The 53,834-nt window shown below is 58.8% G+C and carries 66 protein-coding genes and 1 pseudogene (1 of these 67 cut by a window edge); 26 read left to right on the plus strand and 41 right to left on the minus strand.

Features of this window, described 5'->3' with window-relative positions; translation table 11 throughout:
• Positions 1–102, minus strand: the beginning of a protein-coding gene (aroC, locus tag AB7M26_RS25930) for a chorismate synthase (protein ID WP_123496340.1). The gene continues 990 nt to the left of window position 1, outside the view; only the first 102 of its 1,092 coding nucleotides appear in the window; the start codon lies at positions 100–102; its stop codon lies beyond the left edge, outside the window.
• An 85-nt stretch (positions 103–187) separates the two neighbouring features.
• Here aroC and AB7M26_RS25935 point away from each other — a divergent pair, with 85 nt between their 5' ends.
• Positions 188–1,198 carry an alpha/beta hydrolase gene (locus tag AB7M26_RS25935; protein WP_429377308.1) on the plus strand — a complete coding sequence of 337 codons (1,011 nt, stop codon included), beginning with the start codon at positions 188–190 and terminating at the stop codon, positions 1,196–1,198.
• A gap of 153 nt (positions 1,199–1,351) precedes the next feature.
• Positions 1,352–2,143, plus strand: coding sequence for a hypothetical protein (locus AB7M26_RS25940; protein ID WP_123496336.1), 792 nt, complete (start codon positions 1,352–1,354; stop codon positions 2,141–2,143).
• A 125-nt stretch (positions 2,144–2,268) separates the two neighbouring features.
• On the opposite strand, the gene prmB is transcribed toward AB7M26_RS25940, so the two are convergent.
• On the minus strand, positions 2,269–3,177 hold the full coding sequence (prmB, locus tag AB7M26_RS25945; RefSeq protein WP_123496334.1) for a 50S ribosomal protein L3 N(5)-glutamine methyltransferase: 909 nt from the start codon (positions 3,175–3,177) through the stop codon (positions 2,269–2,271).
• 238 nt (positions 3,178–3,415) lie between these two features.
• On the opposite strand from prmB, the gene AB7M26_RS25950 reads away from it, so the two are divergent.
• The 3 genes from AB7M26_RS25950 (at position 3,416) to AB7M26_RS25960 (ending at position 5,091) form a co-directional block, all read left to right on the plus strand.
• Positions 3,416–4,006, plus strand: coding sequence for a cysteine hydrolase family protein (locus tag AB7M26_RS25950; protein WP_123496332.1), 591 nt, complete (start codon positions 3,416–3,418; stop codon positions 4,004–4,006).
• A gap of 131 nt (positions 4,007–4,137) precedes the next feature.
• On the plus strand, positions 4,138–4,458 hold the full coding sequence (locus AB7M26_RS25955; RefSeq protein WP_007898816.1) for a hypothetical protein: 321 nt from the start codon (positions 4,138–4,140) through the stop codon (positions 4,456–4,458).
• A 75-nt stretch (positions 4,459–4,533) separates the two neighbouring features.
• On the plus strand, positions 4,534–5,091 hold the full coding sequence (locus AB7M26_RS25960; RefSeq protein WP_007898817.1) for a Smr/MutS family protein: 558 nt from the start codon (positions 4,534–4,536) through the stop codon (positions 5,089–5,091).
• A 326-nt stretch (positions 5,092–5,417) separates the two neighbouring features.
• Here AB7M26_RS25960 and AB7M26_RS25965 read toward each other — a convergent pair whose 3' ends face one another.
• Positions 5,418–5,546 carry a hypothetical protein gene (locus AB7M26_RS25965; RefSeq protein WP_429386716.1) on the minus strand — a complete coding sequence of 43 codons (129 nt, stop codon included), beginning with the start codon at positions 5,544–5,546 and terminating at the stop codon, positions 5,418–5,420.
• Positions 5,547–6,365: 819 nt separating this feature from the next.
• Positions 6,366–6,989 (minus strand): hypothetical protein, encoded by a 624-nt coding sequence (locus AB7M26_RS25970; RefSeq protein ID WP_429386719.1) that lies wholly within the window; start codon positions 6,987–6,989, stop codon positions 6,366–6,368.
• 528 nt (positions 6,990–7,517) lie between these two features.
• Here AB7M26_RS25970 and AB7M26_RS25975 point away from each other — a divergent pair.
• From AB7M26_RS25975 to AB7M26_RS25985, 3 genes are all read left to right on the plus strand, one after another.
• On the plus strand, positions 7,518–8,453 hold the full coding sequence (locus AB7M26_RS25975; RefSeq protein ID WP_429386722.1) for an alpha/beta fold hydrolase: 936 nt from the start codon (positions 7,518–7,520) through the stop codon (positions 8,451–8,453).
• 100 nt (positions 8,454–8,553) lie between these two features.
• Positions 8,554–10,242 carry a class II poly(R)-hydroxyalkanoic acid synthase gene (gene phaC, locus AB7M26_RS25980; protein WP_429386725.1) on the plus strand — a complete coding sequence of 563 codons (1,689 nt, stop codon included), beginning with the start codon at positions 8,554–8,556 and terminating at the stop codon, positions 10,240–10,242.
• 512 nt (positions 10,243–10,754) lie between these two features.
• Positions 10,755–11,030, plus strand: a complete 276-nt coding sequence (locus AB7M26_RS25985) for a DUF2934 domain-containing protein (protein WP_429386727.1) — start codon at positions 10,755–10,757, stop codon at positions 11,028–11,030.
• 155 nt (positions 11,031–11,185) lie between these two features.
• On the opposite strand, the gene AB7M26_RS25990 is transcribed toward AB7M26_RS25985, so the two are convergent.
• Entirely contained in the window at positions 11,186–12,313 is a 1,128-nt protein-coding gene (locus AB7M26_RS25990) for an ATP-binding protein (protein ID WP_429386730.1), read from the minus strand.
• A 330-nt stretch (positions 12,314–12,643) separates the two neighbouring features.
• Here AB7M26_RS25990 and AB7M26_RS25995 point away from each other — a divergent pair, with 330 nt between their 5' ends.
• The 4 genes and pseudogenes from AB7M26_RS25995 (at position 12,644) to AB7M26_RS26010 (ending at position 14,720) form a co-directional block, all read left to right on the plus strand.
• Positions 12,644–12,808 (plus strand): response regulator, encoded by a 165-nt coding sequence (locus AB7M26_RS25995; protein WP_429386733.1) that lies wholly within the window; start codon positions 12,644–12,646, stop codon positions 12,806–12,808.
• 198 nt (positions 12,809–13,006) lie between these two features.
• Positions 13,007–13,735, plus strand: a complete 729-nt coding sequence (locus tag AB7M26_RS26000) for a hypothetical protein (protein ID WP_429386735.1) — start codon at positions 13,007–13,009, stop codon at positions 13,733–13,735.
• Between the two features lie 24 nt (positions 13,736–13,759).
• Positions 13,760–14,481: pseudogene (locus AB7M26_RS26005) on the plus strand (SOS response-associated peptidase family protein).
• The gene (locus tag AB7M26_RS26010; protein ID WP_429386737.1) at positions 14,478–14,720 is read left to right on the plus strand and encodes a hypothetical protein; all 243 of its coding nucleotides are present in this window, start codon (positions 14,478–14,480) and stop codon (positions 14,718–14,720) included. Before AB7M26_RS26005 ends, AB7M26_RS26010 begins: the two are co-directional and overlap by 4 nt.
• Before the next feature lie 90 nt (positions 14,721–14,810).
• Here the strand turns inward: AB7M26_RS26010 and AB7M26_RS26015 are convergent, their stop codons facing one another.
• From AB7M26_RS26015 to AB7M26_RS26180, 34 genes are all read right to left on the minus strand, one after another.
• The gene (locus AB7M26_RS26015) at positions 14,811–15,605 is read right to left on the minus strand and encodes a DNA adenine methylase (RefSeq protein ID WP_429441062.1); all 795 of its coding nucleotides are present in this window, start codon (positions 15,603–15,605) and stop codon (positions 14,811–14,813) included.
• Between the two features lie 150 nt (positions 15,606–15,755).
• Positions 15,756–16,298, minus strand: a complete 543-nt coding sequence (locus AB7M26_RS26020; protein ID WP_429386740.1) for a lysis protein — start codon at positions 16,296–16,298, stop codon at positions 15,756–15,758.
• Positions 16,280–16,843, minus strand: coding sequence for a glycoside hydrolase family 19 protein (locus tag AB7M26_RS26025; RefSeq protein ID WP_429386742.1), 564 nt, complete (start codon positions 16,841–16,843; stop codon positions 16,280–16,282). Before AB7M26_RS26025 ends, AB7M26_RS26020 begins: the two co-directional genes overlap by 19 nt.
• Positions 16,844–16,877: 34 nt before the next feature.
• Entirely contained in the window at positions 16,878–17,927 is a 1,050-nt protein-coding gene (locus AB7M26_RS26030; RefSeq protein WP_429386744.1) for a phage late control D family protein, read from the minus strand.
• A 77-nt stretch (positions 17,928–18,004) separates the two neighbouring features.
• The gene (locus AB7M26_RS26035; protein WP_429386747.1) at positions 18,005–18,211 is read right to left on the minus strand and encodes a tail protein X; all 207 of its coding nucleotides are present in this window, start codon (positions 18,209–18,211) and stop codon (positions 18,005–18,007) included.
• Positions 18,186–19,031 carry a phage tail protein gene (locus AB7M26_RS26040; RefSeq protein ID WP_429386750.1) on the minus strand — a complete coding sequence of 282 codons (846 nt, stop codon included), beginning with the start codon at positions 19,029–19,031 and terminating at the stop codon, positions 18,186–18,188. Before AB7M26_RS26040 ends, AB7M26_RS26035 begins: the two co-directional genes overlap by 26 nt.
• A gap of 9 nt (positions 19,032–19,040) precedes the next feature.
• The gene (locus tag AB7M26_RS26045; RefSeq protein WP_429386753.1) at positions 19,041–21,548 is read right to left on the minus strand and encodes a phage tail tape measure protein; all 2,508 of its coding nucleotides are present in this window, start codon (positions 21,546–21,548) and stop codon (positions 19,041–19,043) included.
• A gap of 155 nt (positions 21,549–21,703) precedes the next feature.
• Positions 21,704–22,018 (minus strand): phage tail assembly protein, encoded by a 315-nt coding sequence (locus AB7M26_RS26050; protein WP_429386756.1) that lies wholly within the window; start codon positions 22,016–22,018, stop codon positions 21,704–21,706.
• A gap of 11 nt (positions 22,019–22,029) precedes the next feature.
• The gene (locus AB7M26_RS26055; protein ID WP_429386758.1) at positions 22,030–22,533 is read right to left on the minus strand and encodes a phage major tail tube protein; all 504 of its coding nucleotides are present in this window, start codon (positions 22,531–22,533) and stop codon (positions 22,030–22,032) included.
• 12 nt (positions 22,534–22,545) lie between these two features.
• Positions 22,546–23,712: a phage tail sheath subtilisin-like domain-containing protein gene (locus AB7M26_RS26060; protein ID WP_429386761.1), complete on the minus strand. Its 1,167-nt coding sequence runs from the start codon at positions 23,710–23,712 to the stop codon at positions 22,546–22,548.
• 101 nt (positions 23,713–23,813) lie between these two features.
• Positions 23,814–24,239, minus strand: coding sequence for a phage tail assembly chaperone (locus tag AB7M26_RS26065; RefSeq protein WP_429386764.1), 426 nt, complete (start codon positions 24,237–24,239; stop codon positions 23,814–23,816).
• Positions 24,240–24,252: 13 nt separating this feature from the next.
• On the minus strand, positions 24,253–25,857 hold the full coding sequence (locus tag AB7M26_RS26070; RefSeq protein ID WP_429386767.1) for a phage tail protein: 1,605 nt from the start codon (positions 25,855–25,857) through the stop codon (positions 24,253–24,255).
• A complete protein-coding gene (locus AB7M26_RS26075) occupies positions 25,850–26,458 on the minus strand; it encodes a phage tail protein I (RefSeq protein WP_429386770.1) in 609 nt (202 codons plus the stop codon). Before AB7M26_RS26075 ends, AB7M26_RS26070 begins: the two co-directional genes overlap by 8 nt.
• Position 26,459: 1 nt before the next feature.
• Positions 26,460–27,344 carry a baseplate assembly protein gene (locus AB7M26_RS26080; protein ID WP_429386773.1) on the minus strand — a complete coding sequence of 295 codons (885 nt, stop codon included), beginning with the start codon at positions 27,342–27,344 and terminating at the stop codon, positions 26,460–26,462.
• Positions 27,341–27,667, minus strand: a complete 327-nt coding sequence (locus AB7M26_RS26085; RefSeq protein WP_429386776.1) for a GPW/gp25 family protein — start codon at positions 27,665–27,667, stop codon at positions 27,341–27,343. The genes AB7M26_RS26080 and AB7M26_RS26085 overlap by 4 nt, the downstream gene beginning before the upstream one ends.
• Before the next feature lie 5 nt (positions 27,668–27,672).
• Positions 27,673–27,942 carry a hypothetical protein gene (locus tag AB7M26_RS26090; protein ID WP_429386778.1) on the minus strand — a complete coding sequence of 90 codons (270 nt, stop codon included), beginning with the start codon at positions 27,940–27,942 and terminating at the stop codon, positions 27,673–27,675.
• 90 nt (positions 27,943–28,032) lie between these two features.
• Positions 28,033–28,296, minus strand: a complete 264-nt coding sequence (locus AB7M26_RS26095; protein ID WP_429386780.1) for a hypothetical protein — start codon at positions 28,294–28,296, stop codon at positions 28,033–28,035.
• Between the two features lie 24 nt (positions 28,297–28,320).
• Positions 28,321–28,908 carry a phage baseplate assembly protein V gene (locus tag AB7M26_RS26100; RefSeq protein ID WP_429386782.1) on the minus strand — a complete coding sequence of 196 codons (588 nt, stop codon included), beginning with the start codon at positions 28,906–28,908 and terminating at the stop codon, positions 28,321–28,323.
• Positions 28,905–29,426, minus strand: a complete 522-nt coding sequence (locus tag AB7M26_RS26105) for a hypothetical protein (RefSeq protein ID WP_429386784.1) — start codon at positions 29,424–29,426, stop codon at positions 28,905–28,907. The genes AB7M26_RS26100 and AB7M26_RS26105 overlap by 4 nt, the downstream gene beginning before the upstream one ends.
• A gap of 1 nt (position 29,427) precedes the next feature.
• Positions 29,428–30,084, minus strand: a complete 657-nt coding sequence (locus AB7M26_RS26110; RefSeq protein WP_429386786.1) for a hypothetical protein — start codon at positions 30,082–30,084, stop codon at positions 29,428–29,430.
• The gene (locus tag AB7M26_RS26115; protein ID WP_429386787.1) at positions 30,081–30,401 is read right to left on the minus strand and encodes a head-tail joining protein; all 321 of its coding nucleotides are present in this window, start codon (positions 30,399–30,401) and stop codon (positions 30,081–30,083) included. The genes AB7M26_RS26110 and AB7M26_RS26115 overlap by 4 nt, the downstream gene beginning before the upstream one ends.
• 2 nt (positions 30,402–30,403) lie before the next feature.
• Complete coding sequence (locus tag AB7M26_RS26120; RefSeq protein WP_429386789.1) at positions 30,404–31,399, minus strand: major capsid protein; 996 nt, start codon at positions 31,397–31,399, stop codon at positions 30,404–30,406.
• 62 nt (positions 31,400–31,461) lie between these two features.
• Positions 31,462–31,806 carry a head decoration protein gene (locus AB7M26_RS26125; RefSeq protein WP_429386792.1) on the minus strand — a complete coding sequence of 115 codons (345 nt, stop codon included), beginning with the start codon at positions 31,804–31,806 and terminating at the stop codon, positions 31,462–31,464.
• Positions 31,803–32,945 carry a head maturation protease, ClpP-related gene (locus tag AB7M26_RS26130; protein WP_429386794.1) on the minus strand — a complete coding sequence of 381 codons (1,143 nt, stop codon included), beginning with the start codon at positions 32,943–32,945 and terminating at the stop codon, positions 31,803–31,805. Before AB7M26_RS26130 ends, AB7M26_RS26125 begins: the two co-directional genes overlap by 4 nt.
• Positions 32,942–34,426, minus strand: coding sequence for a phage portal protein (locus tag AB7M26_RS26135; protein ID WP_429386796.1), 1,485 nt, complete (start codon positions 34,424–34,426; stop codon positions 32,942–32,944). Before AB7M26_RS26135 ends, AB7M26_RS26130 begins: the two co-directional genes overlap by 4 nt.
• The gene (locus tag AB7M26_RS26140; RefSeq protein WP_429386797.1) at positions 34,426–34,632 is read right to left on the minus strand and encodes a phage head-tail joining protein; all 207 of its coding nucleotides are present in this window, start codon (positions 34,630–34,632) and stop codon (positions 34,426–34,428) included. Before AB7M26_RS26140 ends, AB7M26_RS26135 begins: the two co-directional genes overlap by 1 nt.
• 1 nt (position 34,633) lies before the next feature.
• Positions 34,634–36,667 (minus strand): phage terminase large subunit family protein, encoded by a 2,034-nt coding sequence (locus tag AB7M26_RS26145; protein ID WP_429386799.1) that lies wholly within the window; start codon positions 36,665–36,667, stop codon positions 34,634–34,636.
• 4 nt (positions 36,668–36,671) lie between these two features.
• Entirely contained in the window at positions 36,672–37,274 is a 603-nt protein-coding gene (locus AB7M26_RS26150; protein ID WP_429386802.1) for a terminase small subunit, read from the minus strand.
• 168 nt (positions 37,275–37,442) lie between these two features.
• Entirely contained in the window at positions 37,443–37,781 is a 339-nt protein-coding gene (locus AB7M26_RS26155) for a phage holin family protein (protein WP_429386805.1), read from the minus strand.
• A 527-nt stretch (positions 37,782–38,308) separates the two neighbouring features.
• A complete protein-coding gene (locus AB7M26_RS26160; protein WP_429386808.1) occupies positions 38,309–38,671 on the minus strand; it encodes a PA0613 family protein in 363 nt (120 codons plus the stop codon).
• Positions 38,664–40,880, minus strand: a complete 2,217-nt coding sequence (locus AB7M26_RS26165; RefSeq protein WP_429386811.1) for a VapE domain-containing protein — start codon at positions 40,878–40,880, stop codon at positions 38,664–38,666. Before AB7M26_RS26165 ends, AB7M26_RS26160 begins: the two co-directional genes overlap by 8 nt.
• Entirely contained in the window at positions 40,870–41,097 is a 228-nt protein-coding gene (locus tag AB7M26_RS26170) for a TraR/DksA family transcriptional regulator (protein WP_429386814.1), read from the minus strand. Before AB7M26_RS26170 ends, AB7M26_RS26165 begins: the two co-directional genes overlap by 11 nt.
• Complete coding sequence (locus AB7M26_RS26175) at positions 41,090–41,608, minus strand: phage regulatory CII family protein (RefSeq protein WP_429386817.1); 519 nt, start codon at positions 41,606–41,608, stop codon at positions 41,090–41,092. The genes AB7M26_RS26170 and AB7M26_RS26175 overlap by 8 nt, the downstream gene beginning before the upstream one ends.
• A gap of 327 nt (positions 41,609–41,935) precedes the next feature.
• Positions 41,936–42,196 carry a YdaS family helix-turn-helix protein gene (locus AB7M26_RS26180; RefSeq protein ID WP_429386820.1) on the minus strand — a complete coding sequence of 87 codons (261 nt, stop codon included), beginning with the start codon at positions 42,194–42,196 and terminating at the stop codon, positions 41,936–41,938.
• Between the two features lie 100 nt (positions 42,197–42,296).
• On the opposite strand from AB7M26_RS26180, the gene AB7M26_RS26185 reads away from it, so the two are divergent.
• From AB7M26_RS26185 to AB7M26_RS26235, 11 genes are all read left to right on the plus strand, one after another.
• A complete protein-coding gene (locus AB7M26_RS26185; protein ID WP_429386822.1) occupies positions 42,297–43,061 on the plus strand; it encodes an XRE family transcriptional regulator in 765 nt (254 codons plus the stop codon).
• A 253-nt stretch (positions 43,062–43,314) separates the two neighbouring features.
• Entirely contained in the window at positions 43,315–43,905 is a 591-nt protein-coding gene (locus AB7M26_RS26190; RefSeq protein ID WP_429386825.1) for a hypothetical protein, read from the plus strand.
• A 9-nt stretch (positions 43,906–43,914) separates the two neighbouring features.
• A complete protein-coding gene (locus AB7M26_RS26195; protein WP_429386827.1) occupies positions 43,915–44,199 on the plus strand; it encodes a phage antirepressor KilAC domain-containing protein in 285 nt (94 codons plus the stop codon).
• Between the two features lie 25 nt (positions 44,200–44,224).
• Entirely contained in the window at positions 44,225–44,365 is a 141-nt protein-coding gene (locus AB7M26_RS26200) for a hypothetical protein (protein WP_173887048.1), read from the plus strand.
• Positions 44,358–44,675: a pyocin activator PrtN family protein gene (locus tag AB7M26_RS26205; protein ID WP_429386830.1), complete on the plus strand. Its 318-nt coding sequence runs from the start codon at positions 44,358–44,360 to the stop codon at positions 44,673–44,675. The genes AB7M26_RS26200 and AB7M26_RS26205 overlap by 8 nt, the downstream gene beginning before the upstream one ends.
• Before the next feature lie 58 nt (positions 44,676–44,733).
• Positions 44,734–45,153 (plus strand): hypothetical protein, encoded by a 420-nt coding sequence (locus tag AB7M26_RS26210; RefSeq protein WP_429386833.1) that lies wholly within the window; start codon positions 44,734–44,736, stop codon positions 45,151–45,153.
• Positions 45,150–45,371, plus strand: a complete 222-nt coding sequence (locus AB7M26_RS26215) for a hypothetical protein (protein ID WP_429386836.1) — start codon at positions 45,150–45,152, stop codon at positions 45,369–45,371. The genes AB7M26_RS26210 and AB7M26_RS26215 overlap by 4 nt, the downstream gene beginning before the upstream one ends.
• Entirely contained in the window at positions 45,368–45,910 is a 543-nt protein-coding gene (locus tag AB7M26_RS26220; RefSeq protein WP_429386839.1) for a phosphohydrolase, read from the plus strand. Before AB7M26_RS26215 ends, AB7M26_RS26220 begins: the two co-directional genes overlap by 4 nt.
• Positions 45,911–46,331: 421 nt before the next feature.
• The gene (locus AB7M26_RS26225; RefSeq protein WP_429386842.1) at positions 46,332–47,540 is read left to right on the plus strand and encodes a tyrosine-type recombinase/integrase; all 1,209 of its coding nucleotides are present in this window, start codon (positions 46,332–46,334) and stop codon (positions 47,538–47,540) included.
• Positions 47,541–47,562: 22 nt separating this feature from the next.
• Complete coding sequence (gene folE, locus AB7M26_RS26230; protein ID WP_123496264.1) at positions 47,563–48,108, plus strand: GTP cyclohydrolase I FolE; 546 nt, start codon at positions 47,563–47,565, stop codon at positions 48,106–48,108.
• Between the two features lie 101 nt (positions 48,109–48,209).
• On the plus strand, positions 48,210–48,581 hold the full coding sequence (locus tag AB7M26_RS26235) for a glutathione S-transferase N-terminal domain-containing protein (RefSeq protein ID WP_123496262.1): 372 nt from the start codon (positions 48,210–48,212) through the stop codon (positions 48,579–48,581).
• Between the two features lie 180 nt (positions 48,582–48,761).
• Here AB7M26_RS26235 and AB7M26_RS26240 read toward each other — a convergent pair whose 3' ends face one another.
• Positions 48,762–49,928, minus strand: coding sequence for an aminotransferase-like domain-containing protein (locus AB7M26_RS26240; RefSeq protein WP_429386844.1), 1,167 nt, complete (start codon positions 49,926–49,928; stop codon positions 48,762–48,764).
• Positions 49,929–50,009: 81 nt separating this feature from the next.
• On the opposite strand from AB7M26_RS26240, the gene AB7M26_RS26245 reads away from it, so the two are divergent.
• The 3 genes from AB7M26_RS26245 (at position 50,010) to AB7M26_RS26255 (ending at position 52,830) form a co-directional block, all read left to right on the plus strand.
• The gene (locus AB7M26_RS26245) at positions 50,010–50,456 is read left to right on the plus strand and encodes a MarR family winged helix-turn-helix transcriptional regulator (protein WP_123496258.1); all 447 of its coding nucleotides are present in this window, start codon (positions 50,010–50,012) and stop codon (positions 50,454–50,456) included.
• A gap of 318 nt (positions 50,457–50,774) precedes the next feature.
• The gene (locus tag AB7M26_RS26250; RefSeq protein WP_123496256.1) at positions 50,775–52,124 is read left to right on the plus strand and encodes an NCS2 family permease; all 1,350 of its coding nucleotides are present in this window, start codon (positions 50,775–50,777) and stop codon (positions 52,122–52,124) included.
• Positions 52,125–52,203: 79 nt separating this feature from the next.
• Positions 52,204–52,830 carry a LysE family translocator gene (locus AB7M26_RS26255; protein WP_007898823.1) on the plus strand — a complete coding sequence of 209 codons (627 nt, stop codon included), beginning with the start codon at positions 52,204–52,206 and terminating at the stop codon, positions 52,828–52,830.
• Between the two features lie 244 nt (positions 52,831–53,074).
• Here AB7M26_RS26255 and uraH read toward each other — a convergent pair whose 3' ends face one another.
• Positions 53,075–53,428, minus strand: coding sequence for a hydroxyisourate hydrolase (uraH, locus tag AB7M26_RS26260; protein WP_123496254.1), 354 nt, complete (start codon positions 53,426–53,428; stop codon positions 53,075–53,077).
• Between the last annotated feature and the right edge of the window lie 406 nt (positions 53,429–53,834).

The raw sequence follows: 53,834 nt of genomic DNA on the forward strand, positions 1-53,834 counted from the left end.
CAGGCCCGGCGGGCAGCCATCGACAATGGCGACCAACGCCGGGCCATGGCTTTCGCCCGCGGTGGTGACAGTGAACAGCTTGCCGTAGGTATTGCCGGACATGCGGGACGCTCCGTGAAATCGAAACTAAAATACGTAATGCGCGCCAGTATACGCAGGCTACCCGACTAGTTCATCCTCGAACCTTATGGGTGCTTGCGAGTCCAACCGGCACCTTGTTGATGATGGCGTGATGATGCTGCGAGTTCTAGCCTTGAGCCTTACCTTGTTTACCGGCCTGCTCCCCTATGTGGCCCAGGCCACCGTCTTGCAACGTCCCATCACATTGGACACGGGCAGCGGCGAGCTTTTCGGCTCGCTGTTGCTGCCCAAGTCCGACACGCCAGTGCCGGTTGTCCTGATCATTTCCGGCTCCGGTCCTACGGATCGTGACGGAAACAACCCCGACGGCGGACGCAACGACAGCCTCAAACGGCTGGCCTGGGTGCTGGCCAAACACAATATCGCCAGCGTGCGTTACGACAAGCGCGGCGTGGCGGCGAGCCTGGCGGTAACGCCCGATGAGCGCAATCTTTCTGTGGAGGCCTATGTGGCTGACGCCCAAGCCTGGGGCCAGAAGCTCAAAGCCGATCCGCGCTTTGGCAAACTGATTTTGCTCGGCCACAGCGAAGGTGCGTTGATCGCCAGCCTGGCGGCGCCGAACGTCGATGCCGCAGCGGTGATTTCCATGTCCGGCAGCGCCCGGCCGATCGATCAGGTACTGCGCCAGCAGTTGAGTAATCGCCTGCCGCCTCCCTTGATGCTGCGCAGCAATGAACTGCTCGACAGCCTCAAGGCCGGCCACACCGACGACAACGTGCCACCGCAATTGCAGGTGATTTTCCGCCCCAGCGTGCAGCCGTATCTGATTTCGCTGTTCCGCCAAGACCCGGCGGCGGCCTTCGCCAAACTGAAAATGCCAGCGCTGATCATCCAGGGCAGTAACGACATTCAGGTCGGCGTGGGTGACGCCAAGGCGCTCAAGGCCGCCAAACCAGATGCCGAACTGGTGCTGATCGAAGGCATGAACCACGTGATGCGCATCGTCCCCAACGATGTGAAGCGGCAATTGGCCTCCTATAAAGATCCGCAATTACCACTGGCGGCCGAACTCGGCGCGCGAATCCTCGAGTTTATTGACGGACTTCGCACCCGTTAAACGCTGTCAGAAGGCGTTCTCAACCAGTTTTCACGCCGTGAAAACCAGTTGAGAACGTCCCTAGCCCTCCAGTCCTGAAAAAAACGGCCGATAAGCCTTTGTCGCCAGCGCACTGGCTGGCGGCAAGCAGGGCTTGGACAGGATCTCGCCGTTATGACTGATACCCAGACTTCACCCGACACCACCGCTGAAAAAGACGCACCGCCAGCGGTCGAGCTGCCGTGGGCGGACGTCCACGTCGAGCACCACAAAATGCTCCGTCTGGCGCCGCTGAAAACCGACCGCAACACCGGTGGGCGGCCGTTGCGCTTTGTCGAATTCGGTTACGCCGAACGCAATAGCAAGGAACACAGCCTGCTGCGCATGACCATCAAGCTGCCAGGCCAGCGGGTGCGCAAAGAACAGAATCATCTGGATGTCTGGGTTGATCACGCTGCCAAACGCGTGCATTTCGGCCCGGAAAGTGGCTTGCAGATCGAGCCGATGAACCGTGGCATCGGGCGTTATATGGCCGCTCAGGGCATTACGTGGGCGAAGAAAAGATGGCCCGCCTACACCGTCGACGGCACCGACCTGAACAACAAGGATGCGCTGAACGAAGACACTCGCCTGCGCCGCGATCACTTTCTGCGGGTGCACGGTTTTGACGTGGTCTACGCCGACGCCCAGCATTTGAAGGGCAGCGTTAAAGAGGTGTCGGTCGGTGATTTGCTCGGCGACTGGAACAGCGAAAAGTTGCAGCAGGTGGAAATCCTCGAAGCCGCGCAGATGCTCCAGCAAGCCGAGCAGAACCTGGCGGAACAGGAAGTCAAACTGAAGAAGCACGAAGAAAAAGTCAGCAAGTACAAACGCGAAGACGCCGGGCTGCGTTTTACCATTACCTGTCTGGTGGCGTTTGCGGTGTTTCAGGCGGGGTTGTTGATCTGGATTGCTACGCACCGTTGAAGGCTTGAGACCGCAGCGCTGCCATCGCGGGCAAGCCACGCTCCCACAGTTTTGTGTTGTGTCCAATTGATCTGGCACACACAAAACCTGTGGGAGCGTGGCTTGCCCGCGAAGGCTTTCTAGAGTCAGACGCGAGAAGCGAACAGCGCCTGATGATCGCGGCACTGCTGCGCCGTCAGCATGAACACCCCATGCCCACCGCGCTCGAACTCCAGCCAGGCGAAGTCGACTTCCGGGTACAGCGCCTCGACGTGAACCTGGCTGTTACCCACCTCGACAATCAGCAAACCCTTCTCGGTCAGATGATCCGCCGCTTCGGCGAGCATGCGGCGCACCAGGTTCAAACCGTCGTCGCCACAGGCCAGGCCCAGTTCGGGTTCGTGCTGATATTCGTCCGGCATGTCGGCGAAATCTTCCGCATCGACGTAGGGCGGGTTCGACACAATCAGGTCGAAACGTTGACCCGGCAAGCCATCGAAACCATCGCCCTGAACAGTGAACACGCGCTCATCGACACCGTGACGCTCGATGTTCTGGTTCGCCACTTCCAGCGCTTCGAACGACAGATCGGCCAGTACCACTTCGGCGTTCTGGAACTCGTAGGCACAGGCGATGCCGATGCAGCCGGAACCGGTGCACAGGTCGAGAATGCGCGCAGGTTCGGCACCCAACCACGGTTCGAAACGCTTTTCGATCAGCTCGCCAATGGGGGAACGCGGGATCAATACGCGTTCGTCGACAATGAACGACATACCGCAGAACCAGGCTTCGCCCAACAGGTAAGCGGTCGGAATGCGCTCTTCGATGCGGCGCTTGAGCAAACGTTGCAGATTGACCAGTTCGTCGTCTTCCAGACGGCAGTCCAGATAGCTATCAGCGATTTCCCACGGCAAGTGCAGCGCACCCAACACCAGTTGACGGGCTTCGTCCCAGGCGTTGTCGGTCCCATGGCCGAAAAACAGATCCTCCCCATGGAAGCGGCTGACGGCCCAACGGATATGGTCACGCAGGGTACGAAGTCGGGAAGTGATCACGGGGCAAACTCCAGAAAAAACGACTGACGATTCTAACAGCCAAAAGACGCCACGACGACGCAGGAAAAACACCGGACCAGATGTAGGACTCTTCTATTTTTTCAGCAAGCTATTGAACAGAACGAGTATCTTGACAAGGCTGCGACCCAACAACGGCGGTGCCTACGATGGTAGCGATTCACAGAAGCGCTCAGCCAGAGGACAATGTCGCAAAAGCCCCACCCGAAGGAGCCCCAGAATGTCCGTTCCAAAAACGATGTTTCAACTCAGCGGCCGTGGTTATGCAGCGGCCAATCTGGGTCATGCGACCCTTGTCATCATCGATGCCCAGAAAGAATACCTCAGCGGCCCCTTGGCCCTGAGCGGCATGGATGCTGCCGTCGCGAACATCAAGCAACTGGTGGCCGCTGCCCGTGCAGCCGGTCGGCCGATCGTGCACGTGCGCCACCTTGGCACTGTCGGTGGGCTGTTCGACCCGCAAGGCGAGCGCGGTGAATTCATTCCGGGCCTTGAGCCGCAGAGCGGCGAAACCATCATCGGCAAACTGCTGCCGAGTGCCTTTCACGGCACCGAACTGTATGACCGCCTGCAGGATCTCGGTTCGCTGGACCTGATCGTGTGCGGTTTCATGAGCCACTCCAGCGTCAGCACTACCGTGCGCGCCGCGAAGAACCTGGGCTTTCGCTGCACCCTGGTGGAAGATGCCTGCGCGACGCGGGATTTGCCTTGCAAGGGCGGGATCCTCAGCGCCGAACACGTTCAGCAGACCGAAATGGCGATCATGGCGGACAATTTCGCCACCCTCGCCCAGACCCGCGAACTGATCTGATCGACCGTCGATGAGCGGTCCATGCCGCCGCTCATCCGCAAAAGCCTCTCATTTGCTGTAATTGCCCTAGCCTCAGGAACATCCCGGTCAACTCCCGGTCGAAGGGCCGATACCCATTGAGGAAGGTCGGAATGAAGTTATCCGATGGTTTTGATGCACGCCGCTTGCGGCCCAAAGGCCAAAGCAACTGGCGTTTTCGCTTCGGCGCAGCCATTGCCGCTCTGCTGGCGATGTGCGGCGTGCTGCTGGTGATGGCAGGTGCCGCCAGCCTGCTCGGCCAAGCGCCCGCCCTGGGCGAGTTGAATACCAACCGGGTCGGTTCAGCAGTGATTTTGGCGATTGGCCTGTTCGTGCTATACATCGGGGTGTGGCTGTGGCGCCGCTGCCGCCGCCGTTCGCGTCAATCGCAAGAGCTGAACATGTCCCCGCATTTGATGAAAAAACACGACTGAGCCGAACGCCACGCGTTTTGTCGCGCCCCATTCGCTTCGACTTGGGTAAACTGGCCGCCCTTCGCGGAGGCTGACATGCAAGACGACGATTTTTCCCTGTTCAAAAGCGCGATCCAAGGCGTCAAGCCGATCAAGCACGATCGCGCCGAAACCGGCAAACCCAAGGCCGACCGCGCGCAAATCGCCAAGCTGCGCCAGGCCGCCACTGTGCGCACCGATGCCACCACCGTTGACGGGCTGTCTGATCAGTTCGTCATTGATGTCGGCCCCGAAGATGAGCTGATGTGGGCCCGCGACGGCGTCCAGGAAAGCCAGATGCGCAAGCTCAAGATCGGACAGATTCCGTTCGAAGGCAGCCTCGACCTGCATGGCATGAACGTGGAAAAGGCCCGTGAGACACTATGGGCCTTTCTGGCCGAAGCGACCAAATTCGAAATCCGCTGCGTACGTGTCACCCACGGCAAAGCGGTGCGCCTGGACGGCAAGCGGCCGATGATCAAAAGCCACGTCAACACCTGGCTGCGCCAGCATTCACAGGTGCTTGGCTTCACCTCGTGCCAACCGAAACACGGCGGCGCCGGAGCGGTTTATGTGATGCTCAAACGCACCATGATGGAAGGTCGCGACGAGTGATGCCGTCGCTTCACGCTTGCAGCGCCGTGTCCGTCACCGTACCCTTGCCCTTTGCGTAAAATCCCACAGGTAGTTTCATGTCCCTGGAACAGAATTACACCGACATGTTTAGAGGTGTTCACTAAGTTATCAGGAGCAATGAAATCAAGGACTTAACGCCCAGGCCAACTCAGAATTTCCTGCCAAAACACAGTCATTGGTACAAAAATTGGTACGGGATTCTCTCCTCACGCAACACATAAAAAGCCCCACTCCGGTTGTACCGTGCGGGGCTTTTTTACAACTGAGCTAATGCTCTGAACGCTAGCTGAAAGGCCAGCGACAACCTATTTTTTTGAGGGCTTGCTAGGTTTCAAGTCGGGATTATTTCCTTGCGTGTCTTTATTGTCACGACGACGCTTATCAACTTGGCCGGTTGATTTAGCAATTGGCTTTGGGCCTGGTTTAAGCGCCATAATATCTCTCCTTGACGTTAATATTGATTTTGGCTGTTGCAGAATCATCCTATTGATATGGACGAATACTTTCAATAGGCATCTGAATGGCTATTCTGGCCATTTCTCTATGCGACTGGCCGCTTTGGGTCGATTCTGTTGAAAAAGCCGGCCCCGGTTTCCACGTCAGAAAAGTACACGCTTGAGATTGAAATCTTTACTTTGAGGTTTCGGGCTCAGATTTCGCGTAGCTGCGCGCAAAAAGGCTTTTTTCAGCAGTCAGTATGCGGGCAGTCTGGAAGGACCGACTTTTTCAACAGAATCGGTCGATAATGATGTGTTTATATGCATACTGGACCCGTAGCGCAACCTAGCCATAAAAAGATTGGAAGGCAAGAGGCGTAAAGTATTGCGCCGCCGCATATTGCGTAGGTGATACATGTGGTTAATTTAAGCTTCAATTGCGCCAGAAAAATTGACGCCATAATTAAATAAAAAGCAAGCGAAGCGAAAATAGCTACACTGATTGGATGCTTCTGAACTGTTAGGTGAAGAGCTAGCTCTAGGGTGGTAAAAGCTAATACAGAAACCATAATTGCAAAGGCTATGTAGAATGGCGCCTGGTCGCTCTTTAGTTTTTTTGCAAGTCTGAATACATGAAATGACGATATTGATAAGGCAATTATTATCAGCGCTGTGAATGCTAGGACGTATGGCGTAATTGCGTAATACACATGTAACTCCTAACTACTATTAGGCGACATAACCCAGAGAGAAACGCGACTTGGATGACGCCAAGCTCAACTGCGGTAAAGATTCAGCGCAGAAGGTCGAAGCTACCTATTTTCGACTAGTCTGTCCACCGGCTGCAGGTGAGATCTTAACTGCGGCAGTAGGAGGCCATGCACTATAAAAATCTGTGCGTTGGAGCACCGCGGCGCGCCATTTTAGCTTTGGAGTTACTGAGCCCGAAAAAACAAGCATTCGAGATTTTGGTTCAATAACGTGCTTCAGCAGGCCACCAGCCCCAGAGGGTTGGTTGCTATTGAACTCTACATGCACATAAAGTGGTACGGACCAGCGGTTATGCAATCGTACAAGGCAAATATTATCTACGCCGACATCCTCTTCTACACTTAGATCGTTAAGTCCAGACAGCGAGTCGTCATCCGGGGTAACCATTACATCAAGAAGCTCTACGCTGCCGGTGTCTGCTCCCGCTAACCAGACAACTTGATCTGTTTGCCTACAACTATTCACATCTATTTTTACTAAAAACTCTTGGCCATTTATAAGTCTGCGCCTTATCGTTGCTCGCATTACTTTATTGCTCGTATTTTTGATAATTAAATGACGCTTGTTATACCACAGACTTACATCGCTAATTGGTCCTTGCATACACCAGCCAGGTGGCAGGCCATTCGGCCAGACGATACCGCTTTCATTGCATACGACGTGCGCCATTATTGCCACCCCTAATGTAACATCCGCTGCTAAGCCTCTCTGTACAGAAAAATCTAATAATTCACTCCCGATTAATTCACTGCAACCGCGAGAGTTGATAAAACGCTATTTTGAATAACGCAAAGCTAACCAGTTCACCCACGGACTGGCTTATCAGTAACTTCTCAACACATAACTTAAGAGAGCCTAGTTGGCCGCAAAGCAAAGTTCAACCAAATCAATATTGCAATTCGAAATAAATCCTGTAGCGATTATTGCCATGCGATTGCTGCATGTTGCCAACGTCAGCTATGGGTCCAGGCAGGTCATCACAGCTCAGGGGGCGTCTTAGCGATTGCAGGGCTTTCGACAGTCTGGGATAGCCCACGGATCGTCGGAAGAGTTCATTTGCGCGCTTGCAAATAGAAGATCACCTGCTTAACTCTGAACCTCTGGGCAGCTTGTGACTTGTTGGTCATAGCGCTCATCTCAGCGCCCGGAGGAAGCCGGATAGTCACTCACGCTTGTGTGTTCAAGGAAGAAAATGACATGACGCTGAAAACTGCGATCGTCGAGATTGGTAAGAAGTACAAGGTTTATACCGAGCATTATCTCAACGCCGCCACTGACAAGACCATTATTCTGGTTAACGGCTCGCTGGCAACGACCGCCTCTTTTGCCCAGACCGTGCGCTACCTGCGGCCACGCTTCAACGTAGTTCTCTACGATCAGCCCTACGCCGGTCAATCGAAACAACACAACCAGCATGACCAGCCGATCCGCAAGGAAGACGAAGCCGAAATATTGCTGGAGTTGATCGAGCACTTTCGGGCGCAGCATGTGCTGTCCTTTTCCTGGGGCGGCGCGGCGACTTTGCTGGCGCTGGCCCAGCACCCACGACGAATCGAAAAAGCGGTGATCAGTTCATTCGCGGCGCGAATCAATACGCCGATGCGCGACTATCTGGAGAGTGGCCGGCACTTCCTCCAGGCCTGTGATCGGCGCAATGTCGGGCGCTTGATCAACAGCACGATCGGCAAGCATCTGCCGTCGCTGTTCAAGCGTTTCAACGAACGCCATGTCAGCAGCCTTGACGAACACGAATACCGGCAGATGCATTTTCACGTCAACGAAGTGCTGACTCAGGACACTCATTGCTACGTTTCCTGTGCCGATGCCATCGAAGTTCCGCTGCTGTTTATCAACGGCGAACGGGATGAGTACACCTCGGTGGAAGACGCCCGTCTTTTCGCCACTCATTCCCGTCAGGCTCAGTTTCAGACCATCAAGAACGCCGGGCACTTTCTCGACATGGAACACCCGACGGCTTGGCATGACATCCAGCAGGTCTTGCTGGGCTTTCTGCAGCCGGCCTCCAGCCTTGTCAAACCGAAGAGCCCGCCACTGTTGGGCAGCCCGCACCGCTACACAACCAGTGACCGTATCTTCAGTCACAGTACGGCGCATAACCACTTGCCTCACTAGGGCGTGGCTCTGGGTTGACTCCTCGCGCGGCCGTTTGGCGCATGTTGGTACAAATCCTTTCTGTTTGGCTCGATAACGATACGACGATGGAGTTTGGTCCATGCGAAAAAAAACAACTGCGGCGAACACCTTGCCCGGATCCGCATCCCTTGTTAAAACAGAGCGAAGTGCAATACTCGGTCCACATGGTCGAAGTCTGCTCCCCACATTGCGCACTCTGGCGCTGCAAGGCATCAAGCAGCCTATCCACAGCGCCCGCCATACTCTAGCTCTTGGTGGCCTACTGGGCCGCGTGCTGCTCGGTAATACGTCGTATCCCTCCCCCGTCCAGGATGCGCGCTTTCAGGACCCATCCTGGCGCTTCAACCCCTTCTACCGCCGCAGACTGCAAGCCTATCTGGCCTGGCAAAAGCAACTGAACGCTTGGATTGACGAGAGCAATCTGGCGGCCGACGATCAAGCCCGCGCACACTTCATATTGACTCAACTCGGCGATGCGCTGTCGCCATCCAACAGCCCGCTCAATCCGCTGGCGGTCAAAGAGCTGTTCAACACCGGCGGCGCCAGTCTGGTCAAAGGGATTGGTCATCTGCTCGACGACCTGCGGCACAATGGCGGCATGCCCAGCCAAGTCAGCAAGCAGGCCTTTGAAGTCGGCCAGAATATCGCCATCACCCCTGGCGCCGTGGTGTTCCGCAACGAGCTGCTGGAGCTGATCCAGTACCGGCCGATGAGCGAAAAACAGTACGCCCGCCCACTGCTGATCGTGCCGCCGCAGATCAACAAGTACTACATCTTCGACCTCAGCGTGGAGAAGAGCTTCGTTCAGTACGCACTGAAGAACGGTTTACAGGTGTTCATCGTCAGCTGGCGCAACCCCGACGCTTGCCATCGCGAGTGGGGTCTATCGCGTTATGTAGAAGCCATCGAAGAAGTCCTCGATGTGACCCGCGCTATCAGCGGCAGCAAAGAGGCCCATCTGATGGGCGCCTGCGCGGGCGGTCTGAGCATCGCCGCCCTGCAAGGCTATCTGCAAGCCAAACGACAGCTGCACAAAGTCGCTAGCGCAACCTATCTGGTCAGCCTGCTGGACAGCCAGATCGACAGCTCAGCCATGTTATTTGTCAATGAGCAAACCCTGGAAGCCGCCAAGCGCCGCTCCGATCAGCAAGGCGTGCTGGATGGCCGCGACTTGGCCAAGGTCTTCGCCTGGATGCGCCCGAATGACCTGATCTGGAACTATTGGATCAATAACTACCTGCTCGGCAAGCAACCCCCGGCCTTCGACATCCTCTACTGGAACAACGACAGCACTCGCCTACCGGCCGCCCTGCATGGCGATCTGCTGGACTTCGTCAAACTTAATCCGCTCACGCACCCTGGCGGCTTGGAGGTCTGCGGCATGCCGATTGACCTGCAGAAAGTCACGGTCGACAGTTTCAGCATCGCTGGCGTCAACGACCACATCACGCCCTGGGACGCGGTGTATCGCTCGACCCTACTGCTCGGTGGCGAACGGCGCTTCGTGCTATCCAACAGTGGGCATATCCAGAGCATCCTCAATCCGCCAGGTAATCTCAAGGCTAGCTACCTGGAGCACGACAAACTGCCATCCGACCCGCGTGCCTGGTATTCCGATACGCAAAAGCACGATGGCAGCTGGTGGCCAAATTGGCTGGGCTGGATTCAGGCGCGCTCTGGTGAGCAATGCAAAACTGGGCTGGGGCTGGGAAATCAGAATCACACGCCGATGGAGGCCGCTCCCGGCACCTATGTCCATGCGCGTTAATCCCTGATTTGAACATTGAGAAAACCGACGGGGCATTTCTCAGTCAGTTACTGTGCCTTCCGGTGACCACGGGGATAGGGATTCGAACCCCTTCTCGTGTATCTCAGGCCCGCTCCAGACCAGTGAAAGCGGTGTTTTTAAATGTCGCCTATGGCGTGCCGGGGTCTATAGCGGCCCAGAGCTTGCCCTAAATTTGCCCTAAATTCTGCGGTGCCCAAACGCTTAACCAAGCTGGTGATATCCAGGTGCTGTTTGCCGCACGCGTGTGCCGTGCTACTGGCAGAGGAATTCGCGTATCGCTTCGGCGGTTCGTCTAGCGCTGGTCACCACGAAAAAATGCCTCTCGCCCTGCAGGACGTGCAGTTCGGTGGGGCAGGCTAATTTCGCGGGGCTCGCCAAGTGGCAGTGCCCCAAGTCGGTTTCTTCCATCTAGAACGTATCCTGCTGCTTTACTGAGTATGTGGAACACAAGCGACAGTAAAAAATAACGCTTACTAGAGGAGAAAATGGTTATGGCTGAAGAATCGCAAATTCGAGAAAAAGCTTATGAGTTGTGGGAAAGGGATGGTCGTCCTGAAGGCTCTGAAGAATTTTATTGGCGTCTGGCGCAAGAACAGCTTGAAGCAGAAGTGAAGCCGTCTGCCCTCGATACCTCTGAGCCGGTTCCGAACGAATGGGAAAGCAACCCAGATCAATCATCCCCCACCCAGCAGGCTCAGGACAACGCACAATCCACTGATAGTGAGTGGCCAGCCAAAGGCGAAGCCAGCCGCTATGAGGGCACGTAACGCGAATATCTCGAGGTGGCCTCGCCAGTCTTTGCGCTTCGCTCAGCAGCGCCGGTTACTAACCACGGCTGCTAACAGGCCACCCTCAAGGCGCTTGAAGCATTGATGGAGCGTGAGGGATCGCCAAAAGCGGGGGGAAGTAGCCATGAAAACGTCTATTTGTGCACGGGTAAAATCACACGAAAAATCGTGCCCTGCTCCTGCGTCGACTCAACCTCTATCGTCCCACCATGGCCTTCTACAATCTGAGCGGCTATGAATAATCCCAGGCCGAGACCAGACGACGCTCCTGGCTCTCCCTCAGAGTATTTGGAATAACGACCTTCTGGATTGAAGAGAGAGGGCAGTTCGCTGGGAGGAATAGGCTTCCCGTAATTTTGCACGCAAAAGCAGGCGAAAGTGTCATCCCCGTTTAGCGAGACGTTTATTGGATGCTGCGGGCTGCCGTGTCGTGCGGCGTTGCCAATAAGATTCGAGAAGACTTGTGCCATGCGGGATGGGTCGTATTGGCCCGTGACCGATCCCGTAGCGTTGAATATGATGTGCGCTTTGGGGTGGGCGATAATGAGCTCATCCACGACTGCCCTGCAAACAGAACTCAGGTCAGTGCTTTCCGGTCGTACCGGGATACCGGTGCCCAAGTTACAGCGCGCCAGGTCAAGCAGGTCGTTCACCATCTGGTTGGCGCTTTGAACACTGGTAGCAATCTGCGAAATTATTTTTTTTCCATGGGTGCCCAGTTCTTCAGTTTGTCTCAGCAGATCGGCACCCAGCGTCACCGCACTCAAGGGTGTGCGAAGGTCGTGCCCTAACACGCCCAATACTTGTTTTCGGGTTGTTTCCACCGCTTGCCCATACGCGGCTATCGACTCGACAAGTGCCTGATCGATGGCTTCGTTGAAGCGGATCATGTCCAAAATTTGATGGTCTTCCCCTGCATATCCGTGGGCTAGCCATAGTCTGAGTACGCTCGACCTAAGCGCGCGGTACTCGGAGACCATTTGATCCATCGTGAAACCCGCCACCAGGCGTGTAATTGCATGACTTTGAGCGGCTGATTCGTCCTCGGTTACAGGGCCGAGTCCGTGGGATTTGTCGACCTGCTCTTGAGGGGTCTGAGCGGTACGCATATCCAGCGCAACAGTCCGCAAAATATATTCGGCGTGATTTCTCAAACCTGTTGGATCCAGAGGAGGCATCGGGGTATCCAAAGACCTGGCAAATTCTTCCCATGCTTGCAGGATAGGCTCAAGGTTGTTGAGGATGAAATCTGAAAGTCGCATGGCAAATCTTTTTCCCTACCTACGCCCTGATTATGAAGGTACCAGCCAGACAAATTCGGTCGACAAATCCAGATTAGCGGAACGCCAAAAATCGGCAACCAACCTTTGACGAATACCGCTCGTCAGCTGTTGGAAACGCATACTATCGGCGCCCCCACTAAATGAGACAGCAGCGGGAGCTTTGCCCATGCCACCATCAGTGTTGGTCGTAGAAGATGACGAAATAATGCGTTCTCTGATGGCCGAGGCGATTTCGCTGCTTGGTGTCAGTGTGACGAGCTGTGCCACGCCCGATGAAGCTATTCCTATTCTCCATCTTCCATCGTTCTAGTGATAACCGACATCTGCATGCCGGGCAGTATGGATGGGCTGGAATTGGCAAAAGTGATTTCATCATGTTGGCCTGACCTGCCGGTTATCGTCACCTCCGGTCATAGGCCAGTCCTCGAAGGACTACCGACTAATGCAATGTTGAAATCATTAATTTTGTCCTGAAGGTCAGCGCTTATGGACTCTTGTCTATTAATAATTGGTTCCCGCCGTCACCCTAGCGAAGAAAAAATTGCCCACCTATCAGCGTCCTGCTGACCGTATATCCTCCAAAACCCTACAGTTCGTCGCTCTACCCTCGCCCGTGCTTTCTACCTCAATTACTGTACATAAAACCAGCACCTGTACAGCGAACCCGTTTCAATGAATTTTGACCAGGCTAAAGCGCTGAGGCTTCAGCAGTGGCGCTCGACCCTCGACGACCACGACTTTCGAATGCAGAACCCCGAGGCGCACCGGCAGCACCTTCACTCCATGGCAACCACTTTGCTCGCCGAAGGACTGATCAATCCGCTCGAGCAATACGACATGAATGAAATGGCCAGCGCCGCGTACTGGCATGCCGTGGAAGAACTACAGAGCCATTCTGTCCGCTATTGCGGCGCATCGTGCTATGACGTCGTGGCCTGCGACGGTGCCCTAACACTCGGGAAAATCGGGCAAACCATTTTTAACGCGAGAAGAGACAACCAGGACGAAGTTCGAACCACTTACGATGGTAAGGTCTATCGCGACGGCACCGGCGCAAATCTTGTTTTCAACCCATCAGGCGTCAAGGCACGCATCGAAGGCCTTACGCTGACCCTGCCCGATGGTCGACAGTTTGATCTCATCGAGACGGGCCGGATGATTCTCGGGGTCATCCAAAAGCCAACTGAAGACCCCGATATTTATCGTGCCCTGGTCGACGCGGCGCAGGTCGCGCTAGAAGAACGCGACCTCAACGCTTACCAAAAGATGCGACCGTTTATTGATCTGGCCAGGTTCTGTAGCTGCCCAACTTGTCTCGACCGCTTTGACCGAAGAGAAGATTGCCCCGCTTGCTCGGGACAAGGTTTCGTCATCAAGCCGCCAGGTTCTGGTCTACGCTGAAAACACAACCGGAGGGCTCCAACCATGTGCGGACGTCTTTCTCACTATCGCGGCATTCATGACTTTGTCGCGGCGCTCAGCATTCCAAACGCATGATTAACTATGCAGGCGACCAGCCTTTCGAGCTCTACAACGCCGCACCGCCCGCTCAGCTCGCTCTCTTTCACCAGGAAGGTCAGTTTCTGCGAGCCGACAGGGTGCGTTGGGGATGGCAACCGCGCTGGGCAATGGATCATTCCGCGTTGATCAATGTCCGGGTAGACAGAATTGCCCACAATCCATTCTTCAGAGCGATATGGCCGCACCGGGCGATCATCGCGATCGACAACTGGTTTGAATGGGTTGATGAAGGCGGCCCAAAGAAGCAGCCCTACCTGATCCGCCGGAAGGATCGCGCACCAATCCTCTGCACCGCGATCGGTCAATACCCCCACGCCGAACATGAACCGGACGAGCACGACGGCTTCGTGTTCATCAGCGCCAACAGCAAGGGCGGCATGGTGGATATATACGACTGGCAGCCGGTGACGATTAGCCCCGAACTGGCCCGGGAATGGCTGAATCCGGCCACAACGAAAGAGCGCGCGGAGCAAATAATGCTGTTGCTCTGGGAACCGACCGAGGCTTTCGAGTGGTTCAAGGTCGACCGCCCTGTGGGCAACATCCGCAATCAGCCAAGCAGCGTGATCAACCCTATCAGCGACCCATTTGTCAGACCTCCTGCTGACGAGAGGCCCTATCCATGAACCAGACCGAACAAACCTACCAGCAACTGCAGGCGCGCATTGACGATCTGGAGGCGCAGTATCAGACGCTGCAGAACAATTACGACGATGAGATCCTGTTGTGCGTGAGCGTACTGCGTACATTGATTGATGATGACTATGACTACTGTGAATCACTGGTGAAGCGAGCTGATTGCTCTGCTGAACGCAAGACTGACGCGTTGCAATTTATCGCAGACGTGCGCGACGGCTATTGCTGAGCGATTCACAGCAACCCACGACAAAGCCCCCCACACCTCTAGCCGGCGCCCCCAGTAACGCTCCGTTGCAAACGTCGTTTGCCAGCACCATTAAAACAGCCCTCCCAGCGCCGCTGGCTCCCAGTTCATGATCACCAACTCACCGCTCAGCTCGGCCTTCCCCTGCCGCTGGTTGGTGTTGCAGTAGCGGATATCCAGCGTCTCGAAGTGAAAGCCCTCGAACACGCGTCGAATGTCCGGGTGATCGTTGATGCTGACCATGACCTTGCCTTTGCAACGCTGCATGAAGTCGGCCATCCGCTCGTAGTTCTCGAAGGGAAAATCCATCCCATAACCGGCGGTCTGCCAGTACGGCGGGTCCATGTAATGGAAGGTGTGGGCACGGTCGTAGCGTTCCGCGCATTCCAGCCAGGGCAGGTTTTCGACGTAGGTGCCAGACAAACGCTGCCAGGCGGCAGAGAGGTTTTCCTCGATCCGCAACAGGTTGATCGCTGGACCGGTGGTAGCGGTTCCGAACGTCTGCCCGGTGACCTTGCCGGCGAAGGCATGATGCTGCAGGTAGAAGAATCGGGCCGCGCGCTGTATGTCGGTGAGGGTTTCGGGGCGGGTCATCTTCTGCCACTCGAACACCTGGCGCGAGCTGAGCGCCCATTTGAACTGGCGCACGAATTCTTCGAGGTGGTTCTGCACGACGCGGTACAGCGTGACCAGGTCGCCGTTGATGTCGTTGAGGACTTCCACGGGTGCAGCCTGGGGCCGCATGAAGTAGAGCGCGGCACCGCCGGCAAAGACTTCGACGTAGCATTCGTGAGGCGGAAAGAGCGGGATGAGGCGATCGGCCAGGCGGCGTTTGCCGCCCATCCAAGGGATGATGGGTGTAGACATTGAAAGCAAGACCTTTACTGTATGGATAAACAGGTGCTAGGCTCGCCGCGCTTTGTGCACGGAGCAAGAGCCTTGGCTGGACTTGCAGGGACGTTCTGCAGGGACGGCGGCCGGGTTGGATGTTGACGCATCCACTCCGGCCGCTCTTTTTCACTTCCGTGTTGAGACTTCTCTGGCATAGGCCTGACAGGCCGCCAACGCGATCAATCCTTGGTCGCCGGCATCGGTGATGCTGATAATTCGTTGAGCATGCGCCGGGTCAAGTTGGACTCTTGTGGCGCCATGAACCATGCCGCCGGTTGCGGTAGTGGCTGACACTGTGTGGCCACTGGCTGCAGCGGTGGTGTCGAGTAGGACTGACAGGCGCAGATCAGCAGTGGCAAGGCGGTCGCGCAGGCGACCTTGATCACGTTGGGCATCGCTCAGGGCTCGGTAATGGGTTTGTTCACTGGCTGAAAGCCTCTGCTCCAGGGCCAGTCGTTTGGCCTGCTCGGCTTGTTGCTGCGCGGCAGCGGCCAGCGTCAATTGTTTGAGTGCTTCAGTTTGCAGGCGGGCTTGTTGCTCCAGCTGCCGGCCGTAGCGCCAGTCCTGAACCTGCCAGGCTAACGCGGCAGATCCGCCGGCCAATGCGGCCAGCAGCACACCTTGGGCCAGCAACCGGTACGGCGCCGGGATCAGGTCGAAGAGACGCATAACACCGCCCTCGCCCGCTCCCACAATTGCAGCCGATCTGCCAGGCCATTGAGGCCGCCATTGATCTTGCGAGTAATCGCCTCGAATTCATCCCGATCCGCCAAGGCGTTCAGTTCGCGTACCCACCAGAACCACGCGGCCGACTCGGCGGCCCATTGCGGCAGCTCGAGCAACTCCGGGGTGCGCAGCAAGCGTTCATCGCCGAACAGCGCCATGCTGCAGCGCAGGTAGTTGTTGCGGCCGGTGATCTGGATCAGGCCTCGTCCGCGATAATGCTGACCATCACCATCAGCCTCCGGGGTATTGCCCAGCTTCGACGCCAGACTGCCGGTGTCGTACTTGCTCAGGTATTGGTCACCGCCCAGTTCGCGGACGTACTGCAATTGGCCGGACTCATGCCCGACTTGAGCCAGAAAAGCCGCCTGGCGCTTCGGCGTGTTGATCTGCCGATGCGCCATGGCTGCATTGAGCGCAGAAACAAAAACGCCCGCTTGGCGGCGGGCGTTGGGCATGATGCGTTGTAGCTGTGGTTCTGTCAGTGACATAGCGGGTCTCCATGGGGATTGGGGGTTGCGGCGCTTATTGCTTGAGCTGAACGACTTTCAGATCCTTCGCCGGCTTTTTCTTTTTGCCTTTGGCTTTTGCCTTACCCTTCTTGCCGCCATTGCACTCGACCGTCGTACTCCAGCCGGACTGGGTGTACACCTGTTCCACCGAGTCGACCAGGTACTCGCCATCGAAACCGGCCTTGAAGCCTTGGGCGTTGATCGTCCGCTCGGCAAACAGGTCGGTGCGCCCAGGCATTTCCAGACGAACACCCGCCGTCGACCGGTTAAAGGCCGCCAGTCGCGCCTTGGCCGCTTGTTCGGCCGCCGACTTGTTCGGGTAGATGTGACGGTCGGTGTGCACCGGCGGCAGGCCATCGGGTGAGTCGTCGTTGTCCAGGGTGACGACGGCGAGCTTTCCGTTTTTCTTGTCCTGGTGCTTGGCCGACACCGCCTTGTGGGTGTTGCGGTCGCCGAGCCGGAACTGAAAGCGACTGACGTCCCGCCGCTGAATAGTCACCGTGCCCAGCGCCTTGCCCGAGGCGCTCTGCCCCGCTTGCCGTGGCATCACCAGCAGCTTGCCGTCGGCCACCTTGGCCGTGCAGTCGTACTGTTTGGCCAGGCGGGTGATGAAGTTGAAATCCGACTCGTTGAGCTGATCAGCCCGGGGCACCTTAGTCTGTACCGGGCACACCGGCTGCCAGCCGTTACGTGCGGCGACATCAGCGACGATCCGCGACAGGGGCACGTCTTCCCAGCTGCCGCTACGCGTGGTCTTGCCACTGCCACGCATGTCGCTGGCCTTGCCGGTAATCACCAGGGTGTCTGGCGGCCCGGAGAAATCCACCTCATCGACCACGTAGCGCCCGATGCGGGTCAACGACGTTCCGGCGTAGCCCAGATAGATCTCAATGCCAGCCCCGCGCGGCGGCAGGGCCACGGCGCCGTCACGGTCATCGATGCGCAGCTCGAACTCGTCCGACTCCATGCCGGTCTTGTCAGTGGTTTTTAGTTGCAGCAGCCGATCATTGATCAGCGCCGTGATGTCGGCGCCGTCGGCCACGACGCGAAAGGCGGGAGTCATTTATTTTTTCCATAAAAAAACCCGCACGAGGCGGGTTTTGAAGGGGAGTGAAGCGGCTACACCATGACTATAGTTCATCAATTCCAAAGCGCTATACCCTCTTGTGTCGCACTGAGAAGATCCGGCAGTTCGATGACAATACCGGCACGATACGGTTGCGGCTCATCGGCCAGGCCCTGATTGGCATCCAGCACCGCCTCGACAGTGCCGTCGAGGTGGCCGTAGGCGTGGTAACACAGGGTGTCGAGCAGATCCCCGTCAGACGTTCTGCAGGTCGTCGCCATAGCGCGCAAACTCCAAAGTAAACGCCTGCTTGCGCGGGATCCCGCCCTGCAGCAGCGCGCTCTGTTCTTCTTCGACGTTCTTCAAGCACCAGGTGCCCAGCACGTCGCCATAACCGGTGGTCAGGGTCAGGGGTTTCAACTGCGCACCGAGGCTGCGCAAGGTGTCCAGTTGTTTGAGCCCGCCCTTGAAGCCGGGAAAGATCGCGCCCTTGAGGGTGATCTTCTCTTCGCCCATGCCCACCGCTTGCTGCGCCGGTCGCCGGCTCAAGCGTTCCTGGGATGCCCAGCGAAACTCCGTCGAACGCCGCAGTTCGTCGAAGGCGGCGGTGTCCAGGTTGAAGTAGTAAGGCTGCGCCTTGGGATCCTGCGGCTGGATGATCAGCAGGTGCGGAAACGGCGTCACCGCCTCCGGCAATGGCGTGGCATCGCTGGCCAACGAACCGGTGGGCACGATGTTGGCCAGCGAGGGGCTGACCTTGCCGGCGATCTTGCTGATCGCGGTGGACGCCCGGGCGGCCTGCTCTTTCAGCTGTCCCATGCGTTCATCGATCTGCGACACGGCCCGCGTGGCCTTGTTGTACGTAGCCACCACTTGCCCCACTTTGGCCTGAGCGGCATTCACGCCACGCATGACCCGTTGCAATTTCTGACTGACCGCCGGCCCCACAATCGGAATGCCTTCCAGCTCCGAGGCAGCGCCGCTGATTTCGCTGATCGCGCCGTTGACCGGCCCCATCATGCCGTCGAGGCTACGTCGCCCGGTTTCCCCCGCTGCCGCCAGTTGCTTGAGCCCTGACTGCAGTTGTTCCATGTAGGCCATCAGTCCTCCTTACACATGCGGTTCGTCGTAGAGCTTGCGGTTCTGCAGCTGCTGCGTGGCTTGCTGCATTTGCTGCGCGATGAAGGGCTGCAGCTCACGCGCCATCTGCGCCGGATCCTTGGCATCGCCCTGCACGGTGATGTGCAACGGCGCCGAGATCTCGACCCGCTGTTCGACCTTCGGTGTTTCGGATCGGGTTGCCGGGCTCGGCGCGGCCAGCAGGGCCGGCGGAATCGGAGCACTGGCTGGTGCGGCCAACGACCGGGCGACATCGCCCAGCGCGGCAGCCTCGGCGCTGCGCTCGGGGAGCAACTTGCTGACCGTGGATCCGGCAGATGGCGTTGCACCAAGAGCCAGCGGGCCGGAGGCCGGCTTCGGCGCGAATGACCGTGCGACGTCGCCCATCCCCGGCGGCAGGTTCTGCCCGGCGTTGGCCATCATCAGCGGCCCGGCATCCGGTACCAGCTTCAGCGACTCATCGGTGCCGAACAGTTTCTTGCCCAGAAAACCGCCGGCCGCATCGCCGCCCATGTAACCGAGGTATCCGCCGATCAACCCGCCGACGATGTTGCCAATGATCGGCACCGCCGAACCGATAGCAGCACCGGCAGCCGCACCGGCCAACGTGCCGGCCAGTCCGCCCGCTGCCTCGCCGTAGCCTTCGGCCTTTTCATCCTGAGTCTCGGCATTCTGGTAGGTGTCCCAGGCTTTGAAACCGGCATCGACCACCGCAAGCGCGGCCGGGCCTTTCATGCCGGCACCGATTTTAGCACCGCGACTACCACCTCCGCTTCCGCCGCCCTTACCGCCTTTGCTCTTCTTGCCTTCGCCGCCACCGAAGTCGCCGGCATCCAGTCCGCCCCCTGCACCTGGTAGATTGGTGACGATCACCTTTTGTGGAATGTTCGGGTTACCCATCAGGGTGCCGCGCCCGAGGTTCATCAGGCCCTTGCCGACTTTGAATGCGCTGACAGCTCCCTTCAGCGCAACTAGCCCAGCCACGGCCGTGCCAATACCGACCACTACCCGTGGAAATTCGTCGGCAAAGCCCGACAGTTTGCGGCTGACGTTGTTGATACCATCGGCCACGGCGTCGGTGACCGGCCGCAGCGCATCGCCGATGCTGCGCATGGCGTCGTCCATGGACTGGGCCATCTCGGACCATTTTTGCGCAGACGTTTGCCGGCGTTCAGCCAGGTTCTTGTCGAGGATCCCGGTGGCGTCGGCCGAGTCTTTTTTCAGCTGGTTGTACAGATCCTTGTTCTGCATGTACGCCGTCAGGGCGGCCTTGACCTGCATGTCGGCGAACAGGTCACCGGTGCGCAAAGCCTCTTCCAGAGACTTCATCATGGCCTTGGCCTTCTCGGGATCGGCCTCTTTGCTGATAGCGGCTGTGGCCTTGGCCATCTCGGCGGCCCGCTTCGGATCGGTCGCTTCGATGTACTTCTGGGCCAATGCGAAACTGGACTCCAGCGTGGACTTGCCATTCTGCAAACCGGTCTGCATCGAGCCCTTGTAGTCGATACCGGCTTTTTTGTACGCGTCGACCGTCTCGCCGGAACCGATTTTTTCCATCCAGTTCTTGAGGTTGTTGGCCGCCTCGTCCGTACCGCCGGCCGTCTTCATCTGCACTTGCAGCATGGCGCCCAGTTGCGTGACCGAGTCCATGCCGGTAATACCCAGCTTACCCATGCCAGCCAGCAATTCAGGGAACCATCGGGCCATGTCAACCGCTTCAAAGCTGCCCGCCTGGCCCTGATAAGCAATGGCTTCCAGCGCCTTCTCCATCACCTTGGGGTCAGTGATCTTGGCGTTCTGCCCCAGGGCGTTGATCATCCTGGCGGTTTCAGTACCTTCCGATCCCTGTCCCACGGCAAACTTGGCTGCTGTCGGTGCATAGGCCAACGCCTTGTCCAGCTCCATGCCGGCGCCGACCAAGGCGTTGACCACTTCGGCCACCTGATTGCGCGCCATGCCCGTATCGCGTGAGGTGTCGATCACGGTCTTGGACAGCTGCGCTTCTTCCGGCGAGTTGGTGATGTTGGCCTTGATCGCAATGTCCCGGATGATCGCGCCGTAGTCCGCACTGATCTTGGTCGGAATGGCTGCTGCAACGGTCAGCGCACCGGCCTGACCGAGGGTGCTTTTCAGGCCGGACCGGCCCTCCTCTATCTGCCGGTGGCCGAGCGCCTTGAGTTCGGCACCTGCCGCCACACGGCCCATCGTGGCGTAGGCTTTGCTCAGGCGGCCGACCTCGACGCCCTGTTTTTTCAGCAGTTCGAGATTCTTTTCGTACTTGGCCAACAGCTTGTCAGCGCTTTCGGCGCCAGTGGTGTGCGCCTTGCGCCATTCTTCGCGCAGACGCATGGTGTCGCCGATGGTGTTCTGCAGGACTCGGGCTTTGCTGCCGACCGAATCTAGGTGTTTGATCTTGCTTTCGACGTCCTTGAACGCTTTGCCTACCGTCGGATCGACGGCGCCGCCAATGACAAAGCCGAGTGCGAGGTTCTTCGCCATGTGCGGGCCTTATGTGCGGGGAGGGTTAAGCGGTGGCTCAATCGGAAAGCCACCACACCAGTTCGTTGAAGGGCATGGCCGTGATCTCAGCTGCCGAGAACCCGGTCTCCCTGGCCATACGTTTGGCCAGGATCTTCAACGTGGTTCCGTCGCATTTACTCGTCCGTGACCAAGCGAAAATAGCCGGCCTGCAGGCGCAGGTAATCGACCATCTTCAGCCCCATCAGATCCGCTTCAGGGGTCTGGGTCAGCGAGGCAAACAGCGACATTTCGCGCTGCTCGGCATCCCCGTTGGACGCCGCCTGTGCCGCCCGCACATCACGTACGCAAGGCGCGCGCATCGACAGAGTGTCAACCAGCACGCCGGACAGTTCGGTCGGGTACTTGAGGCTGATGCGGAAGCCGTCGTCGGAGAGTTGCAGCCATTTGGGCAGGGACGTTTCAGTGGTCGCTTGAATGTCTTGTTTCATTGCGTATTTCCTTAAAGGCCCAAGGCCGAACGTTCATCTGCCAGTACGTCAACGCCGTCGATCACCAGCACCATGCCGACCATGTCGATCTCGTAAATCAACCGACCATCGACTTCGAGCTTGTAGTAGGTCAGCGCCATGTTGTGTTTGCTCTCGGCCTTTTCGCCGGCTTTCCAATCGCCCATGTCGACCTCTTTGAGGCCGCCGCGCATGGTGACAATGACCGGGGTGACCTTGCCCTTGAGGCCCTTGAAGGAAGCGCGAAACACCGCGTTGCACGCGGTTCGATCCGAGAGGCCGAACCACTTCAAGGCTTCGCGACGCACGCCGTTGGTGGTGAACCCGGCTTCGAGTTTTTCCACACCGGTCGGGATTTCGATCTCGCCGGCCATGCCGCCGCCCCGGTAGGTTTCGGTTTTCAGCACCACCTTGGGCAGGGTGAGACTCGGCATCTCACCGGCAAAACTCACGCCGTCGATAAACCCGGCGCAGTTGGACAGAACTTCAGGAATCATCAGGGGGCCTCCTTAGGCGGCTTCAAGCACTTCGGTCATCCATTCATTGGTGACTTCAAAGAGGAAATTCGGGTTCTCGGCCGGCGGCACGTCGGTGAAGCGAATGCGCCAATACACCTTGCCCTGCTCGATCTGGCTGGCCGTGTTCAACTCATGGTCGGCGTACACCTCAAAGTTGATCACCGCGCCCTGATTCTTCAGGTCACGCATGAACGCCTCCAGACCGTCGGTGACGTCCTTGACGTAGGTCTTGGTGATCGAACGGTCGACCGCCCATTTGTGACCCGCCTGCACCGCATCCATGAGGATGAACAGCGTGCGCACCCGGGTGACAAAGGCCCACTTCGGATCGCTAGACAGCGTGCGGTTGCCCCACAGGCGGTAGCCGTCGTCGCGAATGATCGTGGTGATCTTGGCGTTGTTGAGCAGGTTGGCCCGGCAGGTTTCGTCGCCGTCCAGGTACTCGACGGCGCGGGTGGTACCGGTGATGCCGACGAACTCCTTGTTCGATGGCGAGGCCCAAAACCCATAAGTCGCATCGGTCCAGGCGAACAGGCCGGCCGTCCAGGCCGAGCCGGGCGCATCGACCGTGGCACTGGTGCCGGTGTCCCAGAACTGCACGCCCGGGTCGACCATGAACAGGTTGCGACTGCCGAAGTTGTCGGCGTAGGCCATGGCGGCCTCGTCGGTGGTGCAAGGGCCGTCGATGATGCCGATGGCTCGCAGCTTCTGCGCCAGGCTGTCCATGGCCGTGGCCACCGCCTGCGTGGCGGAATGCCCCGGCGCGATCAGCAGCCGCGGCTGGGCGTTGAACAGGCTTTTGCCATCGAGCAACGCCTGCAGCCCAGTACGCTGACCCGAGGCCAACACCCCGCCGATGATCGCCGAGGTCTGCAGTGCGGCGTCTTCCAGCTTGGCCACGCCGATGGCCACGATCACCGCCTTGGCCTTGGTGTAGATCGCCTGGCAGGCCTTGGTGATCGCCGCACCGGCGCCGAAGGCCGCGATGGCTTCGCGTTCAGTGGTGATCAGTTTCAGCTCGCCGGCCTTGGCCGTGCCGCCACCGATAATGCCCGGGGTAAAGGTGTCACACAGTCCAATGATCGAGGACGACGGCAACGAGATGGTGCGTGCGCCGGTATCGATTGAGGTGGTCGTGACGCCGTGAAAGAAACTCATAAGGTTCTATCTCCATAAACGACAAGGCCCCGCATCAGCGAGGCTTCGTGGTTTGTTGTGATGTGCAGCGGAAAAGAAAACGCCCCGTCAGTGCGGGGCGTTTATTGGAACTGACCAGCCAGCCAAAGAGGCGTCGTCGGCCGGTGTTCAATCAACGGAAACTCTCCCGCTTCCGGCCAGTTGCGAAGGGCGCGGCGGTACGCCTGAAGATCCGCGTACTGCGCGGGAGTCAATGTAGGTTCAACACTCTCCTCCAATTCGTCGCGATGGCGCGTCACGACACCATCCGTTTCAGATAGGCACTGATCCCGCCAAACTCGCTCTACAGCCGCCAGTTCTTCATCACTGGGCGGTGGCGGATCCACCAGCACTGGGAAGCCATCATCACCCCAAGTGATAACCCTGCCTTCCGATTTCCCAGCCAGCAGCTCAGCGTGCGTTTCAACAGAGATTTCAACCACGTCATCCGGCATTAAGGCGTGAATCGACGCATCGTAAAAACCTCGGGTTGATTTTGAAGCGAACATAAGCTCCCCCTAATTAATACCCAATAATAAGTGCTTGCACGTTTGCCGTCGAAACAGCACCAGACAAAGTTGCTCTAACTTTAGTTTCTGTAAGACGGGACCCAGCATTATCAAGGACGTCATCCCATGTAGCGGCATAAGTGCCAGAAGTGCCGGCCACTGAGACTATGACTTTCAGCTTTGCAGCAGGGAATGCAATAGGGTGGGTTATTGTTGCGAGCCCATTAGCCGCTGTAGCGATTGTTGCCCATTGAATAATCAGGCCGCCCAACCAGGTCGGGAGAATGATGTAGCCATTGGATCCCTTGAGGATCTGGAAACCCCAGCGCAGCTTTTTTGGTGTCACGATCGTGGCGTCATCGGCGCCGGCATCGGTCAATGCCTGCGTCGCAATCTTGGCCGTTCCCAGTTTTATTTCCGTGGCTTGCGTCGACAAAGCCGCGAGCGCGGCGATATCGATGTTTCCCTGATTGATGGGCGCGTTCCAGGCCTTAATGCACCACATCACCGCCAAGTTGCGGCCACGCGTCTCAATACCACCGGTATTAACAGTGTTCACGACGTTAACCATTTGCATGGAATCGCCACCGTTGACGTTTGAAATAAATGCGCCAGCCGAAATAGGTTGCTGAACACCATTCACCACAGCGGAAGCACTTCCGCCAGCGGGATCCAAAGTTGCGCCAGTGCCGTCAAAAAATCGATGGTTATGCGCCTTCAGCATGTCCGCCTGATAAGTGCCGATTTCACGCCCAGCATCTACTCCGCGCCCATGATCCCAACCACGCAGGAACTCGCCGCGCGATTCTGGCAGGCGGAAGTTGCCGGCACCCTCATCGCCCTTGTTAAAGGCTGTGCCGAGGAACGTCGCCAGATCCGGATAGGCCGCAATGCTCTTGACGCTGCCGTCCAGCTCCAGAAACCCGGGAGCGACCTTGTCTAGTGGAAACGCCACCGTGGCCCCCACCGGCAACGCCGAGGCCTGCGCAATCATCGCCTCGACTTGAGCCTTGGTGTAGCTGTCCGTAATGCCCATCCCGGCCAGCGTGCTCGGGTTATCACCCGACACCACAATCCCCCGATCGTTGGTCTTGACCCGAGTCCATTCGCCGGGGGCCTTGTTCTTCGGCAGCACTTCCAGAATGGCCGCGTCGACGTAGGCCCGCGAGGCCAGCACAATCGCCGGATCGATCTTGAGCGTGATGTTGCCGGTGCTGGTGACGATGAAGTTCATCCGCACGATTTGCGTGCGGCCCGAGCCCTGCGACAGGATCGGCTTGAAGCTCGGCGCACAGTTGGCCACCGCCACCAGATCGCCGTCCGCGTCGTACAGGCCGATTTCGCGAATCCACTTACCGCCCTCATCGGCCGGGATAATCTGCTCGGCGATCAGCACCGCCGGGTTGATCGGATCAATCTTGAGCTGATTCAGCGGCCGACGTCGCCACTCATTGATCAGCTTGGTTTGCAGGCGATCCGGCACCGGGTCGGTGCCATTGGCATCGCCCACGCCCATTTCGGTGATCTTCCAGGGTATGCCGAGTGCATCGGCGTTCGCCTGCTTCGCCTCGCCCACGTTCGTGAGGATGGCGAAAAACTGCGAATTCGCATCAATCATGGTAAACGTCCAGAGTGTCTATGGAGTGTTCGCGTCCCACCACGCCGAATCGGCCGGTGACCTCGATATCACGCAGCACCGGTGGGTAAACGTCGATTTCGTCGCCTTCGTACAGCGCGACGCTGATGTTCAAATGGCCTTGGGTTTCGAGGCTGATCGCCAACCCCGTCAAATGACGGGAGACGGGCTTGGCGTCGTCGATCAGGCGCTCCAGCTCCTGATACATGTCCTCGGTGATCCCGGTGTCGAGGACGCCGACCTTCAGCGCGAAGGTGCCCGGCACGCCCTCCGGCACCGTGTTGAACCACTCGACGATTTCGATCAGGTAACCCAGCGGCTCGACCACCCGGCGCAGCGCGCCGATGGTGCCCTTGTGCGCATGGATGTAGAACGAGGCCTTGATCGCGGCACGCTTAACCGGCTCTGACCAGTTGGGATCCCAGCGGTCCACCGACCAGGCCCAGGCCAGGTGTGGCAGCAGGTGAACCGGACAGGTGCCGGGGTTATACAACGTGCGCAGCGGGATCAGGGTCTGCTCAGCGAACGTCGCCTCGATGGCACGCTCCAGTGGCGTGCTGTTGAGTGGTAAAAGACTGCGCATTTCAACCTCCCAGCACGACGCTGTATCCGGTGCAGAACGCCGCCTGCGCCTTGGTCGGCTTCAGATCCTGCCAATCCGTCAGTTCCACCCGGCCGACACCGGCGACATGCAACTGCGCATCGACACCGGACCGAGCCACCTCGACGCCCAACCGGCGACGTGGATTGATCCAGGCCTCCAAGCGACGGATCGCCTCCGTGAGCGCCGCGTCGTTCTCCGGGCCGCTGCCCTTCATGTGCAGCACGGCGTCGACGCGATAACGCAGGATCTCGGCACCGCGTACGGTGACGCGGTCGCCAACCGGGCGTACGTCGTCATCGTTCACAGCCGCCGCGACCAGTGCCAACAGCTCCGGGCTTGCCGTGCCGTCGCCTTCCAATCCCAGCACCGTGACGTCAACGCAGGCCGGCGCCGGGCTTTCCGCCGTGGCGTCAGCGACCAGCGCCGATGCGTTGCGCGCGTGAAGGATGTAGCTGTTGCGCGGGCCGGCTGTTGTCAGCCCTTCGTAGGCCAACTGCACCCGCTCACGCAGTGCGTCGTGCGATTCCAGGATCGCCGCGATCGGCGGCACCGCCAGCGGATCCGCCGGCTGAATCACCAGACGTTTGAGATTGACGTTGGCCGCCAACTGATCGAGATCGCCGTTGATGGCGTAGGCCAGCATCTGGGCTTTGGCCGCGTCGTTGACCCGTGCCCGGTTGCCCAGCTTGATATAGCTGCCGACCTCGAGCAGCTTGGTGACCGGGTCGCTTTCCAGCGAGGCCGTCCAGTTCTGGCCCATGTGCCCACGAAACACGCCCAGTGCTTCGCTGTACGTATCCTCGAAGTCCAGCGGCTCCAGCACGTCCGGCGCCGGCAGCTCCGACAGATCTACCAGGGTACTCATACCCACACCTCCAACGTGCCGCGTTCACCGAGGTACTCGCCGCTGATCTTGAAATTGATTTGGCCGCCCAGGACGGAAACGACCACGACACGCTCAAGTTTGAGTCGCGGCTCCCATCGGTTCAGTGCCCGCACGGCCTCCGCTTGCGCCGCGCTCTTCCAGCCTTCGTTGATGGGCAGGTCGACCATGCGCCGTAGCTTGCTGCCGTACTCCGGCCGTTCGCGGCGGCTCAGCAGCGGCGTGCTGAGGATGTCCGCAACCGACTGCCGAAGATGCTCGATGCCGGAGATGGGCTGCCCGGTGTGGCGATCCATTCCGATCATCGGGATTACTCCTTGAGGGGTTCAAACTCAGCGTGGTTTTTGAGGCAGGTCAGCGCCACCTCATCGGAGATGTCGACCGAGACCTTGTTCTTCACCACAGCCAGCGTGCGGCCATCCGAGAGGATGACGGTGCGCGAGGTGTAGAGGGTGTCGCGGAACGTCACGACCCGAGCAGACGCGTTACCAGGAAAACCCTGAGTCAGTGGCACCAACCCAGGCACTGACAGCGCCTCATGCTGGTCCGGCACTTCTGCATCATTTTTTGGTTTGCTCATGAATTATCCAGCCATGAAAAAGCCCGCACTCGGCGGGCATGAAAAGTTGAACAGAGTCACTTACACAGTTACCCGATGCATCAAACATCGCTACTCACCGCTGCCACGCTTGGGATAACCCACCCGAACCAGAATCTGCTCTGATAACGAAGCAACCAGAGATTTCATCCGACGAATATCGCGAGGACAGAGCCAAGCGGAATGAGCAGCCCTGGTAATGGCCATGCCATCCACCAAAACTGAACGTGCGATCTTCTTGGAGCAGTACGGTTTTTTTGAGAACGGGTTTTTCCCAATCAGTAGGAACTTGTCCGGGCAGAGATCCCAGGAAAGCTCAAAGTCGACCGAAGTCATACGCTTCGCCAATCTTGTTACCTCTTAGTGTGAGTGATGATTGCTGTTGCCGGCGGTGTCCAGGATCGCGCCGGCGCTAGTGATGTTCTGCGTAGCGTGCAACGTGCCGTCGATGTTGACCGGGCCTTTGATGTTCACCGCTGCCTCTAGACTGATCGTGGCCGTCTTCACCGTGACGGTGCTGTCGGTCACCTCGGCTAGGGTTGCCCCGACCTTGATGGTGACCGTGCCGGTCGGCAAGGTGATGCTGTAGCTCTTGGCCTGCCAGTCGTACACCAGGGATCCGCCGTCCTCGAAACGCCAGACTTCGACGTGATCGCGATTGTCGGGTGGTGGTCCGCCGTTGCCGTACAAGCCGGGGATGAACGTGCCCTGTGCTACCTCGCCGCTGGCACTGATCAGGGTGCCCTGCTCGTTCAGGCTCGGCGCCCGCCAGTGGCGCGCCTTGCCGGCGGCGACGCTGTGCCAGCGCACCCAACCGCTAACCCATTCACCATCCGAAACGCGGCACACCGGTGGGGATGCGGCAAGATCGACCGCGACCACGTAGCAATCCTTGACCAGGCCCGCCAGCATACGGTCGTGTTGAGCGGCGACATAACCGGAACTCATGGCACGTCCTCCGGACGGAACGGCCCGTCGCCTGGCTCCATGTTCAGCACCAGGGTGCCCGGTGGCTGATCTGGCCATGGCCATTCGGATTCACCGAGGTAGATCTGCTGCGTCCATTCCACAACCCAAACCGTGTAACCGTCCAGTTCCGGCTTGGTCCAGTCGGGCATGGCCTGCACGAACTCGGCCGGCTCGACCTCGACCCCCCAACACTGCATGCGCAAAAGCGCAGCGAGGTGGCCCACCAAAAACACCGCCTGTTGATGATGATCGGGCTGAATGGGGTCGGTGATCACCCGCGCCTCGAACTTGCAGGCCAGCCCCGTCTCGCCAGTTGCTGGATCGAGGCCCGGTTCCATCTCGGCCAGCTCGATCAGCACCGCCGGCAGCGGCAAGCGATCCAAGTCATTCGGCCACATGGCCACCGTCTGTACGCCCGGAAATTGATCCTGAATGCGCCGTTCAATGGCTTGATACAACTGCTCAAGACTGAACGGCTCGTCGACTTGATCCGTCATGTCATTTCCCCTTCAGGTGCTTTTGCACTTCAAAGTTGAGTTCCTGCTGCAGGACGTGCACCAGGTGTTCGTCAGCCTTGCGGATCCAGCTTTCGAAGTGTGGCCGCGCCTGCTCCAACGAGACCTTGGCCTTCGCCAGCGGGAAGCGGCTGCCGTGTTCGGCGATCCAGCCCGAGCTGGCTCCACCTGCCCCGCTGACCTCGCTGTCAGGGTAGTCATTGGCGTCGAAATGCTTGCTGGCCGTGCGGATCCAGACGTCTGCGCTGTTGCCGTAGACCTTCTTGAAAAACGCGCCTTGGAAGCGTCGACCGGCCACCGACACACCGGAGCGACTCTGCCGAGGACGACCGATGCGACTGGCCTCCATCGCGTTGAGACCAAACCACAGTTTGCCGCTGTTCGCTCCACCGCTGACCGGGTAAGCTCGCAGACGCTGCCGCACAGCAGCGACCGCAATGCGCTCCTGTCGGCCAACGGCGCGGGCAATTTGCGTGGCGAGCCAGCGCAGAGTTTTGTTGATGGCTCGCCGCTGTGCAGCAGCAGCGGCCTTGGGCACCAGGGCGGCGAAATCCTGAAAGGCTTTCAGGTCTGCCGCCGAGGTCTGCAGGGAGATCATCCCGCCGCCGGCCGAGGGTTTGAAGTAGCTGCCGACACTCATGGTCGCTTCCTCAGGATCAAGGCAACCAGTCCGTCACCGCCCGGCTCCAGCTGCAGCAGGTCATAATCACCGCCGCCGTCCAGTTCCGGCAGATCCACGCTGACCAGCAGCCCTTTTTTCAGGCCGTGCGAATCACGAACACGGATCTCGAATTTCGGCTCACGCAACGCCGTTCTGATGCTGCCCATCTTGGGTTGCATCCACGGTGCGGCAAACATGCCGAGCACTGGTTCGTCGTAGCCCTCGATCCGGGCTGAGTCACCGAGTGTTTCGAACACCGTATCGTCGATGTCTTCCAGTAGCTCCCGGAAGGCCATGGTCAGAGTTCCAGCAGGATCTGCGCCCGTGGTCGTGTGCACAGGTGCAGCGGGTTGGACTGGGCTTCACCGGCCATGCCTTTCTTGAACGGCAAAGGCTCGATCATGCTGTAGTACGGAATGCCCTGGGTGTTGACCGTTTCCATGTAGTCAGCCGGCGCAAACACCGAGATGTAAAGATCCGGTACGCCTTCCGGGATCAGCAGCGCCTTGTCGTCGTGCACGAACGACACCCCGGCCACCTTGCCACGGTAGCGCTCCCAGATGATGCCGCCGAACTCGAAGCTTTCACGAGCATCACCGCGCAGGGCCGCTGCCTGCTGACTGTTGAGGTAGGTCTCCTTGACCGACTTGTGAACGATCAGCTTGTTCCAGAAGTTTTTGCCGCAGAAAGCCCGGGCCCCGGTGCTGGTTACGCTGCCGAGTGCGTCTTCCTGCATGTCCAGGGCTTCACCGCACTTAACCCGCAGTTCGGTGCTCGAATCTGCCAACCCCATAGATAGCTTCTGACGTTGCACACCGAAGCGGTCATAGAGGTCCAGCAGGACCGTCGAGCCATCGGCGTCGAGGATCTGGCCATTCAGTGCACCGATGCGCTGAAACTCGTGCGTCGCGTCCAACTGGCGCCGCGCTTTGGCCAGGCGCGCATTGACCACGTCCTGCACCGCCTGCAGCTCAGTGCGAGTGCCGAAGGCTCGGATGCCCTGGATCTCGTCGGCCTTGATGGTGAAGCGCTCCGGCAGGTGCACGGTGTTGAATGGGATCAGGTTGCGCTTGCTGCCTGCGACCACCAAGCCGGACGTGCCACGCTCACCAGCCGGCACCAGCGCCAGAGTGTCACCGTCCTTTTCAATCTGCACGGTCAGCGTGGTGATGCCTTCCTCGCGAAACAGACCCAGTGCGCTGATGCGCCCCGGCAAGTAAGGCTGATCGTTGAGTGCAGCGGTCAGCGAATCGACGCTGAATGCTTCGTCGTCAAAAATGGCGATATCGGCCATGGGTACTCTCCAGAAACGAAAAATCCCGCACGCGGCGGGATGCATATAAAAGAAGGATCGACTTAGCGGACGATCACGAAATGGGTGGCGAGGGCTTTCTCAGCGGCCGGGTCCAGGCCAGTCAGGTGTGCTTCGCTGACTTCGGCCAACCGCACCACGGCGCGACCACGACGAACGACGTCCGATTCGCCGAGTGGGCCGTAGAGAATGGCGATGGCGTTTTCCGTGCCGTCTTCGGCGGTCGGGTTGTACGGGGCGAATTCACTGGTCGCAGTCACCAGGCCGAGGATTTGACCCGGTTCCAGCGCCGGACCGGCCGCAACATTGATCGTTTCTCGCGAGATGGTGCCGGCCCCCTCGGACAACAGGAACTCACCTGCATGCATCGGTTCGCGTTTGATGGTCATGGTCTTGCTCCTTTAGAGGCTTGAGATTGAGCGGCCTGACGTGCCGCCCAGATCGACGGCGGATCAGGTTGTTTGGCTTGAATTTTTGGAGCCTGGTCTTCGTTCTGCGGCAGGCTGTTGTCGATCTCGAAGCCCCCGCCTTTCCCTACGACCTTGTCGAAGAGCCGCGCACGCACGGCGCCGGTATCCAGTCCGGCCTGCACAAACTCCACCGCAAACTCCGGTAAGCGGGCGGCTACACACAGATCGCGGATCGCCTTGGCCTGGGTGATCGCGGCCTTGACGGTCGCCTCATCAACCAGTTTGGTGGTGGCCAGAAGTGTTTCGATCAGGTTGCTCATTCCACCCTGGTTGCAGGACTGGGTGATCAGCAGAGCCAACGCCGCCGCATCCGCACCAGGCGCTGGTGGTTCAGGATTGTTGACCACCGGCTCGGTCGGTTTCATGGGTTCGTTGAGCAGATCCAGCAGCGCCTGAGGCGTGTGCTGGTATTTCTGCATCACTGTGCCCTGTCCCAGACACGCCTTGATCTGTACGCCGTCACCGACCTCGTCGGCCAACCCGAGGGCCACCGCTTCGCGGGCTGTCAGCCACGTCTCGGCATTGACCAGGCGCCGCAGCTCGACTTCGTCGATATTCGGTGCCTTGGCCTTGTAGGCCGCGATGATGACTTCCAGCGCCTGATCCAGCGCGGTCGCCACCTTGCGCAGATCCTCGGCATCGCCCGAGGCATACGTCCACGGGTTGTGAATCATCAGCATGGCGTTTTCCGCGACCACCACCCGGTGTGCACCGCAGACCGCGACGCTCGCGGCACTGGCAGCCAGGGCATCGACCCGGCCGGTGCAGCGCTCGCCCAATCGCGACAAGGCGTTGTGAATGGCCAGACCGTCGAACAGGTCGCCGCCGATGCTGTTAAACGCCACGACAATCGGTGAAGTGCCGTCATCCAGCGCGGCCAGATCGCGCACGAACTGATTGGCGGTGATGCCCCAGGTGCCGATTTCGCCGTAGACGTAGACCTCAATGATGCGCTGTTCGGCTTCGCCGCTGGCCCTGAGGCTGTACCAGTGTTGATTCTGGGTGGGCAGTTGATCGCCGACCTTGTTGAAGATCCGCAGAGGGGGATGCAGTTTCATGGTTTCTCCTGATCGTCGGGGTGGGTATCGACCTCGACGAGCGTTCGGTAATTGAGGCCCAAATCGCGGGCACGTTGAGCGTCGGCCGCGTTCTCCGCGTCGACGGCTTCGGCGTCATAGCCGGTACGCAGGCACATCTCACTGCGCGAGGCGAACCCGGCGTTGACCTCCAGCATCCGCGCCTGCACGTCTTGCACCGGCTGGATGTAGGCCCAGCCTTGCGGCACCCAGCGAGTACGCAGAAATTCGCGGCGGCGCTTGGCGTAGTCCGGCAGCTCGATCACACCGGCCAGTACCGCCATGTCCAGCCACGCGGCGCGTACCGGCCGGCAGAGCTGGTGGATGTAGACGTTGAATTGCAGCTGTTCGAGGCGGCGCCGGAATTCGTTCAGCACCACGCGCAACGCTCGGTCGTTGATGCCTTTCATGTCACCGGTGAGGATTTCGTAAGGCGTGTCGGTGCCGGCCGCTGCGGCCATCAGTTGCTGACGCATGAAGTCCGGGTAGTTGTTGCCAGCGTCCGGTGGTTTGGAGAACTCTACCTCCTCACCGGCGCCCAGCTCCTGCATGGTGCCGGGCTCCAGTGCGACCATCGGCGTGAAGCCGTCGCGGTCGGTGGTGATCAATTGGCCGGTGACCGGGTCCCGAGGTACTTGGCCCATGTCCGGCGATGGGCGCTTGATGAAGCCGGCGAACAGGTTGGAGACCTCCTGCCGGAACAGCACTGCGTCGTCGTAGTTGTCCAGGCTACGTAGCCGCTTGAGGACCGGCGACATGCGCGGAACGCCGCGTAGCTGGCCCGGCTCCAGCGGTTCGAAGATGTGCAGCACCTGGCTGGCCGGCACACGCACCAACTGGTTGTAACCGCTGTTGAGCGACGATGCGTCACGCGGGTGCGAGCGGTACATCCAGTAGGCCACGCGTTTGCCGGCCGGGTTGAATTCGATCCCGGCGCGAATGATGTTGCCATCACGGGTGGTTTCGAATTTGTCGTGGGGTACAAACTCCGGTACCAGGGTTTGCAGTTGCAGTGGCACGACCAGACCCTCGTCGAGACCACGCGGACGCAACCGGACAAAGCACTCGCCTGCCATCTCGACGGTACGAGCCACCAGCGCCTGCTGCCCGTAGAAGTCGCAGAGGCCGTCGGCATCCGACTCGTCGGCCCAGTCATCCCACAATTCCTGCAGCAGGTTGCGCAGTTCTTCGTCCTTGACCTTCGGGCGCGGCGTGATGCCTGTGCCTATCAGGTTGCTGACCCGCTTGTTAATCGCGTTGGCCGCGTACGGGTCATTGCGCACCACTGCCCGCGAACGGGCGCGCAAATTGCGCAGCGCCGGAGTGTTGATGCTGTTGATGCCGTTATCGGAGGCATCCCAACTGGCCGAACGACGGCCCTCTCCGGCGCCTTCGTAGCTGGCCTTGATGTTCGATGGCAGCAAAAATCCGCTACGAGACAGTGCCGGAAATTGTCGAGACATCAGATTCCCTTGCCTCCATGACTGAGCCGCACGACCCGCGAACGCGGAGCGGCGGCACTGATGAGTGATCGGCTGATTTCTTCACGGGCCCGCAGGAGTTCGTCGACCGTGCGGTACTCGACCGTTCGGTCGCTGTAGCGCACGATCTTTTCGCCGCGTGCGATGGCGCGCTCGATAGCGTCGAGGTGTTTCTGGGTAAAGGACATATCAGCGTCTCTTCAGGTAACCGCTGGTGGAACTGCGGCGTTGAGGGGGTGCAGCAGGTGGTCGCGCCGGAGCGACTGGTGCAGCGGGTGGTGGTGTGGCTTGAGCCTGTCGCACAGCCGCAGGCTCAGGTGTTTCGCCTTCCTCGACGCGCTCACCCTGAACCGGTTTGATGCCGAGGGCATCGTCGAACAGACCAGACTGGGCCAGTGCCTGCCGCACCCGATCCCAGTCGTGTTCCTGGTAGCGGTTGATGCCGAGGTAATGGGCCATGGCCAGGCAGTACACCATCAGGTCGAGCGCTTCGTTGCGCTCGGCCTTGCCCTTGACCCATTCGATGCGCTTGTGGCCGCGCACATAGCGAGCGACCTTGCGCTCGGCAACGCACTGCGCGAAGAACTCGTCCGGCAGGTCATTGGCAAAGTGCAGCGAGCCCGGCCCATCCGGGAACGGGTAGCGGTTGTAGATCCAGTCCTTTGCCGTGTCCGTGCCGACGAACCACAGTTCGGCGCCGTTGCGTTCGGTCTGGCCTCGCCATGTCACGTCGACCATGGACGGGCGCTGGGCAATGACCGGCCTGCCCGGCTTGCTCGCGCCCTTGATGGCGAAGACGTTTCGCCACCGGCGAACACGGCAGAACTGGTAGACCTCGTCGGTGTGGTGACCGCCGGAGTCGACGCCGACGGCAAGGATCCCCAAGCCGACGCCACAAGGATGCCGGTAGCGAGCCTTGAGTTTCTCGTCCAGCACAGCCCAGGTGCGCTCGTCGGCCGGATCGCCCCAGATGACCTGGTGATCGACCACCCAGCGTTCCATGCCGACGCCGAAGCCCATCACCATCATTTCCAGGCGGTTCGCCTGTACGTCGACGGCACCTGTCAGCATCAGCACACCGACCGGCATCGTGCCGAGGGTGTAGGTCTCCTGCCGTGCGCGGGCGATCAGCACTTCTGCCTTGGTCTGTTCGAGTGCGCTGTCCCAAACCTTGGCCAGACGGGTGTTGTAGAACACCTGCATCAGGCTCGTATCGCCTTGGGCCTGGGCTTTTTTCGCGTCCTCAAACTCTATGGCGAGTGAGGTCCAGTCCATCCAGCCTGTCGGCGAGTAAAGGGCACTGAGATGAAAGCCAACTGTTTTGCCGTCGCCGCAGCCATGCGCGCGCCACTCACCACGGGCGAGCATGTCGCCCTTGTGGTGTTCCTCGATCAGCACGTCACAGTCCATCCCGGACGCCGCGCACTTGTAATGCACCACGCTGAAATCGGCCGAGTAGAGTAGGTTTTCCCACTCAAGCACCTGCATGTGCCCGCAATAGGGGCAAGGCACGTAGTAGTGACGCTGATCGCTGGACTCGAACAGATCGGCGATCCGCGAGGCGCCCTTGATCGTCGGCGAACTGGAAAAGTAGATCTTGGCGTTGCGGCCGAAGTTGGTCGCCCGCGTCTCTGCCAGCTTGATGGGGTCACCCTCCTGGCCGACATCGTTCTCCCAGCGGTCGACTTCGTCGCCGTAGATGTAACGTGCCGAAAGCTCCGACAGGTTGGCCGCAGAACCGGCTGTGGTGACGTACAGAGAGCCACCCTCGAATTCCTTGGTGTCCATCGTGTTGCGTGTATCCCGCGAGCGGGTGGCCGCGACCCGTTCGCGGAGAACGGGGGTGGCCTTGATGGTCTTGCTGATCCGCCCCGACACGCGCTTGGACAGGCCGAGGCTGGGCAGTAGCGCCAGGATGTTCGAGGGCGCCATGTGGATCAGGCCGCCCATCCAGTTAAGGGCGATCTGGGTTTTCATCAACTGCGAGGCCACCATCGTGACCACGCGCCTGCAAGGGTGAGCCGGCGACAGGCAGCGCATTGGCTCGCGGGCATAAGGCGTCCGAGAGGTGCGGTACTGGCCGGGCTCGGGGGCACCGGTGTCTCGCGGGATCCGCATGTACTCGTCCGCCCATTGATCGATCCAGAGATCTGGGTCGGGGCGCAGTCCACGGAAATAAGCCTCACGGTACACCTCTGCACCGTCAGGAAATTCCGTGTGCATGGGTTCAGTCCGATGTCATGGCGTGTTCAAGATCTGCTGAAGAGAGGCGCTCGGCCTCCTCCAGCGTTCGACGGAAGGTGGCCGTCAGGTGTTTTTCGATCAACCAGGGATCGGTCATAACCGCAAGGTCGTGGGACAGTTGCGGTAACGGACCGAACAGTTGATCGCGCAGCAAACGGCCGGCGTTGTAGGCGCCGGTCTCCACCGCTTCCTTGGAGACCAGTGAACCCTGGGCTTTGCCCAGTTCGATCTCGGCCAGCTTGGCCATGTTGTGTTCACGCAAGGCGCGGGCTTTCTGGAAGTCTGGGAGCTTGCCGTCGCCGGTGATCATCTGCGGCGGCGCAGCCGTGGAAGTCGGCTCGACCGAAGTGGACAGTTGGCTGTAAACGTCGCGCTGAATCCGGTCTTGTTGGTGGCGTTCAGCGACGGCGGCTTTGCTTGGGTCAGCGGTGTCGCGAATCAACGCTTCGCTGGCCTGAACGTCCACCAGCTTTCCGTCCGGCGACAGCACCAGGCGGTTGTTGTTTTTCAACCAGGTGATGTAGCTGGGTGCCCTGCCAATCCGCGCCGCGAAGGCGCTTTTCGACAGGTAAATTGGTTCTGTCATAAGCCCTCCTTTCAACGGCTTTTCAATGCAGATCTTTCAATTTCAACGGATTGAATTTCAGTAAGCTGGCAGCGCTCCCGCTAACACTTTCCCGCGGGTTTCCGACCCCGTACCCCTCGGATAACCCCAGGGTCCCCGGCGATTTTTGGCGCCCCGAAACGGTGCCCCCTACTCGCCACCAGCGGGCGGCATCTCGCTGACGCCCAGTCGCTTGGCGGCCCAGCGTTCGTAGAGGCCGATGGCGACATCGGCGCCAGCCATCGCGGTCAGGCAACCCAAGGCGCCCGCCGTCCAGATCGACATGCCCGCCGCGATCATCAACATCATCGCCGACACGCCGCAGACGATGCAGGCACCCGACCGCAGTGCCAGCCGGCGCAACAATGCCCAGCCCCGCGCCCCGTCCTTATCGGCTCGCCACATCTCCCCCGACACGCCGCCGACCAGCGCCAGGACGATCACTAACCAGATCGGCATCTCTGCCAGCGCTTGTTGCTCGTTTGTCATCGCCTACCCCATAAACGCAAAAACCCGGCGCAATGGCCGGGTTTGGTGGTGTGGTGCCTGCCGCTCTCTGCGGTCGCACCTATCGAAGATGACTACTTTTTACAGGTGGATTCTCATGGCAGCAACCCCACTTTAATGCCACCCGGTGAATATGTGGGTAACGCAGGGTGAACGCCTAGGCAATGTCGGTGAATACACCACCTCGGCTATCTGTTGCTTTCGCGTTGTCCCATCTGTCCCACCTTTCATAATCGAAGTGGGACGCCTGAGAGCGCCTAAATTCGGGGCTTTGCCCCACTGTCCTACTTTTCTGTCTTCTTTCTCGTGTAAAGGAAGAAATTGAATAACACGCGTGCGCGCCACGGGCGCGTGCCGGTGTCCGCAGCGCTCACATGGGCGGGGCGCTCCAGCAGGCGGGACAGTGGGACAGCCTAACAACGACGCGGCCCGCGCTTGTCCCACTACGTTAAAACGCAGTGGGACAAGGCGGGCCAGTGGGACAACAATTGCCGGAGTCGTGCCTGGGGTCACGCAGCCTTCCCCATCAACATGCCTTCGATGTGTACGTGGGCATCGTGCAAACGACGGTAATACGTCGGTGCACTGCATCCGCAATGCAGCATCTTCTGCGACAAAAAACTTTCATGGTTGCAGTAGTGCTCCATCACCACCAAGGCCAGCTCTGGGGCCAGGTGCTTGTTCACAATCAGCTCGATATCGGCCGACTCATCCAGTAGCACCCGACTGCCGCGAGTCCCGCGAATCAGCTCTCCTTTGCACTCCATAAGCATCGCAATCATGTTGCCGCCGCCTAACTCCGAACCGCCCTCGTGTGGGCTGTGCAAATCCTCAGCCCACAGCTTGAGCATCTCGTCGATTCTCTTAATCAAAGCAAGGCTCCTCGAACGCTTCGCGCCGCAATGCCGAGGCACCGCCCCAACCTGCCGGCTTCTTGTAGGCCCACGGACGCTGCCCACTCTTCACCAGCGCCGGCATGCGGGTACGCCGCCAGCCCAGCCGGTGCATGATCGCCCCCACCCGCATCTGCTCGGGTTTACCCCAGTGCCCGGCGTCAAGCTTCAGCGGGCCAGACAGCACCTCGCTGCCGGTGGTGGTTTCACCGATCTGCGACTCCTCCAACCAGGCCAGGATTGGCCCTTCCCACTCGTCCACTACAAAGCGCTCATCCTGTGCCTCGGCAAACATCGGGGCTTCGTCAGGCGTCACCCACCATATGTCACCCGCCTCATAGCAGAACATCGCCTCAGCCCAGAGCTGGTCGCGGATCTCGCGCAGTTTCTCCAGGTCGACCTTGGTGCAGGCGACCGGCCAATAACGCCGGTTGCCGGTGGCATCCTTGAGGTACTCGTCCTGGTTGGTTGTACCCACGAACACACACTGGCGTGGCACGTCGTTTGTTCTGCGGCCGTAGCTTTCGCGGTAGGTATCAGTAGACGCAGAGAAGAACTGTTTGGCCTTGGTACTCTCGGCCTTGTTGAAGCTGTCCAGCTCCCCCAATTCGACAATCCATTTGCCACGGATCGCCTGAAACCCGTCCTTGTCGCCCAGGGCGAAAGGCGTGTCCATGAACCACTCGCCGCCGAGGATGCTCATCGCCGTCGACTTACCAGCACCCTGCGCGCCCTCGAGGATCATCACCGAGTCAGCCTTGCAGCCAGGTTTCATCACCCGTCCCACCGCCGACAGCATCCAGCGCTTGCCGACCTTGGCCGAATAGTCACTGGCCTGCACGCCCATCACATCAGTGAGCCAGCTTTCCAGCCGAGGCACCCGGTCCCATTCAAGCTTGTTCAGGTACTCACGCACCGGATGAAACGCATGGTCATGGGCGACGACGCTCACCGCCTCGATCACCTGGGTCGACTTCACCCGCAAGTTGTATTGCTGCGCGAGCCACTTCATCACCCTGACGTCGTCAATGTCCGCCCAATCGCCGGTACCACCACCGTAAGGAGCAGACCGCAGCTTGACGATCTTCGAACTGAAGGCGCTGTAGCTGATGACCCCGGCCCAGCGTTCGTCGTTGCCGAGGATCAGCTCGACATTCTGCATGTGCGCGATCAATGCCCCGTTTTCGGTGCGGGCTAACTGATCCTTCCAACCACCCGCTGCCGGTGGCTTGACCACCGCAAGTATCTGGCGCCGGACCGCCTCCAGACCTTCAGCAACGTGCAGGTCATTGAAGTCCGTCCACTTGTCTTCCCGCTCACCAGAGAAGATCGGCGCAACCACCTGACCGCCAACGATCAATGCGGCGTTATTCGCCTTCTCTTCACCAGGGTTCCAAGGATCGCCATTCGGGCGCTTGGTCTTCCAGTCATCATCCCGGCAGACAATCAACGGGCAACCCGGAAAACGCTCGCGCATGGCCTTGCAGACCACCAGCAGGTTGCCCGCATCGAATGCGATGGCCACCGTTAGCGAGGTCGCCATGTGCAGACTGGCGCCCGTGGCATAGCCTTCACACACCAGCACCGGCTCGCCCGGCTCCGGATGTGGACCGACCAGGTGAAAGGCACCCTCTTTCGACATACCGTAAGGCCAGTAGGATTTATCTCGGCCGGTGTCTTCCTGCTTGGTCGGAAACACCACCTGCAGACCTACGACCTGATCCCGCACGTTACACATAGGCACCAAGAACGCACCAGTGCGCGGCGCGTAGCGAACACCAAAACCGACGATCTGCTTTCGATCCAGATAGTCGCTGCGACCCTTCTCTGGCATACGCTTGAATAAACCCGCCGCCCGGTTGGCTGCTCGACGTGCTGCGTTGGCCGCGATCTCGGCGGCGCGGCGCTTGGCGTCTTCCTGCCGAGCGCGCATGACCTCACGCTCTTCCGGCGACATCCGCCCGGCCTTGACCTTAATCTTTTGTGTTTCGCCCGAACGCCAATCACCGAAACTGCCGAAGATCAGCGTTTCGTTTTTCTCGGTCCGATGTTCATGGACGACGTACCAACCGTTTTTTTCCTTGCCCTTGTCTTGCGAAGTCTTGCACCGGGTCAGCTTGCCGAAAGTCAGCGGCTGCTCAGGCTCAAGGCCATAGTCTGCGAATTGATTCAATACCTCATCGAGCATGCCGAGCCTCCCATGCCTCAGTGACGGACTGACAGCTCAAGCATTGGGTGCATCCCTGTTGAGCCACTCGGCGCTTTTCTGGGATAGGTTCTTCACAGTCCTCGCAAAACAGAAATGAATGCGCCGCCAACGCGGGCTTGGCGGCGTTACGCGCAGCCAGCGCCTGATCAAGACGCTCCTGGACTAGGTCATTAGCAAAGTCGGCGATATCAGCCACGGTCGATACCCCGCGTCGTCTGATTGACATAGGTGGCGCGGTTGAACATCCCCAGCAGCCCCTGAATACCGCGAAATACCTGTAGACGAATCGCGGCCAGTTCGTGATCACTGACCACGCCGTCACCGATGCTCTTGGCCCATGTCTCAGCCAAGTCAGCTACTTGCCGAAAATACTCAGCAATGCCGGTGGTCAAGGTTTCAGGCATGTCGTTGGTGTACGCCTCGGCTAATTCCTGCCAGGTCGTATCCCCCACCAACGCGTGTACCGCATCCAGAATGCGGCGGTCCTTGGTCAGCTCCAGAATTTCGCCAAACTCCTGAATGTTGATGGAGTGACTGGGGTGCGTTGGAGAAAGCTTGTGCTGCAGCGTGGTGGCGTTTCTGCCGGTGGTGGCGGCAATTGCAGCAGCGCCACCGGGATAGTCCCGAGCAGCATGGTAAAGCGCTAAATCGAGCGGCAGGATTTCCCGCTGCGCCCGTTCTACAGAACTCAGAGCGATTCGGCTCATGGCATTAATCCTTGTAAGTTGCCAGTGCCGCGCGACATGCAGTGGTGATACATTTGCCGCGTGGCTTGAAAGGGCCCAAACGCCGGCTAGATCTTCAGGATCGATACCGGCACCGTGCCGAGGCGAACGATCCGTCGTTCACCTCTGGCGCAACAGCTGCCCAATCTGTGGTGGAAAAGGCAGCAACACCAAGGCATCCGTGCCTTGGAAAGCGCGCTAAAGATCGACGGTTTGCATGTGGTGTGCCCGCCTTTCTTATCGCGACCCGACAGCGCTGTGGTGGTGCGTGTCGGGAGAAACTGGGCGGCCCTTGGGTCGCCTTTTTTCTTAGGCCGCTTGTGCCGTCGTATCAGTAAGAACAGTAGCCCGACCCTGCACTCGCAAATACTGCCAGTCGATATCAGGACGCAGTGCTTCGCAAGTCACCCGGCCCATAGTCTGTCGGTCAATAGCAATCGCGAGGCCTGCATTGGCTCGACGATTACCGTAGGCAACTTGCTTAAGCTGCCCTACTGATGTCTCGCAGCAAGCGGCAAATGCCTCGAGCTGAGCTGTATCCAAACCCTTGATGTAGTCGAGTAGAGTCATGTTCACCTCCAAAACAGCCCGCAGATTAGCAAACGCTAATCTAGCTCGCAATAGCAGAACGTAATTTACAAGCTGCTAACGGCAGAGACATTATTTGCGCATGGATATCTACGAAAAACGCTTAACCATCCTCAAGGCCCTTATTGGTGAAAACCAATTGAAGGATTTTGCAGGAGCACATCTCGATGTCGACGCTTCCTACCTTTCGCAGATCCTCAACGGCCATAGGACGCTAGGTGATCGCGCCGCAATGAACCTTGCAAAAAAACTAGGCGTTCCGACGGAGTTACTGACGACAGGAAATTACTCCGCTGACGACCAAGATCGTATATCGGCGAAATGGCTCGCACTTGACCTCAAACCTCCCGCGCTTCCCCATCCCGCGTTTTTCAACGCTACGATCAATGAGACTGCACAGCGCGTTGTCGAGGACAGAGAGTCGTCCGCTAAATACAACCGCCCCGCTCCAGTGCCAGTAGTAGGAAAAGCCATGCTTGGATCCGAGGGATACTTTGACGCCCTTGACTACCCGTCAGGACATGGAGATGGCTACATAGATATTGTCAGCTCTGACCCCGACGCCTACGGTCTCAAGATGGTTGGTAGCAGCATGCATCCACGTATCAAAAGTGGGGAGTTTGTGCTCATCGAGCCAAACCATCGCTATCAAACAGGCGATGAAGTTCTGGTAAAAACAGCGGATGGAAGAGCCATGGTCAAGGAGTTCATCTACCACAGGGATGGACAGTACCGGTTCGACAGCATTAGCGATGGCTATCCCCCAATCTTTCTAGATGAGCATCTCGTCGAAAAAATCCATTACGTAGCGGCGATCTTGAAGTCCTCTAAATACATAGATATCTAAAATTTAGCATTTGCTATTGCATAAAAATTTAGCTGTTGCTAATTTCGCCTCACTCTTCCACCACAGAGCGAGGCAATACCATGCACACCACTGCCACCCTGCACGTCCACCCGACCGCTGTTGACCCCTTCCGCATCTTTGAGATTCGCCGCTTGGCTCGCGAATGCGGCTGCGCATTCATCCCTACAAAACCCAAGCAAAAATCCCGCTCCGCCCCTGCTCCGCTCGATTCGAACGGCGGAGGGTTTGCAGCATGAGCAAGTTCAAATTCGACAATCGCGCCCTTCAACTGCTCAACGCCCAGGTCAATCTAAGCGGCACCTTCAACCACGTACTCAGATCGGCTCCCAAGCGCGAAGCTGTTCCGTTTCGCCTAAAGGTTGAACGCAACGCGTCGAACACCCTCTTCGTCATCGAGCCAGGCAGCGAGCGCCACACGCTGACCTTGCCTAATGAAAAAAAAATGCACCTCAAGCTGGCAGACTTCATTGAAGAGATCATCAACGGTCCGCTCGACGCCACCAGCACAGCCGATCTGCAGAACACTCCGCACGCAAGCCGCCAATATGCTCGGTTCGATGTCGAGCACAAACAGCGCGTGTTCGAGTTGGTGCGTACCGGTGGCGTGGTGAGCCTCGACATGGGTTTTGAACTGCCGATACATATCGCGATCCATCGAACCCAAACACGCACCGGCGTCACTACCATCATGAGCATCGGCGTGAAGCGTCCGCGCACGAAGTGCTTCACCGTCTGCGGTACTGACGTCGAGATCTACGAAAAAGTAGTCGAGTCCATTAACCACCTGTCTGCCGTGGCGACTCCCGCCGCGCATGCAGCCTGAGGAGGTGCCATGGAACGCACACTTGCTCAAGCCGCAAAACACCTCGGCCTAACCCGGCCCAAGCTGATCAACCTCATGCGGGAAAAGGGTCTGCTCAATGAGCGGAACCTGCCCACCTATCCGTCCCGTGATCGCGAGTACCTGCGGATCAAAGACAGCAACTGGTACCACGACCAACTCGGCATGCAGTACAGCCAGTCAACTCGAGTCAAGCAACCCGGCATCCGCTGGCTGGCAGAGCAACTGGGGTTGAACCTACCAGAAATCCCGGTAGACAGCCGTGACGTGGCCTAGGGAGTACGCCCGCCAGATCGTCGCCATGCGCACACGTGAGGAGCGCAACGCCGCGCTCCTCGAAGTACCGGAGCATCTGCGGGAACTGACCAAACGCCACTGCCTGAACGCCTGGAACCATCCGGCAAGAACACAACGCAAGGAGGCTGCGCAAGCCAATGACTAATGCAGGTCAAACACCACTCCGACTGCTGCCCGCACCAGAGTCGGCCACCGTAGAACTGCTCTACCGCACTTTCGGCGATGTGCTGATCCCGCTGGAAAAGGTGCGCGAGCAGTACTTTCGAAATCTCAACGAACAATCGTTTGTGGCCGAGATCAACAGCGGCCGGATTCAGCTACCCATCACCACGCTGGACACCAGCCGCAAGGCGCCGAAGTACGCACACATCCGGCATGTCGCCTCGCTGATCGATATCCGTGCCTACAAGGCGGACGAAGAGATGCTGCGACCGCAGGACGAACAAACCGAGTAAGAACAGCAACCCAAATGGCTGTCACCACCAGCCCAAGACAACACCAGGAGCACACCACATGACCGAGATTCAAATCTACGCACTGATCGGATTCATCATCACAGTCGGCCTTCTGTTCTGGTTTGGCTACAAGATGGGCCGTAGCGACGGCTTAGCCGTCGGCATCGCTGAAGGCCAGAGCATCGAGCGGGCCGACGGCACCGAGAAATTCCACGAGTTGAACCTGCGACTTGAACAGGCCCTCCAGCACCACAAACAGCTCTGGGGCCATTACACGCGTGCATTGGCCGCGTCAAAACTCGGCGAACCTGACCGCCAGATCCTGCTGGATATCGCCGAAAAACTGAGGATCGCGGCCGCAACATTCAGCGCTCTGCGCACCGGTAAGAAGATCGAACGCGACACACTCACCCTGCGCGACCGGGCCCTTGTTATGGCCGCCCTGCTGGAACCAGTAGCGCAAGAGGACGCAGCATGAGCAGCCCGACTCCATTGCTTCGCTTGACCCCACAGGTAGCCGGCGCACTGCAACAGCAATGCACCAAAGCCACCACCGAGCTACGTGAAGTGACGCGTTTTCGTAAAGAGTTCGACCGTCAACTGGCTGCGTTGATTGGGTACAACGCGATGCGCCAATTGCACAAAGACACCAAGCACGCGCTGCTCCTGGCCGATCTGGTCAAGGAGGCCGCATGAGCCAGATTCTGACCTACACCGGCAAGCGCTTTGACCTGTATGAGCCTGAGGCGGACCTGATTGACCCACGGGATATCGCCCATTCATTGGCGCATCTGTGCCGCTTCAACGGCCACACCCGCGAGTTCTACAGCGTGGCACAACATTGCTGCATGGTCGCCGAGCTGGTGCCTGACGAAGACAAGTTGGCGGCACTTCTGCACGACGCTACCGAAGCCTACATCGGTGACATGGTGCGGCCGCTGAAGCAATGGATGCATGCCTATCAGGATGTCGAGAACTGGATCTGGGACCGCATCTGCACGCGCTTCGGTCTTGACCAGGACTTGCCGACCTCCGTTCGCCAAGCTGACCTGATTGCACTCGCCACCGAACGCCGCGATCTCATGCCCACCGATCCGGCTATCTGGGATTGCCTGATCGGCATCGAACCCACGGCCGAAATCATTCGGCCATGGTCCTTCACCGAAGCACGGCTCACGTATCACCAGCGCCTGATGGACCAACTCGCTATCGAACACCGGAGGAAAGCGGCATGAAGGCTAACCGGCATACCACCCAAGCATCGACCGCTTTGCTCCGCCACGCTAATAGCGTCGACGCACAAAAAACAAACAGTCTCTGCTGCGCAGCAGCAGGCATTACTACCTGTGCTTGCGCCAACGCGGAGGCGCTTATACCCCACGAAAAGCTGCGCCGGGCAGCCACACCCAATGCAACGCTAAACGCTTGGGATCGCCCGCCCGCGCAGCCTGTCGTGGGGTATACGCACTTCGACAACGCAGCAGAAGCACAGCCACAGACCTACCAGGTCGACAAGATTCCGGAAGACAAGATGGCCGAGCTGGTCGGCACCACTCGCCGAGCATTGCAAGGCAAGCGCGCCAGAGGGGTTATCCCTAAAGGTGTTTGGAACACCATCGACAGCCGCATTTACTACAGCATCAGGAGATACGAGGCATGGCTCGAAAGCCAATGGGATTGCCCACCGGAGTTGAATTTGCTGGACAGTCCGTCCGCATTCGCTTCACCTGGAACGGGCAACGCCGTTGCGAAACCCTCCCCTATCCCCAAACGCCGAAGGGGATTAAGGCTGCCGCCGACCTACGCGCTAACGTAATCAGCCTGATCAAGCATGGCGTGCTGGATGATCAGCGCTATACCGAACTGTTCCCCAACTCCGCTTATGCCACCTATTCGGCGACTCCCCGTTTCGGGGAGTATGCCCAGGAGTGGCTCAACAGCCGGGAGATCGTGGCCGGTACGCGCAAGAACTACCTCGGCTCCCTCAATTTGTACTGGATGCCCTATCTGGCGATGCTGCCCATCGACAGCATCACGTCGGTGATGTTGCGTAAGGTGGTGGCCAACACCGAATGGCCATCGCCAGGCGTGAAGCGTTCGGCGATCCAACGTTTGACCACGGTGTTCGGTACCGCCGTGAAAGACGGGCTGATCAACCGCAACCCGGTGGAGTCCATCGAACTGCCGGCGAGGGCCAAGAAGCCGATCGACCCCTTCACGGTGGACGAGGCCGACGCCATCATCGATCACCTATATAAGACGCTGACGCATTCGATGCGCATCTACGCGGCGTATTTTGAGTTCGCCTTCTATACCGGCATGCGTCCCAGCGAAATGGCGGCGCTGCGCTGGGAAGAGGTCGACCAGGACAAGCGCCTGGTCAATGTGTGTCGGATCGTCGCGGACTACAAGATTGAGGAGCGCACCAAAACCCGAACCGAGCGCCAGGTCATGCTCAACAGTCGCGCGTTGCATGCGATAGAGGAAGCCGAGCGCATCGCCAAGCAACGCGCGCAGCAGAGCCGTCGCAAGCAGGCAAAGTCGCCATTTGTGTTCCCCCCCACCAAGAACTTCGAGTTCATCCAGCAGGCCAGTGTGACCGACAAACACTTCCAGGTGGCGCTGACCGATTTGAAGCTTCGCGCCCGTCGGCAATACAACTGCCGACACACATACGCTACCATGTGCCTCATGGCGGGGATGAACCCTGCATTTATTGCCACTCAGCTCGGTCATAGCGTTCAGATGCTGCTATCGACCTACGCCCGATGGATAAACTCCAGCACCGACTGGGGTGAACTCGGGAAGCTCGAAAACAGCTGGATTGGTACAAAATTGGTACAGACTGAAACAGTACCCCTCTGAAACCCTTATGGAATCAGCCCCTGTGACACTGGAACAGAATTACACCGAGATTCTCGGCCAATTGGGCGAGGACGCCTCCCGCGAGGGCCTGCTCGACACGCCGAAACGTGCCGCCAAAGCCATGCAGTACCTCTGCCGCGGTTATGAACAGACACTGGAAGAGGTCACCAACGGTGCCTTGTTCAGCTCCGACAACAGCGAGATGGTGCTGGTCAAGGACATCGAGCTCTACTCGTTGTGCGAGCACCACATGCTGCCGTTCATCGGCAAGGCCCATGTTGCCTACATCCCGAGCGGCAAGGTCCTGGGGCTGTCGAAAGTCGCGCGGATCGTCGATATGTACGCTCGCCGCCTGCAGATCCAGGAAAACCTCAGTCGCCAGATTGCCGATGCGGTCCAGCAAGTCACCGGCGCCCTGGGCGTTGCGGTGGTGATTGAGGCCAAGCACATGTGCATGATGATGCGCGGTGTGGAGAAACAGAACTCGACGATGATCACCTCGGTGATGCTCGGCGAGTTCCGCGAAAACGCGGCCACCCGCAGCGAGTTTCTCAGCCTGATCAAGTAACTCGCAGTACGAAGAAAACCGGCACTGATCGCCGGTTTTTTTTCGCCTGCGAAAATCAGGTAAGCTGCGCGCCTTCTGTTTGCCCCTGTGAGGCTTATACCATGTTCGTTAAAGCGCTTCGTGTCGGCCTTGGCCAACTGATCATCTTCATCGACTTCATCACTCGTCCGGGCAAAAAACAGCGCCCTGCCGAAGCTCAGGCTCAGGTCAACACGGCCGCCAAGGACCTGACCCTGTATCAGTTCCACGCCTGCCCGTTCTGCGTGAAAACCCGCCGCACCCTGCGCCGCCTGAACGTTCCGGTGGCGTTGCGCGATGCGAAGAACAACGAACAGGATCGCCAGGCTCTGCTGGAGCAAGGTGGCAAGATCAAGGTGCCGTGCCTGCGCATCGAAGAGAATGGCCAGACCACCTGGATGTATGAATCCAAGGTGATCATTGATTATCTGGATAAGCGGTTTGCTGCAGTCTGAGGTTTTTGTGGTGTTTCGACCGGCGCCATCGCGGGCAAGCCCGCTCCCACAAGGATTTGTAGAGTAAATGGGATCTGTGTTTAAAACAGATCCACTGTGCGGGCTTGCCCGCGATGACGTCAGACCAGCCACCACAAACTTCAGACAAAAATAGGCCGGTTTATTTGTTTCTGCACCCTCTCAGGCCGCTTCTGCCGCCTGGGCCTCGCGCACCACCGCCGCCAATCGCTTGAGCCCTTCATCCAGCCGCGCCGGGTCGATGTGGCTGAAGTTCAGGCGCAAATGCCCCGGATTGCTGTCCGGTTCGGGGAAAAACGGTTCGCCCGGCATAAACGCCACATCCGCCGCCAGCGCAGCCTTGAGCAGCGTGCGCGTATCCAGCGGCTGCTTGAGCGTCAGCCAGAAAAACAACCCACCCTGCGGCACGTTCCACTGCGCCAGATCGAAAAAGTGCGTTTCCAATGCCGACTGAAACGCATCCCGACGAACCCGATAGAAGTCGCGCAACTCACCCAGATGCTGTTGGTATTTCTCAGTGCCGATCCATTGCAACGCTTGCCACTGCCCGATGCGGTTGGTGTGCAGATCGGCCGATTGCTTGAGCCGCAGCAAGTGCGCAAACAGGTCCGGGCTGGCGATCAGGTAACCGACCCGCAGGCCCGGCAACAGGGTTTTCGACACGGTGCCGGTGTAAATCCAGCTGGCTTTGTTCAAGCGGCTGACGATCGGCGTGGCACTGCCGCCGTCGAAGGTCAGTTCGCGGTAGGGTTCGTCTTCGATCAGGGTTACGCCGAACTCGTCGAGCAACGCCGCCACTGCATCGCGCTTAGCCTCGCTGTAGCGCACTGCCGACGGATTCTGAAACGTCGGGATGAGGTAGATGAACGCGGGTTTGTGTTTTTCCAGACGGCTGCGCAATTGCACCAGGTTCGGGCCGTCGGCTTCCTGCGGGACGGTGATGCAGTCGGCGCCAAACAGCTGAAAAATCTGCAACGCCGCCAGGTAGGTCGGCGCTTCGAGCAGAATCTCGGTGCCTTTGTCGATGTAGAGCTTGGCCGCCAAATCGAGGGTTTGCTGGGAGCCGCTGACCACCAATACCTGACTCGCCTCACACGGCACACCCAACGCTCGCGCTTCGGCCGCCAGCGCCTCACGCAGCGCCGGTTCGCCTTCACTCATGCCGTATTGCCCCATGGACAGCGGCATGTCCGCCCACTCGACTTTCGGCAGCATGGCTTCGGCCGGTAAACCGCCAGCGAACGACATCACTTCCGGACGCTGGGCGGCGGCGAGGATTTCACGGATCAAAGAACTTTTAAGGCGCGAGACACGTTCGGAAAAAGCCATGGGGTCACCGGTAGCGAGGCCTGAGGAAAATGAGTCAAACTGGTTGACCGAAATTACGACAGACCGAACGGATACGTCAATATGCTTGACCTTAAAAACCCCAGCACTCAGCAACAAGCCATGGAAGCGTTTTTCTTCGGTTACCAGGCGTTCACCGCCAAAGCCGACGAAATGCTCGAGCGTCGCGGCTTGAGCCGGGTGCATCAACGCATCGTGTTTTTCATCGCCCGCTACCCTGCCCTCAGCGTCAAGGAGTTGCTGGCGTTGCTCGGCGTGAGCAAACAGGCGCTGAACATTCCGCTGCGTCAGTTGGTGGAAATGCATTTGGTGAACAGCGTCGCGTCCGAGACCGACAAGCGTAAGCGGCTGCTGGAACTGACTGCGGAAGGCGCGCGGTTCGAGCAGTCGTTGCGGCGCGAGCAGGTGAAATTGCTCGAGCGGGTATTTGCCGAGGCCGGGGAGACGGCGGTGAATGGGTGGTTGGCGGTGAATCTCGCGTTGGGTAAAAGTCAGGTGGCAGCTGACTGAAATGCTCTATCCGCGACATGTGTGTCGACTGATCTAAAGCTATCGCGGGCAAGCCACGCTCCCACAGGGGAATGCGCTCACCTGTGGAAGCGGGCTTGCCCGCGAAGGCGTCCTTCCTGGCGATATATCCCTATTGCCAAACTTTTCGTCTACAAAATCAAAAACATTATTTGCTTTATTTGTATACAAAAGCATAATTCGCTTCGTGCGAGTTCCTGACCATCAGGTCAACAAATTCGCAAGCACCTCAAAGGGTCGCTGCCGCCCTCATGGGTCCGGCCCTGGAAATAACAATAAAACTCTTGAGGAGTACTCGCTGTGGAAAGCCGCAAATCCGAAGCCCCGACGCTGGAACTCTCGCCGCCATTACGCAATGGCTGGCTGGAGCGCATCTTCAAACTCAGCTTGCACGGCACCACGGTGAAGACCGAGCTGATTGCCGGTCTGACAACCTTCATCACCATGGCTTACATCATCTTCGTCAACCCGAACATCATGGCCGATGCCGGCATCGACCACGGGGCGGCGTTCGTCGCCACCTGCATCGCCGCCGCGCTGGGTTGCCTGCTGATGGGCCTGTATGCCAACTGGCCGGTCGGCCTGGCACCGGGCATGGGCCTGAACGCGTTCTTCACTTACACCGTGGTCGGCACCATGGGCTACAACTGGGAAACCGCCCTCGGTGCGGTGTTCGTCTCCGGTGTGTTGTTCATGTTCCTGACCTTTTCGCGGATTCGCGAATGGCTGCTCAACAGCATTCCAGTGAGTTTGCGCTTTGCCATGGGCGCCGGCGTGGGCCTGTTTCTGGGGCTGATCGGTTTGAAAACCGCTGGCATCGTTGTCGATAGCCCGGCCACTCTGATCAAGCTTGGTTCCTTGCGCGAACCTGGCCCGTTGCTGGCGGCCATCTGCTTCTTGATGATTGCCGTGCTCAGCTACCACAAAGTGTTCGGCGCGATCCTCATCAGCATCATCACCGTGACCCTGGCCGGTTGGGGCCTGGGCCTGGTGCACTACGAGGGCATCATGTCTGCCCCGCCGAGCCTGGCACCGACCTGGATGGCCATGAATGTCGCCGGCGTATTCAACGTCAGCATGATCAGCGTGGTACTCGCTTTCCTCTTTGTGCACATGTTCGACACCGCTGGGACACTAATGGGCGTTGCCCAGCGCGCCAACCTGGTGAACGCTGACGGCCGGATCGAAAACCTTTCCCGCGCCATGAAAGCCGACAGTGCTTCCAGCGTATTTGGTGCGGTGGTCGGTGTTCCGCCGGTCACCAGCTACGTGGAAAGTGCCGCTGGTGTAGCAGCGGGTGGTCGGACTGGTCTTACCGCCGTGACCGTAGGTGTGCTATTTATTGCCGCAATGTTTTTCGCACCGCTGGCTGGCATGATCCCCGCTTATGCAACCGCCGGTGCACTGATTTATGTAGCGATGCTGATGATGGGCGGCATGGCGCACATCGAATGGGACGAAGCGACCGACAGCATTCCGGCGATCGTTACCGCGATCATGATGCCGCTGACCTTCTCGGTCGCCGACGGTATCGCGCTGGGCTTTATCACTTACGTAGTGCTGAAGGCTTTCACCGGTAAACACAAGGAAATTTCCGTCAGTTTGTGGGTGCTCTGCGCGATCTTCATCGCCAAGTTCATTTTCTTGTAAGCCGTCTACGTTTCAAAAACAGTGTTTCAAAACAGCCTCACCCCGTCGGGTGAGGCTTTTGCATATAGGGAGGAAAGTGATGAGTCTGGAAACCTGGCTGCTGTTCAGCGGCGCTGCGCTGGTGGTGATCCTGATCCCGGGACCACTGTCGTTGCTGATGATCAGCAACAGTCTGAATTACGGTTTGCGCCGTTCTTACCCGGCGTTTCTGGGCGGCGTGATTGCGTCGATCTGCCTGCTCAGTGCTTCGGCGCTTGGCTTGGGCGCATTGTTGTTGGCGTCGGAACAGCTGTTCAGCGCCCTGAAAATCGTCGGTGCGTTGTACCTGTTCTATCTCGCCTGGCAGAGCTGGCAGCAATCCCGTCAGCCCTCCCAAGGCGCCGAAGTGCCCCAGGCTGCGCCGGTGCCGCGCTTTCGTGCACTGTTCGGGCGCGCGTTCATGCTCGGCGCGAGCAATCCGAAAGACATTTTGTTCTTCGCCGCTTTCCTGCCGCAGTTTCTGAGTGCCGAGCAACCCTTCTTGCCGCAGTTGCTGGTGATGATTGCCACCTGGACTGTGCTGGATCTGCTGTGCAAATTGGCTTATGGGCTGGGGGCTCACGGCGCGGCGCGATATTTGCGCAGCGGCAATGGGCAGAGCTGGTTTAATCGGGTGAGTGCGGGGTTGTTCAGTGGTGCGGGTGCCGCTTCATTGTTAAGCCGCTAAAGTCAAAGACATCGCTAGCAGGCTAGCTCCCACATTGTGATCTGCACCCAATAAGTTGGATATCAATCCTGATTTTTGGGATTTGCGGCGTTCACAAATCCCTGTAGGAGCTAGCCTGCTAGCGATGGCGTCAACCCAGTCACCACTTTCCCACAGGCAAAAAAAAGCCCGCAGTGTGAGCGGGCGAAAGACCAAAGAAGCTATATGCGCAGTCGCTTCTCGGAGGAGGCAGCTGCTTGGGGGATCAACTGCCTCGGTATGTGGAATAGCTATACGGCGAAATCAACAACGGCACGTGGTAGTGATCCTGTTCCGCAGAGATGCCGAAACGCAGCACCACCACATCCAGAAACGCAGGCTCGGGCAGCTGAACCCCACGGGTGCGGTAGTAATCACCCGCATGAAACTGAAGCTGATAAACCCCGGACCGATAGTCATCACCTTGCAGCAGCGGCGAATCGACACGGCCATCGCTGTTGGTAATCGCAGTGGCGACCAATTCCAGCTGCGAACCTTCAACGCGGTACAACTCGACCTTGATCGAGCTGCCCGGGCAACCGTGTGCAGCGTCCAAAACGTGTGTAGTCAAACGTCCCATTGATTCTGCGCGCCTGCCTGCGTGGAGCAGTCAGACCTCGCGCCTCCCGAAGTCAGTTGAAAAGGAGACCGCACCGTTTCGGAGCACGAAAAGCTGCGGCGAGCGACTGATTAAGACACTTTTCATAAAAATTGTACACAATAAAAACGACATTTTTACCGCTACCACCGCCATTCAGGGTTTGTCAGCGAATCTTGCGCCGAACCATAAGATCAGAGGACCTCCTATCCATTAGCTGACCAGTCAGGCAGGTTTCTTGCAGTACCCATCAAAGTGGATAGCCAATGAAAAATGCAAAAAAACAGGCTTACAAAGTGAATATAAAGTTGTATACAATCAACCCATCGCTGTGACGCCAGCCTGCCCTTTCATCGCCAGGCCGCCACACACACCCTGACTTTGAATA

The sequence above is a fragment of the Pseudomonas sp. F-14 TE3482 genome (genome assembly GCF_053629455.1).

Excerpts from the sequence above, each read along its gene's own strand:
- AB7M26_RS25935 (WP_429377308.1), top strand. The coding sequence starts at position 188 with ATGGGTGCTTGCGAGTCCAACCGGCACCTTGTTGATGATGGCGTGATG.
- AB7M26_RS25940 (WP_123496336.1), top strand. The coding sequence starts at position 1,352 with ATGACTGATACCCAGACTTCACCCGACACCACCGCTGAAAAAGACGCA.
- AB7M26_RS25950 (WP_123496332.1), top strand. The coding sequence starts at position 3,416 with ATGTCCGTTCCAAAAACGATGTTTCAACTCAGCGGCCGTGGTTATGCA.
- AB7M26_RS25955 (WP_007898816.1), top strand. The coding sequence starts at position 4,138 with ATGAAGTTATCCGATGGTTTTGATGCACGCCGCTTGCGGCCCAAAGGC.
- AB7M26_RS25960 (WP_007898817.1), top strand. The coding sequence starts at position 4,534 with ATGCAAGACGACGATTTTTCCCTGTTCAAAAGCGCGATCCAAGGCGTC.
- AB7M26_RS25965 (WP_429386716.1), bottom strand. The coding sequence starts at position 5,546 with ATGGCGCTTAAACCAGGCCCAAAGCCAATTGCTAAATCAACCGGCCAA.
- AB7M26_RS25970 (WP_429386719.1), bottom strand. The coding sequence starts at position 6,989 with ATGGCGCACGTCGTATGCAATGAAAGCGGTATCGTCTGGCCGAATGGC.
- AB7M26_RS25975 (WP_429386722.1), top strand. The coding sequence starts at position 7,518 with ATGACGCTGAAAACTGCGATCGTCGAGATTGGTAAGAAGTACAAGGTT.
- phaC (WP_429386725.1), top strand. The coding sequence starts at position 8,554 with ATGCGAAAAAAAACAACTGCGGCGAACACCTTGCCCGGATCCGCATCC.
- AB7M26_RS25985 (WP_429386727.1), top strand. The coding sequence starts at position 10,755 with ATGGCTGAAGAATCGCAAATTCGAGAAAAAGCTTATGAGTTGTGGGAA.
- AB7M26_RS25990 (WP_429386730.1), bottom strand. The coding sequence starts at position 12,313 with ATGCGACTTTCAGATTTCATCCTCAACAACCTTGAGCCTATCCTGCAA.
- AB7M26_RS26000 (WP_429386735.1), top strand. The coding sequence starts at position 13,007 with ATGAATTTTGACCAGGCTAAAGCGCTGAGGCTTCAGCAGTGGCGCTCG.
- AB7M26_RS26010 (WP_429386737.1), top strand. The coding sequence starts at position 14,478 with ATGAACCAGACCGAACAAACCTACCAGCAACTGCAGGCGCGCATTGAC.
- AB7M26_RS26015 (WP_429441062.1), bottom strand. The coding sequence starts at position 15,605 with ATGTCTACACCCATCATCCCTTGGATGGGCGGCAAACGCCGCCTGGCC.
- AB7M26_RS26020 (WP_429386740.1), bottom strand. The coding sequence starts at position 16,298 with ATGCGTCTCTTCGACCTGATCCCGGCGCCGTACCGGTTGCTGGCCCAA.
- AB7M26_RS26025 (WP_429386742.1), bottom strand. The coding sequence starts at position 16,843 with ATGTCACTGACAGAACCACAGCTACAACGCATCATGCCCAACGCCCGC.
- AB7M26_RS26030 (WP_429386744.1), bottom strand. The coding sequence starts at position 17,927 with ATGACTCCCGCCTTTCGCGTCGTGGCCGACGGCGCCGACATCACGGCG.
- AB7M26_RS26035 (WP_429386747.1), bottom strand. The coding sequence starts at position 18,211 with ATGGCGACGACCTGCAGAACGTCTGACGGGGATCTGCTCGACACCCTG.
- AB7M26_RS26040 (WP_429386750.1), bottom strand. The coding sequence starts at position 19,031 with ATGGCCTACATGGAACAACTGCAGTCAGGGCTCAAGCAACTGGCGGCA.
- AB7M26_RS26045 (WP_429386753.1), bottom strand. The coding sequence starts at position 21,548 with ATGGCGAAGAACCTCGCACTCGGCTTTGTCATTGGCGGCGCCGTCGAT.
- AB7M26_RS26050 (WP_429386756.1), bottom strand. The coding sequence starts at position 22,018 with ATGAAACAAGACATTCAAGCGACCACTGAAACGTCCCTGCCCAAATGG.
- AB7M26_RS26055 (WP_429386758.1), bottom strand. The coding sequence starts at position 22,533 with ATGATTCCTGAAGTTCTGTCCAACTGCGCCGGGTTTATCGACGGCGTG.
- AB7M26_RS26060 (WP_429386761.1), bottom strand. The coding sequence starts at position 23,712 with ATGAGTTTCTTTCACGGCGTCACGACCACCTCAATCGATACCGGCGCA.
- AB7M26_RS26065 (WP_429386764.1), bottom strand. The coding sequence starts at position 24,239 with ATGTTCGCTTCAAAATCAACCCGAGGTTTTTACGATGCGTCGATTCAC.
- AB7M26_RS26070 (WP_429386767.1), bottom strand. The coding sequence starts at position 25,857 with ATGATTGATGCGAATTCGCAGTTTTTCGCCATCCTCACGAACGTGGGC.
- AB7M26_RS26075 (WP_429386770.1), bottom strand. The coding sequence starts at position 26,458 with ATGCGCAGTCTTTTACCACTCAACAGCACGCCACTGGAGCGTGCCATC.
- AB7M26_RS26080 (WP_429386773.1), bottom strand. The coding sequence starts at position 27,344 with ATGAGTACCCTGGTAGATCTGTCGGAGCTGCCGGCGCCGGACGTGCTG.
- AB7M26_RS26085 (WP_429386776.1), bottom strand. The coding sequence starts at position 27,667 with ATGATCGGAATGGATCGCCACACCGGGCAGCCCATCTCCGGCATCGAG.
- AB7M26_RS26090 (WP_429386778.1), bottom strand. The coding sequence starts at position 27,942 with ATGAGCAAACCAAAAAATGATGCAGAAGTGCCGGACCAGCATGAGGCG.
- AB7M26_RS26095 (WP_429386780.1), bottom strand. The coding sequence starts at position 28,296 with ATGACTTCGGTCGACTTTGAGCTTTCCTGGGATCTCTGCCCGGACAAG.
- AB7M26_RS26100 (WP_429386782.1), bottom strand. The coding sequence starts at position 28,908 with ATGAGTTCCGGTTATGTCGCCGCTCAACACGACCGTATGCTGGCGGGC.
- AB7M26_RS26105 (WP_429386784.1), bottom strand. The coding sequence starts at position 29,426 with ATGACGGATCAAGTCGACGAGCCGTTCAGTCTTGAGCAGTTGTATCAA.
- AB7M26_RS26110 (WP_429386786.1), bottom strand. The coding sequence starts at position 30,084 with ATGAGTGTCGGCAGCTACTTCAAACCCTCGGCCGGCGGCGGGATGATC.
- AB7M26_RS26115 (WP_429386787.1), bottom strand. The coding sequence starts at position 30,401 with ATGGCCTTCCGGGAGCTACTGGAAGACATCGACGATACGGTGTTCGAA.
- AB7M26_RS26120 (WP_429386789.1), bottom strand. The coding sequence starts at position 31,399 with ATGGCCGATATCGCCATTTTTGACGACGAAGCATTCAGCGTCGATTCG.
- AB7M26_RS26125 (WP_429386792.1), bottom strand. The coding sequence starts at position 31,806 with ATGACCATCAAACGCGAACCGATGCATGCAGGTGAGTTCCTGTTGTCC.
- AB7M26_RS26130 (WP_429386794.1), bottom strand. The coding sequence starts at position 32,945 with ATGAAACTGCATCCCCCTCTGCGGATCTTCAACAAGGTCGGCGATCAA.
- AB7M26_RS26135 (WP_429386796.1), bottom strand. The coding sequence starts at position 34,426 with ATGTCTCGACAATTTCCGGCACTGTCTCGTAGCGGATTTTTGCTGCCA.
- AB7M26_RS26140 (WP_429386797.1), bottom strand. The coding sequence starts at position 34,632 with ATGTCCTTTACCCAGAAACACCTCGACGCTATCGAGCGCGCCATCGCA.
- AB7M26_RS26145 (WP_429386799.1), bottom strand. The coding sequence starts at position 36,667 with ATGCACACGGAATTTCCTGACGGTGCAGAGGTGTACCGTGAGGCTTAT.
- AB7M26_RS26150 (WP_429386802.1), bottom strand. The coding sequence starts at position 37,274 with ATGACAGAACCAATTTACCTGTCGAAAAGCGCCTTCGCGGCGCGGATT.
- AB7M26_RS26155 (WP_429386805.1), bottom strand. The coding sequence starts at position 37,781 with ATGACAAACGAGCAACAAGCGCTGGCAGAGATGCCGATCTGGTTAGTG.
- AB7M26_RS26165 (WP_429386811.1), bottom strand. The coding sequence starts at position 40,880 with ATGCTCGATGAGGTATTGAATCAATTCGCAGACTATGGCCTTGAGCCT.
- AB7M26_RS26175 (WP_429386817.1), bottom strand. The coding sequence starts at position 41,608 with ATGAGCCGAATCGCTCTGAGTTCTGTAGAACGGGCGCAGCGGGAAATC.
- AB7M26_RS26180 (WP_429386820.1), bottom strand. The coding sequence starts at position 42,196 with ATGACTCTACTCGACTACATCAAGGGTTTGGATACAGCTCAGCTCGAG.
- AB7M26_RS26185 (WP_429386822.1), top strand. The coding sequence starts at position 42,297 with ATGGATATCTACGAAAAACGCTTAACCATCCTCAAGGCCCTTATTGGT.
- AB7M26_RS26190 (WP_429386825.1), top strand. The coding sequence starts at position 43,315 with ATGAGCAAGTTCAAATTCGACAATCGCGCCCTTCAACTGCTCAACGCC.
- AB7M26_RS26195 (WP_429386827.1), top strand. The coding sequence starts at position 43,915 with ATGGAACGCACACTTGCTCAAGCCGCAAAACACCTCGGCCTAACCCGG.
- AB7M26_RS26200 (WP_173887048.1), top strand. The coding sequence starts at position 44,225 with ATGCGCACACGTGAGGAGCGCAACGCCGCGCTCCTCGAAGTACCGGAG.
- AB7M26_RS26205 (WP_429386830.1), top strand. The coding sequence starts at position 44,358 with ATGACTAATGCAGGTCAAACACCACTCCGACTGCTGCCCGCACCAGAG.
- AB7M26_RS26210 (WP_429386833.1), top strand. The coding sequence starts at position 44,734 with ATGACCGAGATTCAAATCTACGCACTGATCGGATTCATCATCACAGTC.
- AB7M26_RS26215 (WP_429386836.1), top strand. The coding sequence starts at position 45,150 with ATGAGCAGCCCGACTCCATTGCTTCGCTTGACCCCACAGGTAGCCGGC.
- AB7M26_RS26220 (WP_429386839.1), top strand. The coding sequence starts at position 45,368 with ATGAGCCAGATTCTGACCTACACCGGCAAGCGCTTTGACCTGTATGAG.
- AB7M26_RS26225 (WP_429386842.1), top strand. The coding sequence starts at position 46,332 with ATGGCTCGAAAGCCAATGGGATTGCCCACCGGAGTTGAATTTGCTGGA.
- AB7M26_RS26235 (WP_123496262.1), top strand. The coding sequence starts at position 48,210 with ATGTTCGTTAAAGCGCTTCGTGTCGGCCTTGGCCAACTGATCATCTTC.
- AB7M26_RS26240 (WP_429386844.1), bottom strand. The coding sequence starts at position 49,928 with ATGGCTTTTTCCGAACGTGTCTCGCGCCTTAAAAGTTCTTTGATCCGT.
- AB7M26_RS26245 (WP_123496258.1), top strand. The coding sequence starts at position 50,010 with ATGCTTGACCTTAAAAACCCCAGCACTCAGCAACAAGCCATGGAAGCG.
- AB7M26_RS26255 (WP_007898823.1), top strand. The coding sequence starts at position 52,204 with ATGAGTCTGGAAACCTGGCTGCTGTTCAGCGGCGCTGCGCTGGTGGTG.
- uraH (WP_123496254.1), bottom strand. The coding sequence starts at position 53,428 with ATGGGACGTTTGACTACACACGTTTTGGACGCTGCACACGGTTGCCCG.